Origin of the sequence: Mangrovimonas aestuarii (genome assembly GCF_028767185.1) — a bacterium.
GTDB lineage: Bacteria > Bacteroidota > Bacteroidia > Flavobacteriales > Flavobacteriaceae > Mangrovimonas_B > Mangrovimonas_B aestuarii.
Genome location: NZ_JARACK010000002.1, coordinates 344040 through 401710 on the forward strand (window position 1 = coordinate 344040; position 57671 = coordinate 401710).

The window sequence follows — 57671 nt, forward strand, 5'->3', positions numbered from 1 at the left end:
TATCAGTACCAAAAAACCAAAAGTGAAACTCCCAAGTTTTATGTCAAGGTTGATAAGCAGATAAAACTGAACAGAAGAATTTTAAAATTCTACAACAGGGCAGGGAAGGCTACCATACGTAGAGAAGTGCTTTTAGAAAGAGGGTTCAACCCTAGGTTCTTTACACACTATTGGAAGAACAGCAAAGGTGATGTGTATTTCTTTGTATACGAATTTGGATTTTTACGCAGAAAGGAAAATGGCAAGGAAAAATTTGTGCTCGTACAGTGGCAGGATTACATGGAATAAATAACCCAACCTAAAAAGGGTTTGTGCTAGGGAAACCTGTATACCAAAGCTGAAGTTTGTATATCGTAAAATGGTTTTCTTCCTAATGTGTCTTGTTCCATGTTGTTAATGGGCAGATATCTATTGAATAAAAGTGTTTTAAGTTCTTCAATGTCTTTTTTGGTTGCAGGTTTGTTTAGGTTGTTAGTTAAGAAACTTTTTAGGATGTCATAGCCAGCAGTACCGACAAAAGCATTACCCACACCAGGTAATGACATGCTTTCAATTTTTGTATTGGCGTCATCAGAAGGCGTGTCTTCTGTTTTAGCTATTTCATTACCGTCTTTTTTTGTCTTATACTTGTTTCTTTCGTTCCAATGACCTGTTCGACAAGAGTTACTGCAATACTTTTGAACACCTCTTCGTTTTGGCTTGTATTCCTCTCCACAATAGTGGCAAAATTCTGTATTTTTCATTTTAAGCGTAAATTAAACGTTTAATTGACGTATAATTTTTTTTTTAGTTGAAATTGATATTGAAGTAGGTTTTTAATAACTCTTCCTCAGCTTGCTTTAAAGATATTAATGGTGCCCTTTTTTCAGGTTTGGTTTTCGATGCTTTAGAAGTAGCTTTTTTAGTTACAACTTCATCATCTTTTATGTTTAAATCTGAAGTTAAGTTTGAGTGATTTACGTTTAGGTTATTTTTTAATCGACCTAAATAGGTTTCCATTATTTTGGGATCATTAAAAATACTTCTTTGTGTGATTGTTGATTTTGGGCAAAAGTGCTTTATAAAGACATCATAGTGTTTCTTGAATTGAATGGCTTGGAGTTTAAAAAACCCAATAATCTGTTTATTTATTCCATGGGCCTGATTTATATTCCTGTTTAACCAATCTGTAATATGATACAAGCATTCTATTTGTTCACGATACTTTTCTAAAACATAATCAATCTCGTGTGGTTGTGCCGAGGATTTTTTTTCAAGAAGCTTGAAAATATTGTCTTCAAAAGCAACAGGCTTTTTTAAGAACACTTTGCTGTCTCTTTCTTCTTCAATAGGGATGGGGCCTTTATAATTATCAAGTATATAAAGCTTGTCCAAAAGGTCATTTTCCTTCATGGTAGATATTTTGTCAATTATCTCAACAGGAAGTTCCTTGCTTGGAATAAAAAATAACAAATCGGTCCATAGGTTCGCTATCAGCTTTAAACTGAATCCCTGTAATGTTTCTCTATTCATTGGTGTTTTTTAGCATTACAGAGTAATCTTGTGGTAACTCGGCATCAATGTCCCTTAAGTACTTTTCCAAAGCGCCCATAGTAGAATGGCCTGTAATGAGCATAAGTTTACTCTTGGCTTCAAACGGTGAAGAGTCCTTAACCATAGCTCTGTATAGTTTAGTGATATAAGTGTGTCTAAAGCTATATAGTCCATAATCTTTGCCCAGGTTAAAATGATCCTTTACAACTTTTTTAAAGCGTTTTGAAAAATAATCTCGCTTATTGTTAAGATCGGTTTCCCATTTACCGCCAATTCCCTCTGGTGTAAACAAAAAATCATTTTCGTTAAGGTTGGATAAATCTGGTAGATCATTCCATAGAATATCTGGTATTATCTTAGTTTTTAACGGACTGTTTTTTGCTTTGAAAGAAATTGTTCTGTCTTTTAAATTGACGTCCTTTATTCTTAGCCTGCAGACTTCAATGGGACGAAGGAAATTATAGGAAATAAATTTTATATAGAGCAGGAGTATAGGGTCTTCCTTTTCCAAATAGTCAAAAATTGCCTTTTGAGTTTCCCTTGAATAGGTTTTATTCCTTTCTGGGATAGACTTTAGTACAGGTATTTTTTTAATGAAATTAAGCGCTATAATATCATTATCCTCCAAAACTTGTATTACGCTGCTTAATTCAGTCCTGTAATTATTTCTTGAACGAGCACTAGTCTTGATTAAAACCTCATTTAAAAATTCTGTAACTATTTTTTTAGAAAGCAGATCAACTGTCTTTATGTTTGGGTAGTTGTCATTAAGCCAATTAATAAAGACATCGACCCTGTTTTGATAACTCCTTATGGTAGTCCTGCTAGTGACTTTCTCTTTAAGTTTCAGAGCAAAATCAAAAGCGTCTTTTATGGACATTGCTGGTTTTTCATCAGTATCATCAGATCCTTCTGTATGGTTATCCCTTTTGGTGAGTGTTTCAGCTTCAGGTTTTGGGTTTAACCTGTTGTATAGTTCAGTATTGTCACCAAATGGAGTATACCCCTGTTTCAATAGTTTGAGCAGAGCTTTTCTATAGGTTGTCAAAACCTCCAATCTCTCTTCTTTGGTTTTGTACCTATTGGCTATGCCGTAGAAAGGGGTAAGTCTCTTGAGTTTTCCAGTTTCAGGGTTTCGGTAAGAGTAATAAACATACCAACGCTTACTTAAATCTCCGTTTGCCGTATAGATTTTGGGGTTGGAAAAATTCTTTTTTAAAGACAAATCGTATGCAGTTTCGTATTCACTTTCGTATGCAAATGTAAGAATTTGTTCAATTGTAAACATAAAAAAAGCGGTTTAGAAAAGCCTAAACCGCTTGGTTGCAATAGATTGCTTGTTGTAGCGAGACCGAGATTTGAACTCGGGACCTCTGGGTTATGAATCCAACGCTCTAACCAACTGAGCTATCTCGCCTTGTTTGCGGGTGCAAATATAGATACATATTCCATTATTGCAAACAATTTTTCACTAAATATTTTTTAATTTTTGTTTCTTGATTTTTCAAATATTTATATATATTACCGACGTAAATAACCAAACAACTATGGAAGATAAAATAAAATACGAGCTAGAATTTCCTATACATGTGTCGCCCTCACTACTATATCAATATATATCAACTCCTTCAGGTTTGTCAGAATGGTTTGCAGATAATGTAAACTCTAGAGGTGAGCTTTTTAAGTTTATTTGGGATGGAGCCGAAGAGCAAGCAAAATTAGTAAGTAAAAAAAGTGGTGAACGTGTAAAATTTCGTTGGTCACACGATGAAGGCGAACCTTATTATTTTGAGTTAAGAATTCAAGTAGACGATATCACTAAGGATGTATCTTTAATAGTTGTCGATTTTACAGAGGAAGATGAATTGGACGAAGCTAAAATGCTTTGGGAAAACCAAGTGTCCGATTTAAAACATGTCTTGGGCTCTGCTTAGGTCTTTTAACATAAATTAAAGTATATTTGTCCCCGAATTTATTCGGGGATTTTTTTATGGTAAATTTTAACGGAAACATACTTCAGGGAAACAATTTTATTTCAACTCAAAACCGCGGTCTTCAATATGGTGATGCCGTGTTTGAAACCTTAAAAGTATCGTATGGTAAAATCCTATTTTGGGAAGACCATTATTTTAGGTTGATGGCTTCCATGAGGATTTTAAGAATGAACATTCCCATGTCCTTTACCATGGAATACCTCCAGCAACAAATTTTGGAAACCGTTAAACAAAATGAGCTTTTTGATGCTAGTTGCCGAGTGAAGTTATTTGTTAATAGGGCAGAGGGGGGATTGTATTCGCCAGAATCTGAAGAGGTTGAGTATATGATAACTGTAGCTCCTCTTGAGGATGATTTTTACATGATAAACGAAAGCACTTATGAAGTGGATTTGTTCAAGGACTTTTACTTATCACCGAGTCTGTTGTCTACATTAAAGACCAATAATAAAGCCATTAACGTTATAGGAAGCGTTTATGCCAAGGAAAACGATTTGCATAATTGTTTGTTGGTTAATACAAATAAGAATATTGTAGAAGCGTTAAATGGAAACTTGTTTGTAGTGAAAGGGAATGTTATTAAAACACCACCAGTAAGTGATGGGTGTTTAAAAGGAGTGATGCGCAAACAGATTATGGAAATAGTAAAAGCTTTACCTGACTATGAGCTATTAGAAGCTCCTGTTTCCCCATTCGAGTTACAAAAGGCAGATGAGTTGTTTATAACCAATGTGATAACGGGAATCCAGCCAATAAGCAAATACCGTAAGAAGACTTATGATAATGTGTTGGCTAAGGAGTTGCTAAAGAAACTAAACGTAAAGATGCGTTTGAGCTAATTGAAGCTCGGGTTTTCTGGCGCATTGGACCAAATACTGTATTCACCGCCAAACTCCAACATTTTTTCTTTCCAAAAACTCTTGTGGTCTTTTTTGATAACCGACTTTTGGTAAATGTTTTCTGTAACTACCCATGAGTTGGAATGTAACTCAGTCTCCAGCTGATCGGCATCCCATCCCGAGTACCCTAAAAAGAATCTGATGTCAGTTCGCTTAATAGCATTTTGAGTAATCAACTTAGCAACGGTCTCAAAATCACCGCCCCAATAAATGCCATTTGAGATTTCTATGCTATCGGGAATTAAATCCGGAATGGTATGAATAAAGTACAAATTGTCCTGTTCTACAGGACCACCATTGTAGACCTTAAAATTACAGTCTAGCTCAGGTATTAGGTCATGAATCGTATAAGCAAGCGGCTTATTTAGGATAAACCCGATTGACCCTTGATCGGTGTGATCTGCTAGCAGTACAATAGAGCGATTGAAAGAAATATCGCCTATTATAGAGGGTTCTGCTATCAGTAAATTACCCTTTTTTGGTTTTGTTGTAATCATGACGACGAGGTTTGCCTTTTTAAAGCTAATAAAATTAAACTAGAAAACCAATAGGGAGAAAATTAAGTTATAAAAAAAGGCCACCCAATGGATGACCTTGAATTGTATAAAAAGGAGTAAAATTAGTTTACTGCTCTCGATAAGTCTGCTCCAGCCTTAAACTTTACTACGTTTTTAGCTTTGATCTTGATGGTTTTCCCAGTTTGTGGGTTTCTTCCTTCTCTTGCAGCTCTCTTGGAAACTGAGAAAGATCCGAAGCCTACTAATGATACTCTGTTGCCTTTTTGTAATGCACCTTCAATTTCTATTAAAGCACATTCTAAAGCTTTTTTAGCAGCCGCTTTGGTAATTCCGGCATGCTCTGCCATAGCATCGATTAAATCTGTTTTGTTCATAGTTTTAAATATTAATTATTAATAATTGTTGGTTAACGTTTTGTATTCCCCTACAAATTTATACGGATTATGCAATCATGCAAGTAATGTCGGGGGAAATACACTGTTTTGTTAATAACTTAACAGATTTGTTAATAAACAGGGTGGTTTTTCTTGGTTTTTTTGAGAAACTCCCGAAACATAGGCCCTTACTGCATTTTGGCATCCTCTTCAAAAGTGTAGCCGTTCATTAGTGATTTTATATCCATTTGTCGTTTACCGGGAAGCTTAATGTCTATTATATTAATAAAACCATCTTGGGTGGCCACCTTAAGATTCTTTTTTGACGCTTGAATACTACCTGGTGTTAATTGGTGATCTTCCTTTTCTTGTTCTACATGGTAGATTTTCACATCTAATTCTTCATTACCATTAATAAGAGTGCACCAAGCACCTGGGTAAGGGCTTAAACCACGAATCTTATTATGGATGTTGTCCATCGTATCTGTCCAATCTATTTTACAATTATCCTTATTTAGTTTATAGGCTGTTTTTATGTCTGCATTATCGGGTTGTGGCGTTGTATTTACTGGTCCAGCTTCAATCAATTTAACTGTTTTAACGACCAACTTACTTCCTATATACATTAAGGTGTCGTGAAGGGCTCCTGCGTTCTCTGTTTCAGAAATAGCGACTTCTTCCTGAAGAATCATTTCACCGGTGTCTATTTTATCGTCAATAAAGAACGTAGTAACTCCGGTTTTTGACTCACCATTGATCACAGCCCAATTTATTGGAGCTGCACCGCGATAGTTAGGCAGGAGGGAAGCATGCAGATTAAAAGTACCGTATTCTGGCATTTGCCAAACCGCCTGTGGCAGCATTCTAAAAGCAACGACAACTTGAAGGTTGGCGTTAAGCGATTTCAATTCGGCTAGAAACGCTTCGTCTTTCAGGTTTGTAGGTTGCATAATATGTAGGCCTTTACTTTTTGCATATTGTTTTACTGCACTTTCATTTAACTTTCTTCCACGCCCGGCAGGTTTGTCAGGAGCGGTAATAACACCTACTACATTATAGTTATGCTCCAATAAAGCATCTAATGTAACTACGGCAAAATCGGGGGTGCCCATGAATACGATTCGTAAGTCTCTCATATATGAAATAATTTATAGGTGTTTGTTGGTGTTATGGTTATAATTTGATGTTCTAGTAATTGTTTTATAGCTGATATAATATCTGTTTCGGAAAAGCCCAATTGCTCTACCATTGTTCTTGACGAAAGGTCGCCTTGTTCCAAAGCATGAATGATGGCTTTGCGAACTTCTTTTGGTTCCGACTGTTGAACATTTTTAGTTATTGCCAAACAAACGGAACATCTACCACAATTTGTAGCATCAGTTTCTCCAAAATATGATAACAGTTGGACACTCTTACATGTGCTATCGTTGTTGATATAATCAAGGATTGAAGTAACCTGATCGTGCTTCAGTTTATTTTGTTGGTTGATGATATCTCGAATCCTGTTGATGGTTTTCTCGTCTTCCCGAGGCTCAATAAAAGTAATACGAGCATCGGTTTTACTTTGGTTTAATTTAATAATATTATCGCGTTCTAATTGATCCAGTATGGCTAACAATCGCTCCTCTTTAATGAATAATTTATCTGCTAAAAGGCTTGTGTTTATATTTGTTTCTTGGTCGAAAATGCCACCATAGCTTCTTAATATTGACTTTACGGCCAAACTGATTTCTGAATGTTTATCCAAATAATATAGCAGACTGTTAGTGGAAACGATAAACTGTACCGATGTTTTTTTATTGAACTGGCGACTTAAACCAATAATGCTTGTACGGTCTAAATGCTGTAAGGCATTATAGGTAACCAAACTGTTGATTTTGTATGTTTTACAGAAATGGTTGAAGTTAAAATCGTGAGAACTCTGTTCTCCTTCACCATAGGCTATCTGAAAGTAGTTACATAGCTTTTTGTAAACCTGTTTTACAAAATCTACTGTTGGGAGTACGTTCAAAAATTGATTTTTAACCAGTTCTTCATCGCCTTGGTTTTTTATGATTACAGCAAACGACTTTTCACCATCACGGCCTGCGCGACCGGCTTCCTGAAAATAGCTTTCCATACTTTCTGGCAGGTTCATGTGGATAACCGTTTTTACATCGGGTTTGTCTATCCCCATTCCAAAAGCATTGGTGGCAATCATAACCTGTTTGCTGTTATTTAGCCATTGGTTAAGTCGCCTTTCTTTGTCAATATTCGATAAACCTCCGTGAAAGGCTAAAGCAGTAATACCTTTGTTCTCTAGTTGTTCAGTAATCTCCAGTGTTAACTTTCTGTTGCGAACATAAACGATGGAAGAATCACGGTATTTTTTTAGAATGGTCTCTAGTCTGTAATGTTTGTCTTGTTCATCTAATACAATATAACTGAGATTCTCCCGCTTAAAGCTTTGTTTTATAATCTCTACGTTGCTAAGCTCCAGTTCTTTAACTATATTGGCAACAACCTTTGGTGTGGCAGAGGCCGTTAAGGCAATGCAATTTACCTTTGGATGTAAACTGCGAAGAATCTTTATGTTTTTGTAGGCTGGTCGGAAATCATTACCCCATTGCGAAATACAGTGGGCTTCATCAATGGCAATTAAATTCACGGGCATTTGTTGAATTCTGTTCTGTATCAATTCCTGCTGAAGGCGCTCTGGAGAGAGATATAGAAACTTATAATCACCATAAATGCAATTGTCCAAAAGTGCATCCAGCTCCTGATACGAAAGTCCACTGGTTAAAGCCAGAGCTTTAATCCCTTTTTGGTTTAAATTTTGAACTTGATCCTTCATCAAGGCAATTAGAGGTGAAACCACTATGCAAATACCGTCTTTTGCCAAAGCAGGAACTTGAAAGCACACCGATTTCCCTCCGCCAGTAGGCAAGAGTCCAAAAACGTCTTTGCCTTGCAATACGGCTTGAACGATTGGCTCTTGTGAGGGACGAAAACTGGTAAACCCCCAATAACGTTCCAATATGTTTAGGGCAGTTTGCATTACAGTTTGTTGATGATGTTTAAAATAAAATCGGTACGACTTTCTATACTTCCAAAAGGGACATCTAGTAAATCGTAATTATAGCCTTTGTAAGTGCTTAATAAGTGATGGTGGATTTCAACAGCTTGATCAAAATTTTCATAGCGCTCGCTATCACTTTTAAAAATCTCCTGCCAAGGAGCCAATATAAATACACAATCATAAATATGATTGTTGCAGGCCTCCATGAATGCTTTTGGATAAGAATCACCTATATAGTCCATGTATGCCAAAACGTCTGGAACGCCACGATCTAAAAAAACCGTGTTGCTACCCAAGCCAGTGGCTTGATGGAATTGATGGGTACGCCCCTTTAATAGTAGTTCACTAAAAAGTAGTGGATTGGTTAGGAAAAGCTGCTCTATACCGTCTTCTCGCGCTTTAAGTGTAACCTGTCTGGAAATTTCTTCCATGCAAGTATAACCACGTTTGGAAAGCTCGTTAATAATAGATGACTTTCCCGTTCCTGGGCCTCCGGTAATCACAATTCTCTTGATATTCAACTTGGCAAGGTTTTGGTTGTAAAATTCGTAATTTAAAGCTTAAATAAAAAATGCAAAGGAAACAGTATCTTTGTGACTTATAAAATAAAATATGGAGAACAATAATAATAGAGACGCATTTTATGAAAAGTTGAAGACCCAATTATATGAAACTTCAAAGTGGCCTTCAGAATATCTATATAAATTTATCGTAAAATCCGATTTGCAAAAAATTGCCGAAATCGAAGCTTTGTTTAATAATATGGGAGCCGTAATCCATACACAGGAATCTAAAAACGGTAAGTACACTAGTGTTTCCATCAACGTAACTATGGCTAACCCAGAGACTGTAGTAGAAAAGTATATTGAAGTGACAGAAAATGTAGAAGGCGTTATTAGCCTTTAGTTTTTTTTTGTACTTTGCACCTGCATAGCAACTACGTGCACCAGCAAATAACACTACACACAGTAATTTTGATAGATAATCTAGAATATAATAATGAACGGGAGTTTTTAATTATTCCTGAATATGGACGCCATATCCAGAAAATGATTAATTACGCTACTACCCGTGAAACAAAAGAAGAACGTAATAAGGTTGCAAAGGCAATTATAGACGTAATGGGGAATTTACAACCACACTTACGTGATGTGCCCGATTTTCAGCATAAGTTATGGGATCAGCTTTTTATCATGTCCAATTTTGAATTGGATGTGGATTCTCCTTATCCTAAACCTTCAAAGGAATTGTTGGAAGAACGACCAGAACCTTTAAGATATCCTCAAAACCATCCCAAATACCGTTTTTATGGTAACAATATTCAAACCATGATAAATGTTGCCAATACTTGGGAGGAAGGCGATTTAAAGGAAGCCCTAATCTACACTATTGCTAATCACATGAAAAAATGTTTCCTTAATTGGAACAAGGATACCGTAGAGGATGATGTGATTTTTGGTCATCTTTATGAGCTTTCAGGTGGAAAAATCAACCTGAAAAACTCAGACGAAGATCTTTCCGATCCTTCCAACTTAATGAGAAGCAAGAAAAAATTCACGGCCAAAAAAGGCGGCCACAAAAAAACCGGACGAACCAGAAAACGCTACTAACCATCTTATGGGAACATTCAAAATTGAAGGAGGGCACAAATTAAAAGGAAGTATCCAGCCTCAAGGTGCCAAAAACGAAGCTCTCCAGATTCTTTGCGCCGTATTATTAACTCCAGAAAAAGTAACCATCAACAATATTCCTGATATCATTGATGTAAACAAACTAATTGACCTTTTGGGGAAATTAGGTGTGAAAATCGAACATTTGGGGAAAGGTTCGTATAGCTTTCAAGCAGACAAACTGAATCTTGAATACTTGGAGTCTCCCGAATTTAAGGAAGATGGTAGAGGGTTGCGAGGATCGATCATGATTGTTGGGCCACTTTTGGCAAGGTTTGGAAAAGGATATATTCCTAAGCCAGGTGGAGACAAAATTGGACGTAGACGATTGGATACCCACTTTGAAGGATTCATCAAATTAGGTGCTAATTTTAGGTATAACCGTGAGGACTATTTTTATGGTGTAGAAGCCGAAAAACTTACGGGAACCTATATGTTATTGGATGAGGCTTCGGTAACGGGAACGGCCAATATTGTTATGGCCGCGGTACTTGCCGAAGGTACTACAACCATTTACAATGCTGCTTGTGAGCCTTATTTACAACAACTTTGTAAGATGCTTAACCGTATGGGAGCTAAGATATCTGGTGTAGGTTCTAATCTTTTAACTATTGAAGGAGTTAAAGTGCTAAAGGGAACTGACCATACAATGCTTCCAGATATGATTGAGATTGGAAGTTGGATTGGTTTGGCAGCGATGACCAAAAGTGAACTTACCATTAAAAACGTAAGTTGGGACGATTTGGGACAAATCCCTAACGTTTTCAGAAAATTGGGAATTACTGTTGAGCGTAGAGGCGATGATATTTATATTCCGGAACACAATGATGGTTACGAGATTCAAAGTTTCATAGACGGATCTATCTTGACTATTACAGATGCACCTTGGCCAGGGTTTACACCAGACTTATTGAGTATTATCCTTGTTGTGGCTACTCAGGCTAGAGGAAGTGTGTTGATTCATCAAAAGATGTTTGAAAGCCGTCTGTTCTTTGTGGATAAACTTATCGATATGGGCGCAAAAATTATTCTTTGCGATCCGCATAGAGCTACAGTAATTGGGCACGATTTCAAATCGCAATTGAAGGCTACTACCATGACTTCTCCCGATATTCGTGCTGGTATTTCATTACTAATTGCTGCTTTGTCTGCTAAGGGAACATCTACTATTCATAATATCGAACAGATAGATAGAGGTTATGAGAATATTGCCAAGCGTTTACAAGCTATAGGGGCTAAAATAGTAAGAGAATAGAATAGTTATACTTTAACAATTCTTGGAATTGATTCTGGTAAACGGGCTAAAATTTCGTAGTTAATCTGGTTAGCAAACTCACTGAACGAAGCAACAGAAAGTTCCTGTTCGCCTTGTGTTCCTATTAAAGTGACCATGTCTCCAATGGAAATGTCATTTATTTCAGTGATGTCCGCCGTTAGCATATTCATATTTACCATTCCGATAACACCAATGCGATGACCGTTAATTAACACGCGGCCCTGATTGCTTAATGACCTGCTAAAGCCATGGTAATAGCCTACGGGAATAACAGCAATATTCATATCTCGGTTTGCCAAATATGATGTGCCATACCCTATAAACTCACCAGCTTTCACTTCTTTAATATCCATGACCTTGCTTGTCCAGGTTATAAGTCTTTTCAGAGGGTTTATGTTTGTCCCCGTTTTGCCTAAATAGTCAATCAATACTTCTTTAGTTGGAAAAAAACCATATTGCATAATCCCTATGCGAACCATATCCATTTGGGTTTTGGGGTATCTTATCGTGGCGGCTGAGCATGCGGTATGGTTTATCTCGGGTTTTAAATTGTGTTTTTCAAATATCCTACAGGCTTTTTTAAAGGTTTTTTTCTGATGTTTTACTCTATGGTAGTTAGCGATGCTTTCTGCACCTGCATAATGAGTACAAAGCCCTTTAAATTGGAGATAGCTAGAATGTTCTTTTAGGTAAGAAATGACATATTCTAGCTCTTTAACGGGAATTCCAGTTCTGTTCATTCCTGTTTCAACCTCTATATGGATTATAGCTTTTCGATTAAGTTGGTTCGATATGTTTTTTGCTTCCTCAAGTCTTTGTATGTTGAACACAAAAAACTCAATACCATTCTCTATGGCCCAGGCCATTTGATCTTTGTCTAGAGACCCCATGATCATTATTGTAGGCTTTGTTATGATTGATTCTTTTACGCGACGCGCTTCTTCAGCACTGAATACCGAAAAATGATTTATGCCACAGCTCTCAGCCAAAGGAACAAACTCTTCTATACCATGACCATAGGCATTACCTTTTACTACTGATGATAATTGTACACCATTTTTGAGAATGCTTTTAATGAAAGCAATATTTTGTTCCAGAGCTGATTTACTGATTTCTATTGTTGAAGTGTGGAACATCATTTGAGGATATTTAGCATTATTTCATAGAACATATTAATACCTGTTGGAATTAGTGTGTCGGGGAAATCGTAGTCAGGGTTATGTAAAGCAGGACAATCTTCTCCGGCTCCCAATCCGAACATAGCGCCTTTAAAATTTTGTGTAAAGAGACCAAAATCTTCACCCCATTTAAAGGGAGTGTCCTGAATGGATAACGTTAGTTTATTTTTTTCAGCTGCCTTGCCAATTATTTTTACCGCCTCACGATGATTTTTATTGGTTCTGAAGTGTTGGGCTTTCTCCAATTGGTATTTAATATTAAGACGATCACTTACCTCTTTGGTAATAGCTTTGATTTTATGAATTAAATTCATCAATCGTTCTTCGGTCCAGCAGCGTATTGTTAAGTGAATTTCACCATTGCCGGGAGCTACACCATAGGCTTTTTCACCAAGGTTAATATATACAGGTGTAATTACCGAAAAAGCATCAGATTTTGGTTTGTTGTTGTTTAGAGGTTGAATCTCTTTTAGGATTTCCGATGTAGCCCATGCAGGATTAATTCCGTGTTCTGGTTCTGCAGCATGTGATGTTTTGCCTTTTAAGGTGATTATTAAACTGCATACAGCTGCAGTGAAAGTATTTTCCTTGACGACTATCTGGTTTAGAGGGTATCCTGGGAGATTGTGTAATGCGAATACAAAGTCGAAATGGAGGTTTTTAAATTTGCTGTCATCCAAAACAGCTTTTGCACCATTTCCGGTTTCTTCTGCTGGTTGGAACAACAAAAAAACTTTTCCGTAAGGAGGAGGTGTTTCTTGAAGTTTTTGAGCCAAACCCAAGAGAATTGTAATGTGTCCGTCATGTCCACATTTATGGGAAATACCTCGGATTTTCGAACGATGATCAAAAGTATTTGTTTCTTCTATGGGAAGCGCGTCCAGTTCGGCTCTTAACAAAATGGATTTTCCATTATTTCCACTATCAAAAATGGCAAGGACACCATGTCCTCCTACCTTTTCAATAATTAACGAAGGATTGTATTGTTTTAAGAAAGAAACGACTTTAGAGGCTGTGTGTTTTTCAAAGCCAGATAACTCAGGGATTTTGTGTGTTTCGCGCCGGAAGTCTATTAATTGTTGAATTTTGGATCTGTTCGTTGTGTTTTGCATAGCTTAGAGGATTGCTTTAAGTTAAGCATTATCTATGAGGATGTAAAATGCTCATGTTAAGAAAAAAGAAAAGCGCCCTAAGGCGCCAGTAATTTTTGAGTATAAAACTTTTATTCCGCAGAATAGAAAAACTGTTCGTTTACTATTTTGCCATCCTTAACCTCATAAACACAAACCTCTTGCATTTGTTGTCTTCCTCTATCTTTAAATGTTACGTCCATATCCATTGTACAGCTAAAATGGTTTCCTGCAACTAAAGGATCGGAAACTGTTCCTCCATGGTACTCTTCCACATTTTGGTACCATTCCTGACTTTTTTTGGTGACTGCTTCTTTGCCTTCCGCTACAACTTCTCCCGGCATCCAGCTCATTTCCTTACTTACAATGTTGTCTGAATAAAGTTCTTCGAGGGCTTGCATGTTTTTGCCTTCACGGCATAATGATACTAATCTGTTAGCTACTTCCTGTGTATTCATAATATTGATTAATAATTAATTACCTTATAAAGGTACAGTTTTATTAAGCCCCTGAGTATTAAATAAATGTTAGTTTTGGTTTAAGGCAGCCTTATAAGTTTTCAAGCATCGTTCACGTGCAAATTTATGGTCTACCATGGGGTTGGGGTAGGTTAGTTCTTGGTATTCTGGGACCCATTTTTTGATATAAGTGTGTTGTTTGTCAAACTTATCTATTTGTGTAGTAGGGTTAAAAATTCTGAAATACGGAGCAGCATCAACACCGCATCCAGCAACCCATTGCCAATTACCTACATTGCTTGCCAAGTCAAAATCATGTAGTTTTTCTGCAAAATAGGCTTCTCCACAACGCCAGTCTATAAGCAGGTGTTTGCAGAGAAAGCTGCCAACGACCATTCTTACGCGATTGTGCATAAATCCCGTTTGATTGAGCTGGCGCATTCCGGCATCTACAAGAGGGTAACCTGTGTTGCCTTCACACCATTTTTTAAATTCACTTTTATCATTGCGCCAAACAATAGTGTCGTACTGAGGTTTGAAACTTTTGGTAACAGTTTCGGGATAATGCCAAAGGATTTGCATGAAAAATTCCCGCCATATCAATTCCTTTAAAAAGGTGTTGTTTTTTAGTTTGAGACCTCGTTTAACGACTTTACGAATACTGATTGTTCCAAATCTCAGATGAGGACCAATCCTAGAGGTTGTATCTTTTCCAGGGAAATCCCGTGTCTTTTCATACTGATTCAGAAGAAATTCGGAAATATCAAAAGGTTTGATGAGGTGTTCCGAAACTTCAAATCCCAATTCCTTCAGTGCGGGAAAGTCAAAAGCATCTGTTTTTGTGCAATTGTCCAAGTAGTTCTCTGAAGGGAAAGATTTCGTATTGTCAGAACTTAATTGAGCCATCCAACGTTTCATATAAGGTGTATAGACTTTGTAAGGATCGCCATCGGACTTAACGATTTCGTCTTTCTCGAATATCACTTGGTCTTTATAGCTGTGAAAATCAATATTCTTTGTTTTGAGTAAATCTTTTACCACCTGATCACGTTTTTGGGCATAAGGCTCGTAGTCATGATTAGTGTAAACTGCTTTAATGTTAAAATTACTAATCAATGAATTAAAGCATTCAAAAGGAGTGCTGTAAAGCACTTTTAGGCTACTTTGGTACTGTGTTTCCAAAACCGACTTAATCTGGTTTAGATTAGAGTGAATAAACTCTACCCTAGCATCTTTTTTAGGTAAAGAATCGAGTATGTTTTTATCAAAAACGAATATTGGTAATATAGGCAGACCGCTTTTTAGTGCATGGTATAAACCTGTGTTATCTTCTAAACGCAAGTCACGGCGGAACCAAAAAATAGCAATAGGAGAATTCATAGTGTGTATTTTCCAAAAATGGATTCTAGTTTATTGTAGCGAAAGTTGAAAATGTGCTCCAATCTGGGTTTTACCAAAATAGGGTGTATCATTCTACCGATAATACCCAATGGGATTTTATAGTCAATAAGATCCTCCATTTCAACCCCACCTTCAATGGGCTTTATAAAGTGTTTGTGATGCCAAAGTGCATAGGGACCAAATCGCTGTTCGTCCACAAAATAATATTTGTCCTTTACATGGGTGATTTCCGTTACCCATTTGGTTTTTATTCCAGGAATGGGGTAGACTATATATTGGATTATTTGCCCAGCATAAATACTTTTGTAATCACAAGAAACAATTTCAAAGCCCATATGTTTTGGAGTAATCTCCTTAAGGTTCTCTGGGTTTGAAAAGAACTCCCAAGCTTCATCGATCCCAATGGGAAGTTGTTGTTTTCTATACAATTGATACAGTGACATGATTTGGTTATAGGTGTTTTGTAATTTTATTGCTCAATGGTTTTGTTAGTGAATAATAATAGTCAATCAAATGCCCCTTATCATCAATTAAATACTTTTGAAAGTTCCACTTTACAGAGCTGTTTTTAACACCGTTAAGGGATTTATTAGTTAGCCATTTGTATAAAGGGTGTTGTTGTTTACCTTTTACGTCAACCTTTTCGGTCATAATAAACGATACTCCAAATTTTGTTTGACAAAAGGTTTGTATCTCCTGTTCTGTTCCTGGTTCTTGTCCACCAAACTGATTGCACGGAACCCCAATAACAACAAGTTCGTCTTTGTAAGTTTCGTAAAGTTTTTCCAAGTCTTCATATTGTGGGGTAAAACCACATTCTGAAGCAACATTGACAATGAGCATTTTCTTTCCCTTAAATTGGGAAAGTTGTATGGGATTCCCATCAATACCATCTATTTTAATATCATAAATAGATTGTGATGGATTTTGCCCATTGGTTGAGTTGAAGAATGAAAGAATCAACAATTGCATAATCAATATAGTTTGGTTAAGGTTCATGATTTTAAAGTTTCAAAGTTGTAATTCCGCAATCCATTTCGAAGATTTGACCAGAAAAGCTTTTCGCCTCTTGGGATAAAAGAAATTTAGCCATAGTAGCAACTTCTTTTGGATCCAAGATTTTTTTTAAAGGATGTCTATCTATAAGATTGGCTTCCTGCTTTTCGTTTCGTAAAAGTTTTGCAGCTAATTCTGTTTTTGTAACAGTCGGAGCAATGGCATTTACCCTTACTTTAGGAGCTAATTCTGCGGCTAATGACTTAGTTAAGCCCTCTACAGCACATTTAGCAGCCGCAATACTGCTATGAAAAGGCATACCTAGTTTGCAAGCTACGGTACTAAATAAAAGAATGCTGCTGTTTTTACTTTGTTTTAGTACAGGTAAAACATGTTGGATTGCTTTTACAGCCCCAAGGAAGTTTATTTCGAAATCTCTCTTGAAATCCTCAATATTCAACCGCTCAAAAGGTTTAAGGGTGATGCTACCTGGGCAGTAAATCAAATGATCAGCTGTTTGGATTTCTGGTAAATCATCAGTTAATATATTACAGTTTACATGCGATAGGTTGTCAGATTGTATGGGGGGAGCCGTACGGCTTACATTTACTATTATGAAACTGTCTACGAGGAGTTTGACTATTTCTAAACCTATACCTTTACTTCCTCCAATAATTATAATTTTTTCCATAGCATCATTTATTTTTTTGTGTAGATACGAGTTTGTCGATCATTCCGTTAAAGATAAAATAGTGAAAGGGTAAAACGCTGTACCAATAAAGTCTACCAGCAAGGCCGTGTGGCCTAAAAGTTGCGATTTGAAATAACTTATGTTGTCTAATTTTAAATTCCAACCAGGCTTCTCCTGGAAGTTTCATTTCTGAATAGAGTAGAAGTCGTTTTTGTTCTTTATCAGCAAAAATCACCCTCCAGAAATCTAGAGCATCTCCTGTTTGGAGTTCGTTTAGGTGGGTTCTTCCACGTCTTAGTCCAGTTCCTCCGAGAACTTGGTCAATAAAACCTCTTGTTTTCCATAGTAAATTACCATAATACCATCCTGTTTCCCCTCCAATAGACCATAGTTTATTGAGTGTTTCTTCTTCATTTTCAACCGGTCTTGCCTTCTTATCTTTAAAGCAACCATATGAAGGTACGTTTATATAGTAATGGGCCTTGTGTTGTAATCTTCCGCTAATAAACGAATCCTTCCAGCTCGAAATGATGCTGTTTTGTTCAATTTTCTCAAATGCTTTTTTTACAGCTTCTTGATAACTGATTGGGTTAACATCCAAAATGGAGTTGATCTTGCTGGGTTTTCCAATAATTTCAACCTTCATACTGTCAACTAAAGCTGTAGCAAGTTTGTAAGAAGTAGAAGTAACAAAATATAACCAATAGGAAGATAGTCTAGGGGTAAGAACTGGAAGCGTAATAATTTTTCTTTTGAGGTTTCTAGCTTTTGCGAAATCAAGAAGCATACGTTTGTAAGTTAATACTTCAGGTCCGAAAATGTCATAACTCTTGTTAAAAACCTCTTGATTTCCAGCTGCATTGACCAAATATGAAAGTACATCACGTATAGCCAATGGTTGGGTCTTGGTGTTTAGCCATCTAGGAGCAATCATTATGGGCAGCTTTTCGACCAAGTCCCTTATAATTTCAAATGAACTACTTCCAGATCCAACAATGATACCTGCTTTAAAAACCGTTAAGGCATAATGATTGGATTGTAATATCTCACCAACTTGTTTTCTTGACGCTAAATGTTTTGATAAAGAAGTGTCATTGGTTATTCCTCCAAGGTATATAACCTGTTTAACAGAAGTCTGTTCCATGTGTAGCTTAAAGTTAATAGCGCAATTGGACTCTAAGTCTTCAAATGATTTTGATGTGCTCGACATGGAGTGAATGAGGTAATATGCTATATCAATATCTTTAGGAATAGCATTTAGGCTATTTGATTTAAGGAAGTCCACTTCAACAACAGAAAACAATTCTTCTTCCAAAAATTCTTGTTCAATCCGCATTTTATCTCTCACAGCTGCAACGACATGAAATCCTTTATTGAGTAATAGAGGTATGAGTCGTTTTCCAATATAACCTGTGGCACCTGTAACAAGAATTTTCATTTATTTTTTATTTATTTATGTAAAGATAGTGAATTGTCTAACAATTGATCGTATTTTGTTTGACAAACAGTTTTTGTTTTTAACTTTTGTGAGGTGCTGCTTATCAGTAAATTATAGGTATTCGTACATTAATATATGTTATTTAAGGTTTTGTTAACAATTCTAGCTTATTTAAATTTTTAATTTTAAATTGATTACTAACAAAAACACTTAAAATTCGCGAACAATGAAAAAACTTATGTTACTATGTGCTGCATTTGCTTTGACAATGAGTTCTTACGGTCAGGTAAAAGCACCTCAACCAAGTCCTTCGAGTAAATTAGAGCAAAAAGTTGGATTAACCGATTTTACAATCGAATACTCAAGACCATCTATGCGAGGTCGTACTGTATTTGGAGACTTAGTACCTTTTGATAAAAAATGGAGAACTGGTGCTAACAAAAACACTACGATTACTTTTACTGATAACGTAGTGATTGGTGATTATACTCTAAAGCCAGGATCGTATGCTATTTATACTAAACCGGGTGAGAGTTTATGGGAGGTTTATTTTTATGCAAATACAGATAATTGGGGTTTACCTGAAAAGTGGGACGAAGCTAATGTAGCAGCGATTGCTAAAGTAAAGTCGTATAGTCTTCCCTTCGATGTTCAGACTTTTACCATCGATATTAATAATATCACAAATGGTGGAGGTACAATTGATATGATTTGGGAGAAGACCTATATTGCCATTCCTTTTTCGGTACCTACAGATGATAAAGTATTAGCATCTATTAACGAATCTCTTAATGGAAATCCAACAGATAAGGATTACTTTGCAGCTGCAATGTATTATTACCAAGAGGGTAAGGATATTAACCAAGCGAAAGAATGGATGGATAAAGCTATCAATATGACAGACAATCCACAGTTCTGGCAATTAAGACAACAATCTTTAATTTATGCAAAGGCAGGAGATACTAAAGGGGCAATAGACATTGCTAAACAATCTTTGGAAGGCGCAAAGGCTGCTGGAAATGAAGATTACGTTAAAATGAACATGGATTCCCTTAAAGAGTGGGGAGCAATGTAGTATTAAGAAGCATATTATATAAAAGCGCAACTCAATGTTGCGCTTTTTTTGTTTAATCGGTTTCTTCGAGTGAGAAAATATCTTCAACTGATACTTTGAACAATTTTGATATTTTTAAAGCCAATATAGTAGAAGGGGTGTATTTGCCTTTTTCAATGGCATTTATTGACTGTCTGCTTACCCCAATGGCCTCAGCTAAATCGGCTTGAGTCATATCGTGTATGGCCCGCTGTACTTTAATACTATTCTTCATGGCTATTGGCTTTAAATTTTAAATAATTAAATCGCACAATAAAGAAAATCAAAGGAGTAAACATGTTAAATACCAATATGTGGAAAAAGGTTAAATCATAAACCAAAAGTATGGCAAGCAATAATATTGAATAATTAAATATCATTGACCAGACCAAGGAGTCCTTTCTCAATTTGTAGGTGAACTCATCTTCAACTTTTTCTTTAGAAAATCCAACAAACAAACCACCCATAATAATTAAAACACTAACAAGTTCGTCTGTTATACTATTATCAATAATCTTAAAAATGTGATTTTGAGGTTCTTTTAATCCAATGCCAAATGAGCTGTCAAAGAGCGAAAGTACCTTCAGTGTTAAAAAATCTGATTCGTAGCCATTTAGCATTAAAAAAATACCACCAAGGATTCCGGAGGTAAAAAGTATCCAACCAAGAAATTTGTACTTATACGGCAGTAAATAATTTGTTTTCATAGCCTTGTGATATTATATTATATATCAAAAGTATATAATTATTTACTAAAAGTCAATTTTATTTTACATTTAGTAATGTAAGCGAGACTTTTTAATGTTGCTTTTTTAAAAAGTGAAAGTTTATTTTAATCTGCTTAAAAACAGTTGTTTTAATGGGTATTATATGTTATTCCCCTTTTTTAGATTCAGTTTTTCAAGTATTATAGCTATTAGGATGACTAGTGTACAACCGAAAAGATTAAGCCATAAATATGGCATCCAATCTTGCCACCACCCAATAATAACAATAATTTGAGTGATTATGGCAGCTATAAAAACGGCATGCCCCTTCACAAATTTGAAAAAGAAGGCTAATAAGAATATACCTAAAACATTACCGTAGAATATTGAGCCAATAATGTTTACCAATTGTATGAGGTTATCAGCAAGATAAGCTAAACAGGCAATAGTAATTGCAAGTAGCCCCCAACCCAAAGTAAACCATTTTGTAGCCTTAACATAGTGAAGGTCGTCTTTATCCTTTACCATATTACGTTTATACAAATCTATGGTCGTTGTTGATGCGAGAGCATTTAATTCCGAAGCTGTACTGGACATAGCTGCACTAAGAATAACGGCCAAAAGCAGTCCTATTAAACCTTTGGGGAGATTGTTTAAAATAAAGTGAATGAACACGTAATCTTTATCGTTGGTTTCAATATCTACCTTTTGTTCTCTGGCGGCTTTTGCAATTAACTCCTTTGCTACTCCTCTATTGCTGCGATCGACTTGATTTAATTTTACAAGTTCCAGTTTTTCTTCCTCAGAAGGGGTATTTAAATAGTTTTCAATTAAATCTTTTTTACCATTATAAACTAATTTCTGTTGCTCTTTAAGGGATTTGTATTCATTTGTATAAGACGAGCCATTAATGACTTCTTGAGCTCGTGGATTAAAGTTTATTGGAGATTGGTTGAACTGATAAAACACAAAAACCATAACTCCAACCAAAAGGATGAAGAACTGCATGGGAACTTTTAAAAGCCCATTAAAGATAAGCCCCAATCGCATTTCCCTAACCGATTTACCACTTAAGTATCGTTGTACTTGGCTTTGATCGGTACCAAAATAGGACAGAGCTAGAAAGCTTCCTCCAATAAGTCCACTCCAAACAGTATATCGATTTTCTAGATTGAAGGAGAAGTCTAGAATGTTCATTTTATTGCTTGCTCCGGCAATATCCATGGCTTTCGAAAAGGTTATATTATCTGGTAGGTAACTTAGTATCAGTCCGAAGGCAATAAACATACCTATAAATATGACTGCCATTTGTTGTTTCTGGGTTACACTAACGGCTTTGGTACCACCAGATACGGTATAGATGATAACAAGAATACCAATAGCAATGTTTAAAAGGTTAAGGTTCCATTTTAGGATAGATGAAAGGATAATGGCCGGAGCATAAATGGTAATGCCCGCTGCTAGTCCACGCTGAATTAAAAACAAACCAGCGGTGAGGCTTCGTGTTTTTAGGTCAAAACGTTCTTCCAAGAATTCATAGGCGGTATAAACTTTTAGTTTATGGTAAATGGGAATAAATACCATACAGATAATAATCATGGCAATTGGCACTCCAAAGTAAAACTGAACGAATCCCATACCGTCGTGAAATGCTTGCCCAGGAGTAGAAAGAAATGTAATGGCACTAGCCTGTGTAGCCATTACCGAAAGACCGATGGTCCACCATTGAGCTTGGTTACCACCACGAATATAATCCTGAACATTTTTACTGCCTCTGGTTTTCCATGTACCATAACCAACAATAGCCATTAGGGTAACTCCTAATACAATCCAATCGATACTCTCCATACCTTAAAATGATTTCATGATAATGTAAAAAATGATGAAATAAATAATGTTGGCTACCAGAACCAAACCATAAATAAGGTTCCAGGAAGTTTTATCTTTTGAATTATTGTTGGTCATTTAATTTCAGTCGTTTTGTTTTTTGTTTAGATTGTTGTCATCCCTTCCGATAGAGAGCATATTGGAGAACAATCGATAGGCACCAGAAACACCTTCAGGGAATTCCCTAAAAAAGCTCAGACCTGTATAAATGTAGTATCCTTTTCCGTATTGTGCTACCAATAAACTTCCGCTTTTGCTTGATTCACCCTCATCTTTCATGGAAAGGATAGGAGTGAAAGCTTTGTCCCAATTATCAGGGAAATATAGGCCGCGTTCTTGAGTCCACCCTTCAAAATCCTTTTCTGTAATAATGTTAGGGGAGTTAAGAATGGGGTGGTTTGGTGCTAAAAACTTCACTTTAGCATTTTCATCGGTTACCCTATCACGTGATAGTTCCAATGGATATGGTGCAACCTGATCAACTTTTAATCTGAAGCTGGTATTGTATTGTACAATTAGATTTCCGCCTCTATTTACATAATCGAATAATTGCTGTTGTTTAAACTTTAAGGCATCAACGGTATTGTAAGCTCTAATACCCAAAACGATAGCATCAAATCTGTCTAGATATGCAGGAGTGATATCTTCAGGATTAATCGTAATGACATCATACCCTAATTGTTTCAAGCTTTCAGGGACCACATCGCCAGCACCTTCAATATAACCAATGGTATTTCCTTTTTTAACAATATTCAATCTTACCACTTTGCTGTCGTTAGGAAGTAATACAGTTTGGTAAGGAATATGTTCGTAATCGATTTCAATAAGTTGTTGAGAATAGTCTTTTCCGTCAATAGTTACTATAGGGTGAATCCAAGCTTCGTTTTGTTTACTTGGTGGAGTCACTTCAAAATTAAAGTGTTGGTCTTCTGCTTTATAACGAATGGAAACGTTATGAAGAGCTGGTGTGATGGTCCAGTTTTTAGGATGTTCAATTTTAACAGTTCCATTCAAATTATCTCGCCCTGCCTTAACGGTAACCGTAATGGTTTTTGGATTATCACTATTAAAAATGATGACCTTCTCGTCAATTTTTGATGACACTAGTGGAATTATACTAAAGGGTTTGTATATCTCTCCTTTAACCGGGTCGTTTCGTTTGTAAACAACAGCTTTTTTAAACGACATTGATACACCTTCAATCAATAAATTAAAGGTCATGTCAAAATAACTAGGTGTTTCAGGTAAACCAATAAAATTAGGATCGTCAACTTTGTACATCCCTAGTGTTCCCTTTTCCCTTAACCAGTAAGGGGCTGTGGTACGTTGGTTGCCATTTATCTTTAGCGTATCCTGAAAATGAAAATCTTGGTTGGAGTTTAGGTTTACATTTTTTTGAGTTGCTTTATCGTTGGCATTTATAAAGCTTTGCAGTGTGATGTTGGCATTACTTCTGTTTATGATTTCAAGTTTAACGGGAACATATTCATTTTTTGTGGCAGAATCTGTTTCTGCAACTGCCTCAAGATACAGTCCTGCACAAGCAGCGATAATGTCTTTAATTTCATCAGATTTTAAATCACGCCAATAAGAATCTTCTAGGTTATTAATCAATTGGTAGGCTTCTACTAATTTTGGTAAGCTTGCTGAAGGATCAGTAAAATTGAAGCTGTGTTCTACTTCAATAAGGATTTTACCTATAGCTTGACCACCTTTAATACGATTCCAGCTCGTGTCGATACCTTCAAAAATATTGGACTTGTCTGCAGGCATTTTACCTTTAATTAATTCAAGGTATTCCATTTCTATTCCTCTGGTACCCGTGGTTCCAAACCCTTGCGATTTATGCTGACTTCGGCTCATTGCAGCAATTTCGGTATTGCTTAAACCTAAGTCAGGGTAGTATACTCCAACGTCAATACCTAACATTTTTGATTTATCAGCCTTTTCGAACTTCTCCTGACTGCCATAAAACCACCATGAGGTATTAAAAAATAGTCGTTTTGGCTGCCAAGTAGTAAAATCGTCTAATTGTTTAGAGTAAACATTTGGGTCGTTGGCCAAATTAAAAGCTTCAAAACTTAGCATAGCCGAACTAGTATGGTGTCCGTGAGTGCTGCCTGGGCTTCTGTGGTCGAATCTATTGATGATAACGTCTGGTTTGAATTTCCTAATGGCACGAACGACATCGCTGAGCACTTCCTCTTTGTTCCAAATTGCCAAAGTTTCATCTGGATGTTTAGAGTAACCAAAGTCATTGGCTCTACTGAACATTTGTTCACCTCCATCAATGCTTCTCGCAGCAAGTAATTCTTGAGTACGTATCACGCCCAGAAGCTCACGAATTTCTGGTCCTATTAGGTTTTGTCCACCATCACCTCTTGTTAGGGATAAGTATGCCGTTCTTGCTTTTACATTGTTCGAAAAGTATGAAATGAGTCTGGTATTTTCATCGTCAGGATGCGCTGCAACATAAAGTACAGATCCCAAAAAGTTTAGTTTTTGGATAGACTCGTAAATATCTGAAGCTGTAGGTTTTTTTGGTTGTTGTGCTGTTGAAATGTGAATGGTAATAAGGCCAATAAACACTGCCAGTATAAAGTTTCGCATTTTCCTTAGGTGATTTGTTGAATCATCAAATATATGAAAGTATGGTAGCTGCAAAGGTTATTTTTAAGTTTATTTAACGAATCTTCTAGTTGTATAAATTGATTATGATAAGTAGGAAACTTTATATACATTTAGTGGCTGTTAACCTAATTTTAAAAAATAAAAATGAAGAGAATTACCGTTGCAGAAGCAACAGATTTAAGCGACAATTGGACTAATACACGACAAGCAGCTGTAGATAGAGCTGCTGGAAAACCAGATAACCGGTCGGTTTGGTGTTCTTTAGATGATCTTAGGCAGTTTTTGGACGATGCGGAGAATGAGGCTAAAGCTAATGGCTATGATATGGATGGCGTACGTATTTACCTTGGTGTGTACGGTGAAGAACAGTTGGCAGACAAAGCAGGGTACACAACCATGTTTTTGACTGCAACAGGAAAAAAAACAGATACTACTGATCCAACCCAAGACCTTACAGATATTGATCCATTTAATGACGGTATGGGAGGAAATCCTCCACAAGCTACATATCCTCAGTAGATATAATGTTTGAGGAGTTTTTAAGACAAAATTACTATACTATCACATTCTTGGTAGAATTCTTAGCAGCCGTTACTGGTGTTTTATGTTTAAAAAAATTCAAGGGAACGGCTGTTCTTTATTTTATTGTTTTTGTTTTAGTGGTATTCTTATGTGATCAATTGGGATGGTATGCCCAATTTACTAAAAAGGGGTTTTTAAGTTTTTTAGAGGGTACTAAGTTTGAGACCAATCATTGGTGGTACACTATCTTTTGGAAAATAGGTGCTATAGTATTCATTATAATTTACTATAAAAATCTGCTAAGGACTAAAATTTTTAAAAAGTTATTGATAGTAGGGGTATGGCTTTTTTTATCAGTGTCCATATTTACTATTGTTACAAATTGGGACGCTTTTTTTAAAAGTTATTTCCCATCCATAGGCATTGCTGGTGCGATACTGGTGTTTATGGGAGTAGCGTTTTATTTTATTGAAATTATTCAAAGTGAACGTATATTAACGTTCTATCACTCTTTCAATTTTTATGCGAGTTCAGCAATTTTACTTTGGTGGTTAATTACCACTCCATTGGTTTTTTACGATATTTATTTCTCAATCGCCGACTGGAATTTTGTATTCTTAAAGTGGCAAATATATTTGTTTGCTAATGTTATGATGTATCTAACTTTTACCATTTCATTTTTATGTTGTACACCACAAACCGAGCAGTAAGCACTGCTGCAGAACGTTACTTACTGGTCTATATGATTGGTGTTTTGGTTGTTGTAAGCGCTTTGATAATCATATTTTTTATTGTATTCCAAAAGCGTAAAAATAAACTCTTAAGGGATAAATTAAGACAACAGCGACGTTTTGAACAAGAATTAAATAATACGCGTTTGGAGATACAGGAGCAAACGCTTAAAAGTATTGGTCAGGAGTTGCATGATAATATAGGCCAATTGCTAGCAGTTGCCAACATGCAGATGAGTATTATTGGGCCGACAATTGGAGAAATAGCTAAAGATTCGTTTAACGAAACCAAGGGATTGGTTAAGCAGAGTTTGGGAGAGGTTCGAGCTTTGTCTAGATCTCTCAATCAGGATGTTATTAAGTACCGTGGGTTTGAGCCTTCTTTACGTGCAGAGGTTGAACGATTGAATCGTAATAAAGTTTTAGAAGCTCATTTGGATTTAATTGGTACATCTTCTGTTTTAGAAAATGATAAACATAGTATTATCCTTTTTAGGATTATCCAAGAATTTCTATCTAATACGGTTAAATACTCAAAAGCTGATAATGTAAGGATTGCTTTAGAATATACAAATGAAGAGTTAATAGTTATTGCAAAAGACAATGGTGTTGGTTTTGATCCTGTAACGACTATAAAAGGTTCAGGTTTGCTCAATATGGAATCCCGAGCAGAACTTATTAAGGCTAAATATAAGTTGGAGTCTGGTAATGGTGATGGTACTACATTGTATCTTGAATACCCCTTAAATTAGCTTCTTTCCTGTAATTGTCCGAGGATAAGAATATAGGCGAGTTTTTGTGTGGGTTATTTCGTATATTAGATTGATTCAAGGAAAAATTCTAGACCAGCTAATTTTTATTAAGATTGGAACCTTTTTTAGATAAGTACTATGATTTTATAACTTTCAGTGTAGAGCTGATTGCTTTGGTAGCTGGAATTTTAGCTTTCAAGAAATTTAAGGACACAGCTGTAAAGTATTTTATTTATTTTTTGGGCTATATCCTTTTAGTTGAGATAGTGGGGCGTTATAAAAACTATATATCCTTTTGGCCAATTAATTATCTTGAAGACACACGATTTGAGGAAAATTGGTGGTGGTATACACTCTCATGGAAAATAGGGGCTATTTTATTTTATGCCTACTATTATCAAAAAATTATCAGAAGTAAAAAGTTTTCATCTTTTTTGAAATATACTTCAGTAGCTTTTTTGGTTGTTTCTCTTGGAGTAATTTTAATACAGTGGGAAGATTTTTTTAAAGGGTATTTTGCATTAATTAATGTAATGGGAATGATCGTGATATTTTTATGTATAGTTTTCTATTTCACTGAAATGCTTAGAAGTGACAAAGTACTTACCTTTTATAAATCTTTTAGTTTTTATTTTAGCTCTGCTCTTTTAATTTGGTGGCTTATTAATACTCCCTTGGTTATATACAGTAGTTATTATGCTACAGTATCTGATATTGAGTATAAAAATTTGAGAAAGTTGATTTTATTGTTTTGTAATATATTTATGTACATCACATTTACCTTTGCTTTTATATGGTGCAATCCCAAGACAGAATAATCAGCACGGATGCCGAAAGGTACCTTTTGTTGTATACGATTGCTGTAATCATAGTGGTTTCGGCTATGGTAATATTGTTCTTTGTTGTATTTCAGAGAAGAAAAAATAAACTGTTGGAGGAGCGATATAGGGAACACCAGGAATTTCAAGAGGAACTTTCTAAGTCCCAAATGGAAATTCAAGAGCAGACTTTAAAGGATATAGGCCAAGAACTTCACGATAACGTTGGTCAATTACTGGCACTGGCCCATTTACAGATAAATATGCTTCTTTCCAAAATAAGTGAGAATCATAAAAAGGAATTAACTGATTCAAAAGAAGTTGTGAAGCAAAGTTTGGATGAAGTTCGCTCTCTTTCAAAATCACTTAATCAGGAGGTAATAAAATACAAGGGATTTGAGCAGTCATTAAAAGCTGTTGTAGAACGTCTAAACAGAACAAATAGAATAAAAGCTACTTTAAATGTGAATGGACAGCCTCAGGCTTTAAAAAATGGTAAACATAATATTATTCTCTTCAGAATACTTCAAGAGTTTTTATCCAATACAATGAAATATTCCAAAGCCAATAACGTAACTGTAAAACTAACCTATTCCAGCGAAAAATTAGAGATTTACGCTACCGATGATGGTACAGGGTTTAATCTTCAGTCAGTAGAAAAAGGGTCTGGGTTATTGAACATGGAATCCAGAGCTAAGTTAATCCAAACTCAATACAATTTTAAGTCAATTCCGGGCCAGGGAACAGCTCTGTATTTGTGTTATCCATTTCAAAAGGAAAAAAGATGAAAGACATTATCGTTTTCTAGTCTTTCATTGTAAACCCTATTTTAATTGTAGCTTGCCAACGCTCTACCTTTCCGTTGCTTACAGCACCTCGAATGTCTACAACTTCAAACCAGCGTAGGTTTTGTATAGAACTAGACGCACGTTTTAATGCATTCTCAATAGCGTCGTCACTTGACTTTTCTGAAGTTCCTACAATTTCGATCTTTTTGTAAATATGTTCGTCCATGATTTTGTGAATTATTGATTAATAATCCTTTAAATTAATGAAATAATCAATACGAAGCATGTTAATGGGCTTCGAATTGTCAAGTTGGTAAACTAGACTTATTAGACTAAAAAATAGACAAAGGTTAAGTGTCTATACAAAATCAATGTTGTACTTTTGTAATCGTTTTATTCAAAATAGATAAAAAAAAATTTATGAATTCGTACGATGTAGCCGTTATCGGCTCAGGACCCGGGGGATATGTGGCAGCCATTCGTTGTGCACAGCTCGGTATGAAAACTGCAATTATAGAAAAATACGCTACCCTTGGAGGAACTTGTCTTAATGTAGGGTGTATTCCTAGTAAAGCCTTATTGGATTCTTCTCACCACTATGAAGATGCTGTTAAGCATTTCGAAGAGCACGGTATTGAAGTTCCTGGCGAAATCAAGGTGAACTTAGAGAAAATGATTTCTCGAAAGCAAGCGGTTGTAGACCAAACTACTGGAGGAATCGATTTCTTGATGAAGAAAAACAATATTGATGTTTACCAAGGATTGGGATCATTTAAAGATGCTACTCACATTAACATCAACAAAGAAGATGGTGCAACAGAAACTATAGAAGCAAAACATACTATTATTGCTACAGGAAGTAAGCCATCAAACCTTCCGTTTATCAACATTGATAAAGAACGAATTATAACTTCTACAGAGGCTTTAAAGCTTAAGGAAATCCCTAAGCACCTTATCGTAATCGGTGGTGGTGTTATTGGATTGGAGCTTGGCCAGGTTTACAAAAGACTTGGGGCTGATGTAACTGTTGTTGAGTTCATGGATCGTATCATTCCAACAATGGATGGTGGATTGTCTAAGGAACTTAATAAGGTTTTGAAGAAGCAAAAGTTTAAAATCAATACATCGCACAAGGTTAAGTCTGTTGAGCGTGTAGGAGATGAGGTAATTGTAAAGGCTGACGATAAAAAAGGAAACGAAGTAGAGTTTAGAGGAGACTATTGTTTGGTATCTGTAGGTCGTCGTCCTCATACAGATGGACTTAATGCTGAGGCTGCAGGAGTAAAACTTAACGATAGGGGTCAAGTTGAAGTAAACGATCACTTACAGACATCTGCTTCAAACATTTATGCTATTGGAGACGTTGTTAAAGGTGCAATGTTGGCTCATAAAGCTGAAGAAGAAGGGGTAATGGTTGCTGAGATTTTAGCTGGACAAAAGCCGCATATCGACTATAACTTAATTCCTGGTGTTGTTTATACTTGGCCAGAAGTTGCAGCTGTAGGTAAAACAGAAGAGCAATTAAAACAAGAAGGAGTGGCTTATAAAGCTGGGCAGTTCCCAATGCGTGCTTTAGGACGTAGCCGTGCTAGCATGGATTTAGACGGGTTTGTGAAAATCTTAGCGGATAAGGAAACTGATGAAATTTTAGGTGTTCACATGATTGGAGCAAGAGCCGCCGACATGATTGCTGAAGCAGTTGTTGCAATGGAATACCGTGCATCTGCTGAAGATGTATCGCGTATGTCTCATGCTCACCCAACTTTTACAGAAGCCATTAAAGAAGCTGCTTTGGCTGCAACTGATAACAGACCGTTACATATTTAAGGAATTTCTTTTAGAATACATATATAGCACCCCAACTAGGGGTGCTTTTTTATTTTATGCGCGAAGAAGTAATTTCAATATCTGCATGCGCCCAACTTTCCTTGATAGAGGCTTCAATAATTGAAAGGTTTTCTTGATCATTTAATTTTTGGTATGCTATTTTTAAACCATGCTGCGCCCATCCGTTTTTAGGGAGGCGTTTTAGATCTTGATTGTAGGTTTTAATGGCGTTTTTATATTTTCCCGCTTCAAGTTGAACAGCTCCTAGATGATGTCGCACTGAGAAGAACCAGTCTGGTGGTTCGTCATAGTTAAGTTGGTCTTCAATAGCTGCTGCTTCTTTTAAAAGCACAATGCTGTCATCGAAGTGTTTTTGACTGGCTAAAATTTCCGCTTTTAGAATTCTCCTGGCAATTTGCATTAGTGTATACACGGAGTTTAAATCCCAAATGGTAACTTCTTTCAAGTTCTCGTTAGCTGATAGTTTTTCCAATTCATTAAGTTCTTTTTTCGCCGAATCAATATCATTCTTTCCCAAAAAAGCCATACCTCTTGCGTAATGCCTGACAGCTGTAGGGTAAGGTAAGTCATAGGTTTTTAAGTCTGAGTTTAGAATATCATCCCATTTTCCCAATTTCACATTTACGTAATATGGAATAACATAGTAGTGTTGAAGGGTCCCCCATCCAGGAGTTTTCATAATTTCCGGATGAACATGTTCTGATACTTTATTGGCTCCAACTAAAGCCCATTTACTATTTCCTTCTAAGGTTGCCGTTGCTGCCATGAAGTGATAATTATGTGGATAATAAGCTAGAGGGTAGGTTCCTTGTGCATGACACAAGGTTACGTAGGTACTATCAACTTTTACAGCATTTATGTTGGCCAAAGTACCTTTATGATAATCACCCGTTCTGATATACACATGAGAAGGCATATGAACCAAATGACCAGAACCAGAAACCAAGCCTTTATCAAAAACGTTCGCAGAAGCATAAGCGCGTTCAGGAGTGTTCGAAGCCTCGACTGCATGAATATAAAAGTGATGGGCACCAGGGTGTTTTGGGTTTTTTTCTATAATTTCTTCCAAGGTGTTTACTATTTCTCCAGTCCATGGTTTTGGTTTGCCTTTTTTATCGAATAGGTCCCAAGGGTGCAAATCCATAAGGGACTCTACATACATTGTTTTGATGTCCAAATCATCAGGATAGGTTTTACTAACCAATTTCATGGTCTCACTATAGGCTTTGTCCAATGAGCTTCTGTCTTCTGGTGGAATTTCAACATAACGTCTAGACATGGCATTAATTAAATCTTTTTCTTTTTGGGATGCATTTTCGGCTAACGATTTAGCTTTTTGTATCGCTTTGAACGCTCGTTCGTAATTATCGGGTTCCATTCCAGCATTGTAATTGGGGCCTAAAACATAGGCGTATCCCCAATAGCACATGGCGCAATCTGGGTCAAGTTTTGTAGCGTAATAAAATGATCGAGCTGCCTCAGCATGGTTGAACCCGTAAGCAAGAACAAGCCCTTGGTTGAAATATTTCTGGGCTTCAGGGTTATTGGTTGATATTGGATAGTTAATAGCATCTAAACCATCAAATAAAGGGGCTTTACTGTTAGTTGAATACCAAAGTGTGTCTGTGGTTGCTGGCGCACAAGAGTATTTTGAAGCTATTTCCTGTGTTTTGGTATTAGGTGTACTATCTTTTTTTTCTTGTTTGCATCCAAATGCTAATAAAAGAATACAAATTATAGTTACAGTAATTTTCATAAGGCAAGGGTTTTATTTCCAAGGCTTTAACACTTAAAGATACAAAATATCTGTTTTTATAAATTGTTTGTTTTTGTTAGAAATCAGAATGTTATTATACCGATTTCTTTGGTTGTATGGGTTTTTGGCAAAACCAGCATTAATTCGGTAATTTGTTATTTAATTTCAATGTCATTTGCGAACCGATTATACTCATACCGTAAAGTATATTACTCAGTTTAAAGAAAAGTTATTGTTATGGAGTAAACACTATAAAGAGGTGGTTTGGCTTGATTCCAATAACTACCAACAAATGCATACCAGTTATGATGCAGTATTGGCAATTGGGGCGCATAATAAATTGGAAATGGGTTATACTGGCGCATTTTCTGCTCTAGAGGAATACCAACAGAAGACTAAAGACTGGTTGTTTGGCTATTTATCCTATGACTTAAAAAATGATGTTGAAAAGCTAGAATCCAACAACGATGATGGATTACAGTTTCCAGAACTTTTCTTTTTTCAGCCTAAAAAGCTATTCTTCATTAAAGGAAATGAGGTTACTATTAAATATTTATTGTCTGCATCTGATGAAATTAAGGAGGACTTAAAAGCTATAGATAAGCAAGAAGTTGACGAGGCTAAAACACCAACTAGACCAATAAAGATTAAGCTCAAAATTCACAAGGACGAGTATTGTGATAAGGTAGGGCAGATGTTAGCGCATATCTATCGAGGAGATATTTACGAGGCTAATTTTTGCCAAGAGTTTTATTCTGAAAATGCCACAATAGCTCCTTTGCAAACGTATTTTAAACTCAATCAAATATCGCGACCACCTTTTGCAACGTTTTTAAGAAATGATGATAAATATCTTTTATCGGCATCGCCAGAGCGTTATATAAAGAAAGAGGGAGAAACTATAATTTCACAACCTATTAAAGGAACTGCAAAAAGGGCAGAAACTCTAAATGAAGATGTTCATTTAAAAGTAGCTCTAAGCCAAGACGAAAAGGAGCGTAGCGAGAATATAATGATTGTCGATTTGGTACGTAACGACCTTTCCAAAACAGCTCAAAAGGGAAGTGTTATTGTAGAAGAGCTATGTAAAATTTATACGTTTAAGCAGGTACATCAAATGATTTCTACTGTTGTTTCTAAAGTTAGACCTGAGTTTTCACCGGTGGAAGTTATCAGAACGACATTTCCTATGGGAAGTATGACCGGAGCACCTAAAATATCGGCCATGAAAATCATAGAAAAACTCGAATCTACTAAACGAGGATTGTATTCAGGAGCAGTAGGTTATTTTACTCCTGAAGGTGATTTCGATTTCAATGTGGTAATCAGAAGTATTCTTTATAATCAAACTAACAAATATGTGTCTTATAGTGTCGGTGGAGCCATTACAGCTAAAAGCGACCCTATTAAGGAATATGAGGAATGCTTAATTAAAGCCAAGGCTATGAGAGATGTTCTGGAAAGCTAATTTCATCCTACGTGCGACCTAAATTGTTTCTTTATTTCAATTAAGATATTTTCAACACGCGATGTTTCTATACGTTTTATTTTAGCAATATCGTCATAGCTTAGTTTACCAATAATATATAGGTCAACAATATTAGATACTCGTAATGGTAGCCAATGGTAAAACTTACTCATTATTTTTTGAGTAGTTTCTTCAGATTCATGGGAGATATCCATTTCTTGAAGTACCTGTTGGTTGTAGTCAGAGAAAAGGTATGTTGTGTTATTGTTGTCCTGATGATAGGAGATATCATCTAAATCTTCCTGCATCACATAGTCCATATCAGAGTCCATAGTGTATTCTTCTTCCATTAGCTTAAGTTCTTCATTGAGGATTTTACTGGTACTGATGGTTTTTTTATGAAACCCTTCTTTTTTAATTAATTCGTTTATGTGATCATCTACGATTTCGAATAAGTGTAACTTAATTAAATCTAGTTCACATTCTGGATCGTAACCTTTGTCATAAAGTTTTATGATGCAATCATCTACTACATCATTCGATGAATACATGTTCTTTGGTAATACGCCAATTGACTCGGCTACATTAAGACGGTGTTTCGCGTAGGGATGTAAATATTGCACCACGTTGAGCACTTTTTTGTCAAACGCGGTTTGTGACGATTTATCCTGTAATTGTTTAAGTGAAGCCATAGTTAGGTAAGCTATAAGTGTTAAACATCTCATTTTCAATCAGAATATACGAAAAATGCACCATATTTTGATAAATATTTATCATGTTGATTTCAAATTGTTTATGGAATTCAAAATTGTATATTTGGGGGTATGCAAAAAGCCTTTCAGAATCATATAAATTCAAGCTTTCCCTTTTTGAAAAAAGCAAAGTTATTACTCGCTGTATCTGGTGGAGTGGATAGTGTGGTTTTAGTGCATTTATGTTCTAATGCAAAATTGAATATTGCATTAGCACATTGTAATTTTGGTTTAAGAGGAGAGGAGAGCGAAGCCGATGAGGAATTCGTTTTGGAACTGGGGGAATCTTTAAACGTAGAAGTGTTCACTCAATTGTTCGATACTCAAGCGTATGCTAAGGAGAATAAGTTGTCAATACAAATGGCAGCACGTCAATTACGATATGATTGGTTTGAGGATCTATCTAATCAATTAAAATTCGATTATATTCTTACAGCTCATCATGCAGATGATAATCTGGAAACCTTTTTAATCAACCTAAGTCGTGGTACTGGATTGGAAGGGCTTACTGGTATACCGTTAGTACATGGTAAAGTTGTTAGACCATTGCTTTCATTTTCACGAGATGATATCAAAGGTTTTGCGAAAGAAAATAGTTTGCAATGGCGTGAGGATAGCAGTAATGCATTGACAAAATATTTGAGAAATAAGTTGAGGCATGATGTTGTTCCGGTTTTAAAGGAAATTAATCCTCAATTTTTGGAAAGTTTCCAAAAAACACAACAGCATTTACAGCAGTCTTCGAGAATTATAGAGGACGGGATAGATGCTGTAAAAAGTCGATTGATTATTCACGAAGATCAAAATCAAATTGTCTTTAGCGTAAATGAGCTAAAAAAGTTAAAGCATTTCAAAGCCTATCTCTATCAGTTGTTAAACGAATATGGTTTTACAGCTTGGGATGATGTTTACGATTTGGTTGATTCTCAATCTGGCAAGCAGGTTTTTTCTTCAACTCATAGGTTGCTTAAAAATAGAGAAGAACTCATTTTGACAATAAACAGTGAACAGGAAGGTAGTTTAGAGTTTTCTGTTGATGAGTCATTAAAGGAGATTCATATCCCTATAGGTGTTTTAACAATAGAAAATATAGACATTGTAGGAATTCATGAAAATAACAATATTTTTCTTGATAAAGATATGTTAAAGTTTCCGCTGCATGTTAGACAATGGCAAAAAGGAGACTATTTTTACCCTTTCGGGATGAAAGGCAAGAAAAAGCTGAGTAAGTTCTTTAAAGATGAGAAGTTTTCGCTCATAGAAAAAGAACAGACGTGGCTTTTATGTTCTGAAAACGAAATAGTTTGGGTAATCAACCATCGTGCCGACGACCGATTCAAAATAACAGAGAAAACAACTAATATTTTAAAAATTACAGTAAAACAATGACCTCTAAGTTAACCGCACTGATTGCTTTATTTTTTATAAGTATATCTGGATTTTCACAGGTTTTTGACCCAGTAGATTGGACTACTAGCGTAGAGAAAATTTCCGATTCTGAGTTTGAACTTACCTATACAGCAACCATAGAAGATGGATGGCACTTATATTCTCAAAATACTTATGACAGTGATTTATCTCCTATTCCTACGGAGTTTAGTTTTATGGATCAGGAAGGAAATTTTGAGTTGATAGGAAAAACTACAGAACCAGATGTTAAGCCTGTTTTTGATGAAATCTTCCAGATGGAGGTTAAATATTTTAGTAAAAAGGCAGTATTTAGTCAGAAGATTAAACTGCTTAATCCAGAATTGAAGTCGGTTGCAGCCGAAGTATATTTTTCGGTTTGTGATGATGAAAAGTGTTTGCCACCAGATGCTGAAACTCTAACAGTAGCTTTAGAGGAAGGTGCCCAGGTAGCAACTACGGTAATAACTGAAGTTGATGATCATAGTAAAGAACAGTCGGCTAAGTTGAATTTAGGTGTGACTGGATGGGATAAGTATGAAGTAGAAGAAGTTAAGGAAAAAAGTAACTTCACTATCTTCATTTTAGGTTTTTTAGGTGGACTTATCGCTTTGTTAACACCTTGTGTTTTCCCAATGATCCCATTGACTGTATCGTTCTTCACCAAGAGTGCAACTAATACTCAAAAAGGACTTGCAAACTCAATACTCTATGGGTTCTTTATTTTCTTGATTTATCTATTATTGAGTTTACCATTTCACGTTTTGGATACTTTAGATCCAGAAATTCTTAATAGTATTTCTACAAACGTTACCCTAAATATTATCTTCTTTGTGATCTTCTTGGTGTTTGCTTTTTCATTCTTCGGATACTACGAATTAACGTTACCAGCGTCTTGGAGTAATGCTTTGGATAGTAAGGCAAATGCAATTGGAGGTATTATTGGAGTGTTCTTTATGGCGCTTACTTTGTCAATTGTTTCTTTCTCTTGTACCGGTCCAATTTTAGGAACATTATTGGGAAGTTCATTATCTTCTGATGGGGGAGCAACTCAGTTGACTATGGGGATGAGTGGTTTTGGATTGGCTTTGGCTTTGCCATTTACATTATTCGCTATGTTCCCAAAGTGGTTAAACTCACTTCCAAAATCAGGAGGTTGGTTAAACACTGTAAAGGTTGTTCTTGGTTTTATAGAATTGGCTTTAGCGCTTAAGTTCCTTTCTAATGCTGATTTAGTAGAGCACTGGGGATTGGTTAAAAGAGAGTTGTTTATCGGAATATGGATTGTTATCGCAATTGGATTGGCCTTGTATTTATTCGGTAAGATTAAATTCCCTCACGATGGTCCATTGAACAAATTAAGTAAAGGTCGAATTGTAATCGGGTTAGTCACTACCGCCTTTATTTTTTACTTAATTCCAGGATTAACCAATACAAGTGCAGCAAACTTACGCTTATTGAGCGGTTTCCCGCCACCAATGTTCTATAGCTATTATGAAAAGACGTCAGATTGTCCTTTAGACCTAAACTGTTACAAAGACTTAGATGAAGGTATTGCTGCTGCTAAAGAGCAAAACAAGCCAATTATGCTGGATTTTACAGGTTGGGCTTGTGTAAACTGTAGAAAAATGGAAGAGCAGGTTTGGAGTAAACCTGACGTATACGATATTTTAAATGATGAGTATGTTGTGATTTCATTATATGTTGATGATAAGCGACAGCTGGCAGAAGATCAACAATTCCAGTTCTTAAAACCTAGTGGTGGTGTAAAAAACATTAAGACTATAGGTGATAAGTGGGCAACCCTTCAAACCATTAACTTTAAGAATAACTCGCAACCATTTTATGTGTTGTTAGACCACAATATGGAGTTGTTAAACCATACAACTGCTTACACTCCAGATGCAGACGATTATTTGGATTGGCTGAAAAAAGGTGTAGAGAACTTCAAGAAATAATAACATCTTATTACTTTGTTATGAAAATCGAGTCCATTTTAATGGGCTCGATTTTTTTTTAAAGTAAAAAAAAAAAGACCAGTTTTCTGTCATATTATAATATGGAAATGAATAAAGGTTTATTGGGTGTTATCTTGTTGGTTTAGTGTAACTTTCTTAATTTTAATGTGTTAACCAATACTTAAATACGATGAAGACTTTTAAAATCACAAAAATTCTTATTGCCCTATTTCTTTTTGCAAGTTGTGGAGATGGTATTACAAAGGAAGGTGTATCTAGCGCCTTTTCAGATGCTCAAAAATGCCATGAAGAATGTCGAGAAAAATCAATTCAATATGAGACTGAGTTATACCGATGCTTGGAATTGAGTGATTTTGATGAAAGTGATTGTAGAGGAGAAGATGGCACCCTTGATTATGAGTGTATAGTAGAAGGAATTAAAGCCAGTAAGACAAAGGAGCAATCTTGTTGGGATGAATACCATAGTAAAATGGAAAGTATTAAAACTTGCATGGATGAGTGCGATAATCAATTTAAAGCTACTTTGGAGCTATAAATTAGTTTTTATATTTAATTTTTAGGAGGGTTATTTACCCTCTTTTTTTGAGATCAAATTTTTCTAAAGCTCTTTATATGGCTTGTGCGCAGGAAAAATTTTTAATCAATTTATTGTGAAAATTTTGAAGCGCATTTCGGATGGGAAAAATAAAACTGATTCCCTACTTGTTTATAATTTTCTTACATTTAAGTAGTTAAATCTATATTATGCTCAACAAGGTTTATGGTAGCGCTGTTTTTGGAGTCGAGGCAACCACGATTACAATCGAGGTTAACATCGATAAGGGAATAGGCTATCATTTAGTTGGTTTGCCAGATAATGCCATAAGGGAAAGTAACTACCGTATAGCAGCAGCTTTAAAGAATAATGGCTATAAAATTCCTGGCAAGAAAATAACCTTGAATATGGCACCAGCCGACTTGCGAAAAGAGGGGAGTGCCTATGACCTTACACTCGCTATGGGAATTTTGGCTGCTTCCGGTCAAATTAAAGCTGGAAGTATAGAAGAATATGTAATTATGGGCGAATTGTCTTTAGATGGCAGTTTACAGCCTATAAAAGGAGCTTTGCCAATTGCTATTAAGGCAAGAGAAGAAGGTTTTAAGGGATTTATTCTACCTGCTCAAAATGCTAAAGAGGCTGCAATTGTTGACCAACTTGAGGTTTATGGTATAGAGAATATTAGTCAGGTTATCGACTATTTTGATAATGGAGTTCCATTGAATCAAATTATCATTGATACTAGAGATGAATTTCAAAAACATTTGGATACACCTGAATTTGATTTTGCTGATGTAAAAGGACAGGAAAGTATTAAGCGTTGTATGGAAATTGCAGCAGCAGGTGGGCATAACATTATTCTTATTGGTCCGCCTGGTGCGGGAAAGACCATGTTGGCAAAGCGGCTTCCCAGTATTTTACCACCAATGACTTTGCATGAGGCATTAGAGACTACTAAAATACATTCTGTAGTTGGCAGGGTTAAGGAACATGGTGGTTTATTGGCTCAACGGCCTTTTAGGTCTCCTCATCATACAATTTCGGATGTTGCCTTGGTTGGAGGCGGAACGTATCCGCAGCCAGGTGAAATTTCATTGGCACATAATGGGGTATTGTTCTTGGATGAACTCCCGGAATTTAAACGAACGGTACTGGAAGTAATGCGCCAACCGTTGGAGGATAGAGATGTAACAATTTCCAGAGCAAAATTTACGGTTACTTATCCTTCCTCATTTATGCTAGTAGCTAGTATGAATCCCAGTCCTAGTGGGTATTTTAATGATGGTGATTCTCCAGTGACATCATCACCGGCAGAAATGCAAAGGTATCTGAGTAGGGTTTCTGGGCCTTTGCTGGATCGTATTGATATACATATTGAAGTAACACCAGTGCCTTTTGAAAAACTTTCAGACGATAGAAGAGGAGAACCTTCAAATGAAATAAGAAAACGGGTTACAGAAGCACGTAAACGTCAAACTAGACGTTTTGAAGTTTTTGAAACTGTACATTATAACGCTCAAATGAGCACAAAACAAATTAGGGAATACTGTAAGTTGGATGAAGCATCGAAAGAACTGCTAAAAACCGCTATGGAACGTTTGAATCTTTCAGCACGGGCTTACGATAGAATTCTAAAAGTAGCCAGAACGATAGCTGATTTGGAAGCTACAGAGCAAATTAATGGTGCTCACATAAGTGAGGCTATTCAGTATAGAAGTTTAGATAGGGAAGGATGGTTAGGGTAATTTCTCTTTTAGTTTTTTTTAATTACCTGTTTGTCAGTTTTTTACTAAATTCAATATTTATTAACCATAAAATACATATTATGAAAACGATTCAATTGTTTGTTATTCTCTTGTTTTTTGTTTCAGGGAGTACTTTTTCCCAGTCAAATTCTAAGTCCGAAAACTCAGCTCCCGAAATGAAAACTTATGTTATAGAAAGAAGTATTCCAGGTGCAGGGGACTTAACAGAGGAGGAGTTAAAAAATATTTCCAAAACTTCCTGTGCTGTTTTGGATAAAATGGGCCCGAAAATAGTTTGGATGCACAGCTATGTTACTAATGATAAAGTATACTGTGTATATCAGGCAGAAAGCAAGGAATTGGTTTTAGAGCATGCTAAAAAAGGGGGATTCCCGGCTAACTCGGTAGAAGAAGTTGCTGTTGTAATTAGTCCTGAGACTGCTAAAGATTAAAAGTTTCTCCCCAAAATGTTAAGGCCAGCCATATAGGTTGGCTTTATTTTTCACGATGTTATAAATTTCTACTAGCCGGCTTAAGTAGATTTATTAACTAAGATTATTTGTCAATTGACCCTAAAACACGTTGCATGAAATTGTTTAGGGCTTCTTTTTTTGGAGTACCTTCTTTTACCATTTTGTTTACCTCTAAAGCACCATACATATTGGAAATAAGTTCTCCTATAACATCCAATTCTTCATATTTAAGGGAAGGAACTTCAGTTAATGCTTCAAGGGTTTCTATGGTTTCAATAACGAAATCTTCGTCATTGTCTTCAATAAATTGAGTAAGGTGCTTAATTACTGGTAACTTCATTGACTAAGTCTTTTAAAGAATCAAACTTATTGGTCTGAACCTGATTTACAAAACTTCCGTTTTTGAAGATTGCGAAAGTAGGCAGATTATCTACTGTAGCTAATTGTCTAGAATCTGGAAACTTTTCTGCATCGACAATTACGAACTTCATGTTTTCGTTTTCTGTTGCTAGCTTCTTGAACTTAGGCTTCATGATTCGGCAATTACCACACCAAGTAGCAGAATATTGTACTACAACTGTATCGTTTCCAGATACGATTTCCTGTAAGTTATCTTGTTCTAATTCTTGTATCATGTTTTTTGATTAAAATGAAGATTAAAAAAACACTTTCGGGAGTTAGGCTCCCGAAAGTGAAATATAATTTTAGTGAGAAGCTAAATAGTTCGCTACACCATCACGGTTAGCGTTCATAGCGTCTTTACCTTCTTCCCAGTTTGCTGGACAAACCTCACCGTGGTTTTGAACGTGAGAATAAGCGTCGATTAAACGTAAAAACTCATTCACGTTACGACCTACTGGCATGTGGTTGATTCCTTCGTGGAATACAGTTCCTTCTTCATCGATAAGGTAAGTCGCTCTATAAGTTACGTTATCTCCTTCTACAGTTACAACTCCAGTTTCTTCGTTGTATGTTTCGTTAGTAATATCTAGGATACCAAGTGTAGAAGCTAAGTTTCTGTTAGAGTCTGCAAGTAATGGATAAGTTACACCTTCAATACCACCATTATCTTTAGCAGTGTTTAACCAAGCAAAGTGTACTTCTGGAGTATCACAAGACGCACCGATTACTATAGTGTTTCTTTTTTCGAATTCTTTTAAGGCTTCTTGAAATGCGTGCAATTCAGTTGGGCAAACAAAAGTAAAGTCTTTTGGATACCAAAATAAAAGTACTTTTTTCTTGTTGTTGATTGCTTCTTCAAGAACGTTTAATTTAAAAGTGTCGCCCATTTCGTTCATGGCGTCAACATTTAAACTTGGAAATTTTTTTCCTACAAATGCCATAAGATTTATGTTTTATCAGTTAATAATTTTTAACGGCACAAATATAAAACACAGCTTTGGGCTGGCACAGTAAATGAATTTTAATTTCTTATTTCACGATAAGAATTCGTTATGGTAACTTTTTCAAAGGATAAGCAAAGTCTATTTTGAAGCGAGTTGCTTTATTTTAATTGAAAAAGCAGCAAACAATAAAGTCATAAACGGACTTAACCAGTTGAAAACAGCATAGAAGAAATAATCTGCAACCGGTACTCCTAAAACACCGCTTTGGTAAGCACCACATGTATTCCAAGGTACTAAAACCGAGGTTACCGTACCCGAATCTTCTAAGGTTCTACTCAGGTTTTCTGGAGCAAGTCCTTTATCCTCGTAAGCTTGTTTAAACATTTTACCAGGAACAACAATTGCCAAATATTGGTCAGATGCAGTAACATTCAGTGCTAAACAGCTTGCAACGGTACTTGAAAACAGGCCGAAAGTAGATGACGCTAGACTTAGCAAGGCCTTGCTGATACGTGATAATGCACCAATAGCATCCATAACACCACCAAAAACCATAGCACAGATAATAAGCCAAATGGTACCTAACATGCCGCTCATTCCTCCAGAAGAAAATAGGTCATTGAGCTCTTTGCTGGTCGTTTCTACAGAAGTATCAACGGTAATAGCATTCATTACACCAACATAAGCAGAGCGGAAGTTTAATTTGCTAGCTTCTGCTATGTTCATGACAATCTCTGGTTGTGCGATTATTGCAGCTACACCTCCAAGGAGTGTTCCTATTAAAAGAGCGATTAGAGGAGACGTCTTTTTCACAATCATTGCTATAACAACAACAGGAACCAAAAACAGCCAAGGTGAAATATTAAAAGCCTGATCAATGGCTTGCAGTTTGTCTGTAATGTCTGGAGTTCCATGAGTTTCAATAGTGAATCCCATTATTATAAAGAATATAAGTGTTATGGTGATTGTAGGGATGGTAGTGAATGCCATATAACGAATATGACTGAACAAGTCCCCACCAGCCATGGCAGGAGCTAAGTTTGTAGTATCACTAAGAGGGGACATCTTATCTCCAAAATAGGCTCCTGATATAACTGCACCAGCAGCCATCCCTGAAGAAATCCCCAGTGTGTTTCCAATACCGATTAATGCGATACCAACAGTTGCAGATGTGGTCCAGCTACTTCCAGTTGCAATAGAGATGATGGCACAAATTACTACACAAGCGGCAAGGAATATGGTAGGATTTAATAATTGTAGCCCATAATAGATCATTGTTGGTATGATACCACTTATAAGCCAAGTTCCAGCCAATGCACCAACCATAAGAAGAATTAATAAAGCGCCTGAGGTTGATTTTATATTCTCAGCAACTTCATCGAGCATGTCGCTGTAGGATACTTTATTGAAAAAACCAACTATGGCTGCAACTGCAGCACCTAATAAAAGAATAAATTGATTACTTCCACTTAATGCGTCATCACCAAAAACATAAACATTGTAAAATAACATTGTTACCAAAGCGATCACCGGAACAAGTGCCTCCCAAATATTCAATTCCTTGTTTTCTGAGATGTGTGGTATATTAAGATCATCGGAAGAGCTATTTTGGTTTTTCATTGGTAGAGAAATGTTTGTTTCGGTCTTATGATATTGGCAATTCCACTAAAGCTATTTAAGACAATAAGCTATAATGCTATTTTTCATAGACGAAAACGTTAGTTATAAATAAGCCGTAATGTTACAACATTATCCAAAGCTATGCAAATAGTGATACCGAAAGCATTTGATGTGATTTATCGATGATATATTCCATTGGTCTAAAGCGAATTGTATGTGATTTTAAACTCTAATCTATAACTGTCTTACATGTTTTGTTGTTTGTCGATTTTAAAACAGGGTTCATCAAAAACTGTTGTAATAAGGAATATTATAAAATACTATTGTACGTAGGATTAACTGATAATTAAATTAACGCTAAATGATAAAAAGAGCTCTAAGATGCATCTTAACTGTAGGTGCCTTTTTTTGTTTAACCCAACTATATGCACAAGTTGGAATTGGTACAACAGCCCCAGACGCTTCGGCAATGTTAGATATTGAAAGTAGCAATTCAGGATTATTGATTCCTAGGGTTACTTTAACGGGAACGGACGATGTGTCTACGATAACATCTCCATCAACAGGACTTATGGTTTATAATACCGCTACCGTATCAGATGTTGTTGCTGGTTTTTATTTTTTTAATGGAACAGAATGGGAGAAAATGTTGTCGCCTTCAGATGAAGTTTTGAGTTATTGTGAAGTTTACCAGTCAGGTAGTCCCGCTCTAGATAGTGATGGCTTTATTAATTTTAATCAAACAGAAGTATCCCTTAATACAACTGTGGGAGGTAATTATATACAAGTAAGTATTGATGGTGTTTACAGAATAACCTATAATATTTCGGTTGAAAACATAGGAAGTGATGTTGAGAGTGTAGAGTTTTTTTTGAAAAAGAAAAATCCTGGTAATAGTGTTTTAGCTGGTAGTAGGGCTTTTATTGAGCTTACCCCAGATGGAAGTGGCCCCCCTGTTGAAGAATTAAGTATAGGGACTGTATCTGTATCAAAAATAGTGCATTTGGATGCAGATAATCAAATTTATTTAGAGGCTGATATTTCTAATGGTGCTGAATTTGATATTTTCAGCGACTCTGCAAGACTATCAATCGAACTTATAGATGCCGACTAGTACAATAAGCATCATTTTATCTATAGAACCCTGGGATGATACTCCTAGGTTTTTTTGTTTCGATGTATCGAATAGTTTTTAAATGAACTTCAATCTTTTAAGTGTTACTGTTTTTTATCGGTAATTTTTGGCGTATATCTAAGGAGGTAATATTAAATATGTTGTTTGTCGTTTATTGATATAATTACATCCAAAACAATTGTAGGAGAGTTCGCTTTAAAATAATTTAGCCATGCTAATAACCGTTAACTAAATACAAAATGTTCAAAAGAGCCTTAGGGATTGCCCTTACTTTAGGTGCTTCGTCATGCCTAAACCCGATCTACGCCCAAGTTGGAATCGGTACAACAGATCCAGACGCATCTGCAATGCTGGATATTCAAAGTAGTAACTCTGGTTTTTTAATGCCAAGAGTTTCTTTAGCTGGTACAAATGATATTTCTACTATTTCATCACCGGCAACAGGATTAATGGTATATAATACAGAATCTGTTTCAGATGTTACACCCGGATTTTATTTTTATGATGGAAGTGATTGGGAAAGATTAAACTCAACTTCAGAAGAATTCAAAAGTTATGGTGAAATATATTCTTCTGCTAATCAGGTGTTATCGACCGGAATAAATACTGTAATATTGAATGAAATTAATGCTAGTCAAGGTGTTACTGTAACTGGTAACAGTTTTAGTATTACAACAAGTGGTACTTACAGATTGGTATACTGTGCTTCGGTAAGCCATTCATCTGATGGAAATAGTAGTACTGGTAGTGAGCTTAGTTTTTATCTTACAACTTCCTCAGGTCCAATAGCAGGTAGTCATTCTTATCTAATGTTGGAAAGGGGAAATATTAATAAAGGAAGTGTATCAATGTCAAAAATAATGCACTTAGATGCTGGAGAAACATTGAGTTTGGGTGCAAATGCAGGAAATGGATATATTTCAATTATTGGCTCTTCCGCTGTACTTTCAGTTGAATATATAAATGCCAATTAAACCATATAAATAATTACATTAAGTAACAGAGCTCCAATAATTCATTGGAGCTTTTTTATTTTTCTGGTTTAGATTATATGATTTTTTATAAGATAAAACGAAACAAGTGAAATAAAAATACTACAAATAATTTGTTTCGTTTGTAGGTTTTTTCTAAGTTAGTAATCCCCTAACTTATTAATCTACTATTAACCATGAAAACATATTTTAAGCATATGCTTTCCCTAGGTGCTTTGTTATGGTGCCCTTTTATTTTTTCTCAAGTAGGAATAGGTACAACCTCTCCAGATGCTTCTTCTATTTTAGATATTCAAAGTGATTCTACTGGTATTTTGATTCCAAGGATGGCTCTTTCTTTTCTGGATCAAAGTACTCCAGTTACGGACCCTGCCAATGGTTTGTTGGTATATAATACCGTTAATAATACCGAGCTAAACGAGGGATTCTATTTTTGGAAGGATAATCAATGGAATGCCTTGGGAGAAACATCTAATGAAGATCCCAGACCTTATGGGGAAGTTAGTTTTGATGAAGATGAAACACTAACATTAGACCAATATACCGATGTTTTATTGCCTATTCCAGCTGAAGGTTATTATAGTTCAACAGTTAATCTAATTACTATAGGCTCAAATTATGGTATCCAACCCACAGAAACCGGAGTGTATAAAGTAACCTTTACCATCACTTATACTAAAAATTCAAATTCGGGGCCTGGTCAAGTGGAGTTTTATCTCTCTAAGAACACAAATAAAATTACAGGAACCCAAGTAAAAGGAAAATTGGAACATAACGAATTGTCTAGTGTTCATGTATCGAAAATCATTCAGTTAGAGGCTAACCAAACTTATTATTTAGGCGCTAGTAAAACTAATACCACTCCTTCTGGTGGACCAGATTTAATATTATATTCCAATATGACCAATTTGACTATTGAAAAGATGAATTAAAAAAAGCTTTCCGTTTTTTTAGAAAGCTTTTTTATTGTAGCGTGTTAAACTTGGGTGAGCTCACCAATTATTCTAACTTCATTTTTAATAGTGTTGAAGTTAGGAGAGTGTTTGGTAACGCGCTCCATGAGTTTTTGGTATTGTTCTTCAGTTCCGTTTCCTTTTACATGGAAAATGAACTTTAGTTCAGGGAAACCGGGATTGGCTTCTTCGTTAAGACCTAAAAAGCCATGAAGATCCAGTTCACCATCAATTTCTAATTGAAGTTTATCTATTTGAATGTTCATAGCTGTTGCGCCAGCCATAAAAGTTACAGCCATACAGCCAGCCATACCACCAAGCATGTATTCCGCTGGGTTTGGGGCGCAGTTAATGCCCAGCAATTGAGAAGGTTCATCAATGGTGAATTGAAAATCCCTTACCAGTTTATGGTTACCCAATACCATATTTTTGGTATTTACGGTAGTTTTGGTACCACTTTCCCAGTGTAACACAACACCATAAGAGGCACGTGCTTCTGTAGGACATTCTTTTACTTCGTTAGCGTATTCGCTCAATCCAGCAATATTAATATTGTTCAGCATAGGTAAATTCTTTATAAACGGTTGTAAAGGCTTGTTCAAAATCGGAAATTAAATCATCGATATCTTCAACGCCAACGGACAATCGTATCAATCCGTCGTTAATACCAATGGCTTTTTGTTGTTCTTTTGTCAACGATGCTTGAGAAGTATTGTATGGCAGCGAAACCAAACTTTCTACACCTCCAAGGCTAGTAGCTTCTTTAGGAAGTTTTAAGTATTCTAGAAGTGCGTGGGCATTTTTATCACCGCCTTCAACCTCAAAACTAATCATCCCAGAATATCTTCCTTTAAGTAGATGATGTGCCAATTCATGCTGGTCGTGAGATTCCAATCCTGGGTAGTATACACGGACAACATTTGGATGATTTTCAAAGTAAGTGGCCAAAGTCAGGGCATTGTGGTTATGAGCACGCATGCGAAGAGCAAATGTCTTTAAGCTTCGCTCCAAAAGGAAACAGGCATGCGGATCCATAGAGCCACCGTTTTTAAGCATTTGCGGCCAAATTCGATCAACTAGTTTTCGTGATCCAGATACTGTTCCTCCGATTAAATCTGAGTGACCGTTTAGATATTTTGTTGCTGAGTTAACAACCAAATCCACACCTAAATCCAAAGGCTTTAAATTGTATGGAGTTAAGAAAGTGTTGTCTATTATTACCCTTAGATTGTATTTTTTACCTAAAGCAACTAACTCTTCAATAGGAGCTAATTTTAATAGTGGATTGGTAAGAGCTTCAAAATAAAGGATTTTTGTGTTCTCCTGAATTGCGGCTTCAATTTCCTTTAAATCTGTAGGTGAGGTAAAAGTTACTGACATGCCGTAACGTGTTAAATCCTCATACAGAAAATTATATGTTCCTCCGTAGATATCTCTTGAAGACACAATGTGACTTCCTTTTTCAAGAATTGCCAAAAGGGTAGATGAGATGGCAGCCATTCCCGATGAGAATACAATTGAACTTTCTGCATTTTCCAATGCCGATAGTTTCTCCTGAACGCTCCATTGTGAAGGGTTACCGTATCGGGTGTAGATCATCTCGTCACGACCACGCCCTTCTTCAATGGCCTCATATGTCTCGGCATTTAGGTAAAAGGTTGAACATTGAAATATTGGGGTACCAACAGCTCCTGTGTTGGGGTCATCGTACTGTCCGGCATGGACAGATTTGGTAGACTCGCTATACTCCTGATAGCGATCTGAACCCAGAGAGGGGCCAATACTGCGTTTACGTTGCAAATCGTTAAACCAGATATCGCCCTGAGCTCTCTTGTGCCCGAGGTTTTGATAACTCTTTTTCATCTTATGTTAAGCGTATAATTACATCACCATTTCTAATTGTTTTTCTTTATGTGTACGTTCTCTTTTATGTGTTTTTATATAATTCGATAAGTATTGAGCGTCTATTTTAACTCCACCCAATGTAGCAGATCCTCTTGTATACAGCCATGGCAAGCCTATGAAGTAAAGGCCTTGCATGTTGCTTACTCCTCTGAAGTTTTTTGGATATTGGTCTTGATCCAACTCAATGCCTTCTATCCAATTGAAGTTGGGTTTAAATCCTGTCGCCCAAACAATATTTTTTATTGAATTAATTGTGGTTTTTTCGAATGTAATATGTTCTTGGTTGGCGTCAATTGTTCTGCCTACACAAACCACATTGTCCTTTTTAAGAAGTGATTTAACATCCGTGCCGATAATAGGTTGGATCCCCTTACTTAGTTTCTTACCTATCCAAGAGTATTTATTAACGCGAAGAACTCCAATTTTATCAAACCACCACCAAAGTGTTTTTCCCAAAAACTCTTGAGGGATTGTAGATAGATTGGTGTTTCCTGAAAAATATACCTTTCTGCCTGTATTGGCTATTTCTTCCAAAATCTGTACCCCAGAATCTCCAGCTCCAACAACTAAAGTTTCACCATCCTGTAATTGGTTTGGGTTTTTGTAGTTCTCACTGTGAATCTGATATATTTTTTTAGAGATTTTTGTATGGCATGCTGGTGTAAAAGGAGTGTGGAAAGGTCCGGTAGCAATAACCACGTTCATGGCTTTATATGTCTTTGTTTCGCTTTCCAAAACAAAATAATCCTCAATTTTTTTCATAGAGGTTATTTTCTGGTTGAAATCAATTGGGATTTCAAACTTATCTACATAAGATTTCAAATAATTGGCTACTTCATATTTATTGGCGTAATATCCCTTTGGTAGTGGGCAGTCCATTCCTGGAAGGTTGTTGAATTCCGATGGAGTAAACAGCTTTAGGGAATCCCATCGTTTAAGCCAAGGTGCTCCTGTTTCGGAATTAGCGTCAACAATTAGGTAGTTAACATTCAATTGCTTTAGGTAATAAGCCATTGAAAGTCCAGCCTGACCGGCTCCAATAATTATAAAATCCTTCATATATAGGTGTTATACATGCAAATATGAAGTATTATAGTAATATAATCAATGGGTAGGTGTTTTATTGGGCAATATTTCCTAATAAAGTAAATTTTGTAGATGAATTATCTATTTATGACTTAAAGTAAAGGTATAAACAGAAAAATATTCAAAATGATTATATTCTTGGATGAGACCTGATCAGTAAATAAATCGAAAGCGTGTATATATTGAATTAGATATGTCAAAGGTTGTAGCATAAGAAGTTTCACTGGCGTACGGATGGTTGTTTTTTAAAGAATAATAGACAAAGGTTTACAGGCGTTGAATATTAGTTTTTAAGATTAATTATCGGTATATGATGGTATCTATATTTTAATAAAACCGTTAATATTTCTATGAAGTTCAAAACGTAATCCTAGTGTTAGTACATTAAAATCCGATATACCGAATTGATCAACTGAATCAGAAAGTCTGAACTCCCCATAAATTGTGGTAAGGCCAATGGGTTTGTATTCAGCTCCAAGAATAAAGTATTTGATGTTATACTCTGAATCAATGGGAAGGTCTGATACCTTCGGATCATAGTAATTATAACCCGCTAGGATGGAGTATTTTGGTTTTTTGAATTTAGCATAAAATTCAATGCCTTCTGCATCGAAAACGGCACTCACCAGTTCAGATTGAACAACGGTTTCTGTGTAGTCGCCATTCTTTTGATTTGCGTATACAAAACCTAGTTCCAACTTGTCATTCATAAAAGAGGCTCCAACTGTCCAATACTGGGAATCACCATTTAGCCCCAGTACTAATTCTTCGGCAGGGTCTGCTAAGTTTCGTTTTATAAATGCAGATCCAATACTTAGTCCTTCAATTGGTTTGAATTGAAGGCTAAATCCAAAGCCGTCAATTAAATTATTGTTGATGGTGTTATTGAAGATTAGTTGAGAGCCAAAAGCTAGTTTCCACCATGAAAAACGGTGTATAATGGCTTGGTTGGCACGACCTGTACCTGAATCTCCACCATCAGATTGAGCTACATAGGTGGCGCTACCCTGCCCTCCAAAAACGTTAAACCAATCCGTATACCCACTAACATCATAATAAACACTCCATTGTTTTCCTATGCTAAGAATACCATATTTTTCAAACTCTATGCCTAAATATCCTAATCTACTGGTAAATACTTGCCTACTTTGTTCGTCTCGTACAGTTAAAAAACCACTATTGGTATTTGCATCAACGTTAAATTGAACGGGGCCTTTAAAGAGGTTAACGCCTAGATTTACCCTAACAAAAAATCTGGTTTTTTCCTTTAAAACAGCTAAATCAAAACCAATTCGTGATGCATTTTCCTGTATTTCTATTTCATCATTGTAATAAGCCAAGTGGCCTCTAAAACTTGAATAAGGCTTGAATTCAATTTTGATGGAGTCTGTTTGTTTTTGTTGAGAATATAATTTGTTGCTAAAGGATATCACCGTAATTATGGTGATTACCGATAATCTCAAGAAGAAAAGTAAACTATATTTTTTTAAGATTTGATACATCTATTAATCAAGAGATTACTAATTATACACTTAAAGAAAGTAAGTTTAAATTATGAGATGGGGAGGTTTTCTTTAGGTTGATAAAGTCAGAGGAATATAATGGGGCAATTAGAAGATATAGAGGCTTAATAAAGATAGTAAAATTAGACGAAGTGTTAAACATCTCGAATTTAAAAACTTACTATGACTATATTGAGTGTAACTTAAAGCCTTGTGTAATATTAGTTGCTTTTGTATGATTTTTTTAACGAAAAAAGATAGAGAAGAATAATAATCCGTTTTAGTGATTTTTTTTAGAGTTATATTTGTAATATATGAAAAAATTTAGATAATGATAAAGTTAGATGAAATAGATAAGAAAATTCTAAAGCTATTACAGGAGGACTCTAAACAGACGACAAAAGAGTTGGCTTTAAAAATAGATATGTCAGTTACGGCAGTTTACGAGCGTATCAAAAGATTGGAAAAACAAGGTGTAATCAATAAGTATGTGGCTTTAGTTAATAACAAGGCAGTAGATAAGGGGTTTGTTGTGCTTTGTCATATTAAATTGGTGCAACACACTAAGGAATACCTAACCACTTTCGAAGCAGAGGTGGTAAAATTAGATGAAGTGCTAGAGTGTTATCATGTTTCGGGTGACTACGATTATATTCTAAAGTTATATCTAAAGGATATAGATGCTTACCGAGAGTTTATGGTAACCAAACTTACTACTATAAGTCACATAGGTAGTACACACAGTATGTTTGTTATTAACGATGTAAAGCATACTACCGCAATTACTATCTAAAAGCTAAGTGTCTTATTCGTAGCGTAATGATTCAATGGGGTCAAGTTTTGCTGCCTTAACGGCAGGAAATAATCCTGAAACAATGGCTACAGCAAAGGCAGTTGTAAAGGCACTGAACATGGCTAGCCAAGGAATGGCAAATTTAAAATCTAAAGCCGATGATACTCCTAGGCCAATAAGTACTCCCAAAAGGATACCTAATATTCCACCAAATTGTCCAATGATAATAGTTTCCATAAAAAACTGAAATGCAATGGTTCGGCGTTTGGCACCCAAAGCTTTTCTTACTCCAATTTCACGGGTGCGTTCTGTTACCGATACCATCATAATATTCATAAGAGCTATTGATGATCCAAAAATGGTAATAATGCTTATGACCCATGCGGCAATATATAAATATTGCGTAATGTTACCTATGCGGTTAATCAAATCGTCACTGCGCTCCAATCCAAAGTTGTTTTCTTCTACAGGATTAAGTTTTCGAATATTTCTAAACAATGCTGTAGCTTCATCTTGAGCGCCTTCCAGCATGTCTTTTTTGTCTACTTTAATACTAAGGCTATAGTTTATATTTGGACTTGTAAAAATAGAACGTGCAATACCAATGGGTACTATCATTCGTAAATCTTGATTATTCCCGAATGTAGAGCCTTTTTCTTCTAGAGTTCCTATAACTTTAAACTTAACACCGCGAACACTAATAGTTTTATCAATTGGATTAAGATCAGAGAAAAATACATTTTTTAGATCACTACCAATTACACAAACATTATTATTGTTAATGATGTCAAAGTAGTTTAGACCACGGCCATTGTCTAAATTAAGACCAGAGTTGGCAATAAAATGTTCATTAGCACCAATAACAGTTACTTCAGGATCTGTCTTTTCACTTTCGTATTTTACTTCGGCCATTGAAGTTCCGGTAAACGAAACAGCTGTTTTGGTAAATGGAAAATCATAGCCTTCCTCAAATTCCTTAACCTGTCGATAGCTAATTATGGGATTTATTTTTTGGCGTTCTCCACCACCATGTCGTTGTGTTCTAAATTCGTATCGTTGAATATTAAATGTGTTAGCCCCCATTGATGAGAAATCACTGGAAATGGTGTTTTCTAAAGCAGATACCGCACTCAGAATTCCTACAAGGGCTGTTATTCCAATTGCAATTATCAGAACGGTTAAAATGGTTCTCAACAGTTGACTTTTAATAGCTCCAAAAGCAATTTTGATATTTTCCCGAACAAGTGAAAACATAAATAGGATTTAGAAGATTACTACAGGTTTTATATAGGACTTAAAAATGGAACTAAAGTTACTATAAAATTGAAATAACTTTTATCAAGCCACCAAAAATTAAGATATTTGTGCCTAAATACAGAGCACTTATGGCACAAAAACCAAGTATACCAAAAGGAACCAGAGATTTTTCACCAGAGCAGGTAGCTAAACGCAACTACATATTTAATGTTATTCAACATACGTTCGAAATCTATGGATTTCAGCCTATTGAAACGCCCAGTTTTGAAAACTACGAAACTCTTATGGGGAAATATGGAGAAGAAGGTGATCGCTTGATTTTTAAAATTTTGAATTCTGGGGATTTTTTAAAGAAGGTAAAGGATGATGTTTATGCTAATAGAGATGCTGCAAAAATGACTCCTTCAATTTCTGAAAAAGCATTGCGTTATGATTTAACTGTTCCGTTTGCTCGTTATGTAGTGCAACATCAAAATGAAATTGAGTTTCCTTTCAAGCGTTATCAAATGCAACCTGTATGGCGTGCCGATCGACCTCAAAAAGGGCGTTTTCGGGAGTTTTACCAATGTGATGCCGATGTGGTTGGTTCAACTTCATTGTGGCAGGAAGTAGAGTTTGTTCAGTTATACGATGCTGTATTTACAGCCCTAAATTTGAAAGGCACAACCATAAAAATAAACAACCGTAAAATACTTTCTGGTATTGCCGAGGTTATTGGTGCTCAGGATAAATTAATTGACTTTACGGTGGCCTTGGATAAATTGGACAAGATTGGTGAGGAGAAGGTTAAAGAAGAAATGTTGTCCAAAGGTATTACTCAAGAGGGGATTGATAAATTGCAACCTCTGTTTGAATTAAAAGGAAGTTTTGAGTCTCAAATAGAGGGTTTAAAATCTATTTTGGAAAATTCAGAAGAAGGGAATAAGGGAATTGAAGAACTTTCTTTTATTGATAAAGCCATATCAGAACTTGGCCTTGAAACATCTACTCTTCAGTTGGACGTCACGTTAGCTAGAGGGTTGAATTATTATACTGGAGCTATTTTTGAAGTTGCTGCACCAGATTCAGTTCAGATGGGATCTATTGGTGGAGGTGGTCGTTATGACGACCTTACAGGTATTTTTGGCCTTAAGAACATGAGTGGGGTAGGCATTAGTTTTGGATTGGATCGTATTTATTTGGTTTTGGAAGAGTTGAACCTTTTCCCTGAAACAGTTGCTAAAAGTATTGATGTACTTTTTATCAATTTTGGCGATGTCGAAGGTCTATATAGTTTAAAAGCTGTCAAGCAATTAAGGGCTCAGGGAATTCAAGCGGAATTATATCCAGATGCTACTAAAATGAAAAAGCAAATGAACCATGCTAACAAACGTAATATCCCTTATGTGGTATTGGTAGGTGAGCAAGAAATGGTTAATGGTCAATATACTTTGAAGGATATGGAGAACGGAGAGCAGTTTACATTGAATTTGGATGAGTTATTGGAAAGAATCAAATAGAATATAGTTTCTTGTTACTCGAAAGCACCCTTTTAGGGTGCTTTTTGGTTTCTATTAAGAATGATTTTGTAATTTGAAAGTAAAATTTTCAGGATGGATACATTGACTTTTTCAACACAAATCAAAGCAATTCCAGAAACAATATGGAATATCCTTTGGAATAAGCACAGCTACAAGAAGTGGACTTCGGTTTTCATGGAAGGATCTTATTATCTAGCAGAGGACTTGTTAAAAGGTAGTAAGATTCATTTTTTAGGGCCTAAAGGAGGTGGTATGTACAGTGTGATTGATGAAGTGGAGGTAAATAAGAAAATGGTATTTAAGCATTTGGGGGAAGTTAAGAACTTTAAGGATTTGCCAGAAACATAAAAAACACAGCAATGGAGTGGGGCCAAAGAAACCTATTTACTAAAGGAGCTAGGGAACACTAAGCTTACAGTTAAAGTAGATGTTGTGGATGATTTTATGGGTTACATGGAGAAAACATTTCCCAAGGCTTTAAGTATAATTAAAAATCTTTTCGAAAATTCTTAAATGAAAAATATAAAAAAAAGAAAAGCGCTATTAAGAATACAAGGCTTTCATCAATATTCAGTAAAGGTTTAAGGCACTTACCTAATTTACTATTACTTTTTTAGTTGTAGTACCTTTATTGGTTGCTATTTGTAAAATAATAGGTGATGAAAGTATTGAATTAAGATGGATAGTAGCTTCACATTTCTCGTTCAATTGTTTCGATATTAATTTCTTACCAGATAGATTAAATACCGTAACGGACTGAATTTTATGTTCATGTGAATTGGTGTTCAGAATTAATTGTTTGGTTATTGAATTATATTTTAGTTCCAATTGTTTATTTTGATATGTATCATCAACACCTAGAGTATTATCGTTTGGCGATGATGAATTTGAATCGTTAATAAAAGTTAGATAGAAACGATTGGTGAAGTCACCATTAGCAATATTTGTTATAAAATCTGTATCGTTTATTTGGGTGTAAATATCTAATTCAGAGTCATAAATATATAGATCTATGGGGGTGTCAAAGTTTTCCAGACTATTTAATGAAATAGAAATATTTCCAGAGTTAGTGAGAAATAGGCCCAATGGATATTGTTTTGTACTATTAAAATTTCCAACACCTTGAATGACATAGCGATCTTCACCAATCATCCAATTAATATCATCAGGGAAGTCATCCATGTTTAGAGCATCATATCCATAATCAAAACCATCAGTAGCACCATTATTAGGGATGAATGCCAAAAGGAGTTGTCTTACGTAACCTTGTGGTGTAGTACAGTTAATACGTATTCTCTGTATAACGTTTGAGGAAGTTTGAGCTTGAATAGGGGCTAGACATGCCATAAGATTGATAAATAATATTGAAAACAATCCGAGGCTAAGACTAGTTATTCGCTTCATAGTTAAATAGTTAATTTAATATTATTCGATTTCGATATGCGGCGAAAATAGGTGAAAAATTTTAAAAATAAACCATGAAATGTGCTAAAAATCAGATGACTTACGAATTTATTGTAATAAAAAAGCGACCATTTGGTCGCTTTGTCGATAGAGGATGTGGGCTCTTAGCGCGTAATTACCACTTTTTTGTTGATAGTTTGGCCTACATCTGTTTGAACTTTAATGATGTAGCTACCCTCAGAGATATGAGTTATAGGAATTTTAAGTTCGTTTGACATCTTTATGTTGTTGGCGTTCCAGATCTTTATCTGTTGTCCGAGACTATTAATTAGAGATATTTGTTTGACTTTAGTATCAGAAGGTGTTTTAATGTAAACCTCACCACTTCCTCTTAGATAATTGATAATTGTATTCTCAATTTGTTTTTCCATAATGGCGAGCCTAGCGCTTGAAGTGTTTTCAAAGGCAATATAGAACCTATTCTTATATTCTCCGGCCTCAAAACTATTTCGGTAGGGTGTATCATTGATTAATGTATAGTTGTCTAGAAGTGAATCATATACATACACATTAATAGTCTCGTTGAAATTCTCAAGTTCTGTTAAACTGATTTCAACAGCTCCATCTTGTCCTAGCGTTATATGTAGAGGGTATTGTTTAGATCTATTAAATGTGCTTACACCTTGAATATTAAAATCCTCATCAGAAATATTCCATAAAACATCTGATTTGTAAGTGTCAATATTTTTGGCATCATAACCAAAATTGATACCATCGGTTGCGTTTTTATTATCAACAAACGCTAACATAAGATGTCGAACCATTTTACTGGGAGTTGTAGCACTTAATCGTATTCTTTTTATTAAATCTTGTGATGTATCCTGTTTTGAATCTTCTTCAGTATTGGCAGTTCTTAAGAACTCTGAATTTTCTGTATCATTTTCTCTTTTAAATATCCTTTGGTCGTTTTCAAATTTAATCTGCCCTCCAGTTCCAGCTTCTAAGGCTCCTACAAAAAATCCTTGTCCAACGGGTATATAACGCCCAGGCATTAAGTCAGAAGAGCCTAACCCGCTAATTTCAAAACCATCTTCGGTAATAGACGGTACGGTTGGTGGGAGTGCTCCGCTTAAATTATAAGTTGCATATCCGCCTTCATATTGATTTAATATATGGGAGTTGTTAGAGGTAAAATGTACCCAGAAATAAAGGGTTCCGTCTATTGCATTGGTGGAACCTGGATTTGCATCTGTTCCAGAGATATTGTCCTTTATGAATTCGTTTGCATCCATAGCACATGGGTAAGGATTACCTATCAAGAATTCCTCGCCATTGGCCAATGCTGAAGAACTGTTCTGAATTGTTCCGTTATGTGGTTTTCCCTTAAATACATAATTTTGGTAGTCACCACTAGCTCCACTACCTTTCATGGTATAGCCATTGCCCACGGGAATGGTTCCGCTACTGCCTACTTGGTTCCATTGAAGGTAAGTATTGGCGATAGCATTATAACTCCAAATCCAATAATTGGGTATTGATAAAGGTGATGCAGTTGCATTATAGCCTCCAATCCAGTTAATAGTTTGAGGATTGGCAGAGTTGGTACCGTCCATTAAAACTCCACCTACGGTATAGTTTGTGTTAATATT

The 57671-nt window shown here is 35.8% G+C and carries 59 protein-coding genes and 1 tRNA gene (2 of these 60 cut by a window edge); 25 read left to right on the forward strand and 35 right to left on the reverse strand.

Annotated features, from left to right (window positions below; all coding sequences use genetic code 11):
• Positions 1 to 288: the 3' portion of a hypothetical protein gene (locus tag PWU04_RS04410; RefSeq protein WP_274474601.1), read on the forward strand. 87 nt of this gene lie to the left of the window's left edge; the window shows 288 of its 375 coding nt (coding positions 88–375); the start codon falls outside the window, past its left edge; the stop codon is at positions 286 to 288.
• A gap of 26 nt (positions 289 to 314) precedes the next feature.
• Here PWU04_RS04410 and PWU04_RS04415 read toward each other — a convergent pair whose 3' ends face one another.
• The 4 genes from PWU04_RS04415 to PWU04_RS04430 form a co-directional block, all read right to left on the reverse strand.
• Positions 315 to 743: a hypothetical protein gene (locus PWU04_RS04415; RefSeq protein WP_274474602.1), complete on the reverse strand. Its 429-nt coding sequence runs from the start codon at positions 741 to 743 to the stop codon at positions 315 to 317.
• A 43-nt stretch (positions 744 to 786) separates the two neighbouring features.
• Positions 787 to 1512 carry a hypothetical protein gene (locus tag PWU04_RS04420; RefSeq protein WP_274474603.1) on the reverse strand — a complete coding sequence of 242 codons (726 nt, stop codon included), beginning with the start codon at positions 1510 to 1512 and terminating at the stop codon, positions 787 to 789.
• Positions 1505 to 2821 (reverse strand): tyrosine-type recombinase/integrase, encoded by a 1317-nt coding sequence (locus tag PWU04_RS04425; RefSeq protein WP_274474604.1) that lies wholly within the window; start codon positions 2819 to 2821, stop codon positions 1505 to 1507. Before PWU04_RS04425 ends, PWU04_RS04420 begins: the two co-directional genes overlap by 8 nt.
• A 55-nt stretch (positions 2822 to 2876) precedes the next feature.
• A tRNA-Met gene (locus PWU04_RS04430) sits at positions 2877 to 2950 on the reverse strand.
• Positions 2951 to 3080: 130 nt separating this feature from the next.
• Between PWU04_RS04430 and PWU04_RS04435 the strand changes: the two genes are divergently transcribed.
• Together PWU04_RS04435 and PWU04_RS04440 are read left to right on the forward strand one after the other, a co-directional pair.
• Positions 3081 to 3467, forward strand: coding sequence for an START-like domain-containing protein (locus tag PWU04_RS04435; RefSeq protein WP_274474605.1), 387 nt, complete (start codon positions 3081 to 3083; stop codon positions 3465 to 3467).
• A 56-nt stretch (positions 3468 to 3523) separates the two neighbouring features.
• Positions 3524 to 4366, forward strand: coding sequence for an aminotransferase class IV (locus tag PWU04_RS04440; protein WP_274474606.1), 843 nt, complete (start codon positions 3524 to 3526; stop codon positions 4364 to 4366).
• On the opposite strand, the gene PWU04_RS04445 is transcribed toward PWU04_RS04440, so the two are convergent.
• From PWU04_RS04445 to PWU04_RS04465, 5 genes are all read right to left on the reverse strand, one after another.
• Positions 4363 to 4923 carry a YqgE/AlgH family protein gene (locus tag PWU04_RS04445; RefSeq protein WP_274474607.1) on the reverse strand — a complete coding sequence of 187 codons (561 nt, stop codon included), beginning with the start codon at positions 4921 to 4923 and terminating at the stop codon, positions 4363 to 4365. The genes PWU04_RS04440 and PWU04_RS04445 overlap by 4 nt on opposite strands.
• A 122-nt stretch (positions 4924 to 5045) precedes the next feature.
• On the reverse strand, positions 5046 to 5318 hold the full coding sequence (locus PWU04_RS04450) for an HU family DNA-binding protein (RefSeq protein ID WP_274474608.1): 273 nt from the start codon (positions 5316 to 5318) through the stop codon (positions 5046 to 5048).
• A gap of 188 nt (positions 5319 to 5506) precedes the next feature.
• Complete coding sequence (fmt, locus tag PWU04_RS04455; RefSeq protein ID WP_274474609.1) at positions 5507 to 6454, reverse strand: methionyl-tRNA formyltransferase; 948 nt, start codon at positions 6452 to 6454, stop codon at positions 5507 to 5509.
• A complete protein-coding gene (locus PWU04_RS04460; RefSeq protein WP_274474610.1) occupies positions 6451 to 8355 on the reverse strand; it encodes a RecQ family ATP-dependent DNA helicase in 1905 nt (634 codons plus the stop codon). The genes fmt and PWU04_RS04460 overlap by 4 nt, the downstream gene beginning before the upstream one ends.
• The gene (locus PWU04_RS04465) at positions 8355 to 8897 is read right to left on the reverse strand and encodes an ATP-binding protein (protein ID WP_274474611.1); all 543 of its coding nucleotides are present in this window, start codon (positions 8895 to 8897) and stop codon (positions 8355 to 8357) included. Before PWU04_RS04465 ends, PWU04_RS04460 begins: the two co-directional genes overlap by 1 nt.
• A 91-nt stretch (positions 8898 to 8988) precedes the next feature.
• Here PWU04_RS04465 and PWU04_RS04470 point away from each other — a divergent pair, with 91 nt between their 5' ends.
• The 3 genes from PWU04_RS04470 (at position 8989) to murA (ending at position 11301) form a co-directional block, all read left to right on the forward strand.
• Positions 8989 to 9282 (forward strand): DUF493 family protein, encoded by a 294-nt coding sequence (locus tag PWU04_RS04470; protein ID WP_274474612.1) that lies wholly within the window; start codon positions 8989 to 8991, stop codon positions 9280 to 9282.
• A 68-nt stretch (positions 9283 to 9350) separates the two neighbouring features.
• On the forward strand, positions 9351 to 9986 hold the full coding sequence (locus tag PWU04_RS04475) for a DUF4290 domain-containing protein (protein ID WP_274474613.1): 636 nt from the start codon (positions 9351 to 9353) through the stop codon (positions 9984 to 9986).
• Positions 9987 to 9993: 7 nt separating this feature from the next.
• Positions 9994 to 11301 (forward strand): UDP-N-acetylglucosamine 1-carboxyvinyltransferase, encoded by a 1308-nt coding sequence (gene murA / locus PWU04_RS04480; RefSeq protein ID WP_274474614.1) that lies wholly within the window; start codon positions 9994 to 9996, stop codon positions 11299 to 11301.
• 5 nt (positions 11302 to 11306) lie between these two features.
• Here the strand turns inward: murA and alr are convergent, their stop codons facing one another.
• The 8 genes from alr to PWU04_RS04520 all read right to left on the reverse strand — a co-directional run bounded on the left by alr (position 11307) and on the right by PWU04_RS04520 (position 18614).
• A complete protein-coding gene (gene alr / locus PWU04_RS04485; protein WP_274474615.1) occupies positions 11307 to 12461 on the reverse strand; it encodes an alanine racemase in 1155 nt (384 codons plus the stop codon).
• A complete protein-coding gene (locus PWU04_RS04490; protein ID WP_274474616.1) occupies positions 12458 to 13612 on the reverse strand; it encodes an amidohydrolase in 1155 nt (384 codons plus the stop codon). The genes alr and PWU04_RS04490 overlap by 4 nt, the downstream gene beginning before the upstream one ends.
• Before the next feature lie 110 nt (positions 13613 to 13722).
• Positions 13723 to 14088 (reverse strand): nuclear transport factor 2 family protein, encoded by a 366-nt coding sequence (locus PWU04_RS04495; protein WP_274474617.1) that lies wholly within the window; start codon positions 14086 to 14088, stop codon positions 13723 to 13725.
• Between the two features lie 69 nt (positions 14089 to 14157).
• The gene (locus tag PWU04_RS04500) at positions 14158 to 15468 is read right to left on the reverse strand and encodes a cryptochrome/photolyase family protein (protein WP_274474618.1); all 1311 of its coding nucleotides are present in this window, start codon (positions 15466 to 15468) and stop codon (positions 14158 to 14160) included.
• A complete protein-coding gene (locus PWU04_RS04505; protein WP_274474619.1) occupies positions 15465 to 15932 on the reverse strand; it encodes an SRPBCC family protein in 468 nt (155 codons plus the stop codon). The genes PWU04_RS04500 and PWU04_RS04505 overlap by 4 nt, the downstream gene beginning before the upstream one ends.
• Positions 15933 to 15939: 7 nt before the next feature.
• Complete coding sequence (locus tag PWU04_RS04510; RefSeq protein ID WP_274474677.1) at positions 15940 to 16461, reverse strand: glutathione peroxidase; 522 nt, start codon at positions 16459 to 16461, stop codon at positions 15940 to 15942.
• A gap of 31 nt (positions 16462 to 16492) precedes the next feature.
• Complete coding sequence (locus PWU04_RS04515; RefSeq protein WP_274474620.1) at positions 16493 to 17176, reverse strand: SDR family NAD(P)-dependent oxidoreductase; 684 nt, start codon at positions 17174 to 17176, stop codon at positions 16493 to 16495.
• Positions 17177 to 17180: 4 nt separating this feature from the next.
• Positions 17181 to 18614 (reverse strand): SDR family oxidoreductase, encoded by a 1434-nt coding sequence (locus tag PWU04_RS04520; RefSeq protein ID WP_274474622.1) that lies wholly within the window; start codon positions 18612 to 18614, stop codon positions 17181 to 17183.
• 226 nt (positions 18615 to 18840) lie between these two features.
• Here PWU04_RS04520 and PWU04_RS04525 point away from each other — a divergent pair, with 226 nt between their 5' ends.
• Entirely contained in the window at positions 18841 to 19689 is an 849-nt protein-coding gene (locus PWU04_RS04525; RefSeq protein ID WP_274474623.1) for a DUF2911 domain-containing protein, read from the forward strand.
• 52 nt (positions 19690 to 19741) lie between these two features.
• On the opposite strand, the gene PWU04_RS04530 is transcribed toward PWU04_RS04525, so the two are convergent.
• The 4 genes from PWU04_RS04530 to PWU04_RS04545 form a co-directional block, all read right to left on the reverse strand.
• Complete coding sequence (locus tag PWU04_RS04530) at positions 19742 to 19942, reverse strand: helix-turn-helix transcriptional regulator (RefSeq protein WP_274474625.1); 201 nt, start codon at positions 19940 to 19942, stop codon at positions 19742 to 19744.
• Positions 19932 to 20414, reverse strand: coding sequence for a hypothetical protein (locus PWU04_RS04535; protein ID WP_274474627.1), 483 nt, complete (start codon positions 20412 to 20414; stop codon positions 19932 to 19934). Before PWU04_RS04535 ends, PWU04_RS04530 begins: the two co-directional genes overlap by 11 nt.
• Before the next feature lie 159 nt (positions 20415 to 20573).
• A complete protein-coding gene (locus PWU04_RS04540; RefSeq protein ID WP_274474628.1) occupies positions 20574 to 22262 on the reverse strand; it encodes a sodium:solute symporter in 1689 nt (562 codons plus the stop codon).
• A gap of 123 nt (positions 22263 to 22385) precedes the next feature.
• Positions 22386 to 24911, reverse strand: a complete 2526-nt coding sequence (locus PWU04_RS04545) for a PIG-L family deacetylase (protein ID WP_274474630.1) — start codon at positions 24909 to 24911, stop codon at positions 22386 to 22388.
• A 165-nt stretch (positions 24912 to 25076) separates the two neighbouring features.
• Between PWU04_RS04545 and PWU04_RS04550 the strand changes: the two genes are divergently transcribed.
• From PWU04_RS04550 to PWU04_RS04570, 5 genes are all read left to right on the forward strand, one after another.
• Positions 25077 to 25451 (forward strand): hypothetical protein, encoded by a 375-nt coding sequence (locus PWU04_RS04550; RefSeq protein WP_274474631.1) that lies wholly within the window; start codon positions 25077 to 25079, stop codon positions 25449 to 25451.
• Positions 25452 to 25501: 50 nt separating this feature from the next.
• Complete coding sequence (locus PWU04_RS04555; protein WP_274474632.1) at positions 25502 to 26164, forward strand: hypothetical protein; 663 nt, start codon at positions 25502 to 25504, stop codon at positions 26162 to 26164.
• Positions 26137 to 26937, forward strand: a complete 801-nt coding sequence (locus tag PWU04_RS04560) for a sensor histidine kinase (RefSeq protein ID WP_274474633.1) — start codon at positions 26137 to 26139, stop codon at positions 26935 to 26937. The genes PWU04_RS04555 and PWU04_RS04560 overlap by 28 nt, the downstream gene beginning before the upstream one ends.
• A 113-nt stretch (positions 26938 to 27050) precedes the next feature.
• Complete coding sequence (locus PWU04_RS04565; RefSeq protein ID WP_274474634.1) at positions 27051 to 27755, forward strand: hypothetical protein; 705 nt, start codon at positions 27051 to 27053, stop codon at positions 27753 to 27755.
• A complete protein-coding gene (locus PWU04_RS04570) occupies positions 27731 to 28543 on the forward strand; it encodes a sensor histidine kinase (protein ID WP_274474635.1) in 813 nt (270 codons plus the stop codon). Before PWU04_RS04565 ends, PWU04_RS04570 begins: the two co-directional genes overlap by 25 nt.
• A gap of 16 nt (positions 28544 to 28559) precedes the next feature.
• On the opposite strand, the gene PWU04_RS04575 is transcribed toward PWU04_RS04570, so the two are convergent.
• Positions 28560 to 28769, reverse strand: a complete 210-nt coding sequence (locus tag PWU04_RS04575; protein ID WP_274474636.1) for a dodecin — start codon at positions 28767 to 28769, stop codon at positions 28560 to 28562.
• 194 nt (positions 28770 to 28963) lie between these two features.
• Between PWU04_RS04575 and lpdA the strand changes: the two genes are divergently transcribed.
• Entirely contained in the window at positions 28964 to 30370 is a 1407-nt protein-coding gene (gene lpdA / locus PWU04_RS04580; RefSeq protein WP_274474637.1) for a dihydrolipoyl dehydrogenase, read from the forward strand.
• 49 nt (positions 30371 to 30419) lie between these two features.
• Here the strand turns inward: lpdA and PWU04_RS04585 are convergent, their stop codons facing one another.
• Positions 30420 to 32147, reverse strand: coding sequence for a tetratricopeptide repeat protein (locus tag PWU04_RS04585; protein ID WP_274474638.1), 1728 nt, complete (start codon positions 32145 to 32147; stop codon positions 30420 to 30422).
• Between the two features lie 175 nt (positions 32148 to 32322).
• Between PWU04_RS04585 and pabB the strand changes: the two genes are divergently transcribed.
• Positions 32323 to 33615: an aminodeoxychorismate synthase component I gene (gene pabB / locus PWU04_RS04590; protein ID WP_274474639.1), complete on the forward strand. Its 1293-nt coding sequence runs from the start codon at positions 32323 to 32325 to the stop codon at positions 33613 to 33615.
• Positions 33616 to 33617: 2 nt separating this feature from the next.
• Here the strand turns inward: pabB and PWU04_RS04595 are convergent, their stop codons facing one another.
• Complete coding sequence (locus tag PWU04_RS04595; RefSeq protein WP_274474640.1) at positions 33618 to 34307, reverse strand: hypothetical protein; 690 nt, start codon at positions 34305 to 34307, stop codon at positions 33618 to 33620.
• Between the two features lie 132 nt (positions 34308 to 34439).
• On the opposite strand from PWU04_RS04595, the gene tilS reads away from it, so the two are divergent.
• The 5 genes from tilS to PWU04_RS04620 all read left to right on the forward strand — a co-directional run bounded on the left by tilS (position 34440) and on the right by PWU04_RS04620 (position 40488).
• The gene (gene tilS, locus PWU04_RS04600; protein ID WP_274474641.1) at positions 34440 to 35756 is read left to right on the forward strand and encodes a tRNA lysidine(34) synthetase TilS; all 1317 of its coding nucleotides are present in this window, start codon (positions 34440 to 34442) and stop codon (positions 35754 to 35756) included.
• Positions 35753 to 37732 (forward strand): protein-disulfide reductase DsbD family protein, encoded by a 1980-nt coding sequence (locus PWU04_RS04605; RefSeq protein ID WP_274474642.1) that lies wholly within the window; start codon positions 35753 to 35755, stop codon positions 37730 to 37732. The genes tilS and PWU04_RS04605 overlap by 4 nt, the downstream gene beginning before the upstream one ends.
• Before the next feature lie 190 nt (positions 37733 to 37922).
• A complete protein-coding gene (locus tag PWU04_RS04610) occupies positions 37923 to 38288 on the forward strand; it encodes a hypothetical protein (protein WP_274474643.1) in 366 nt (121 codons plus the stop codon).
• 209 nt (positions 38289 to 38497) lie between these two features.
• The gene (locus tag PWU04_RS04615; RefSeq protein WP_274474644.1) at positions 38498 to 40036 is read left to right on the forward strand and encodes a YifB family Mg chelatase-like AAA ATPase; all 1539 of its coding nucleotides are present in this window, start codon (positions 38498 to 38500) and stop codon (positions 40034 to 40036) included.
• A gap of 80 nt (positions 40037 to 40116) precedes the next feature.
• Positions 40117 to 40488: a DUF4242 domain-containing protein gene (locus PWU04_RS04620; RefSeq protein WP_274474645.1), complete on the forward strand. Its 372-nt coding sequence runs from the start codon at positions 40117 to 40119 to the stop codon at positions 40486 to 40488.
• A 103-nt stretch (positions 40489 to 40591) separates the two neighbouring features.
• On the opposite strand, the gene PWU04_RS04625 is transcribed toward PWU04_RS04620, so the two are convergent.
• The 4 genes from PWU04_RS04625 to nhaC form a co-directional block, all read right to left on the reverse strand.
• A complete protein-coding gene (locus PWU04_RS04625) occupies positions 40592 to 40849 on the reverse strand; it encodes a DUF6952 family protein (protein WP_274474646.1) in 258 nt (85 codons plus the stop codon).
• Positions 40830 to 41144, reverse strand: coding sequence for a thioredoxin family protein (locus PWU04_RS04630; RefSeq protein WP_274474647.1), 315 nt, complete (start codon positions 41142 to 41144; stop codon positions 40830 to 40832). Before PWU04_RS04630 ends, PWU04_RS04625 begins: the two co-directional genes overlap by 20 nt.
• Positions 41145 to 41213: 69 nt before the next feature.
• A complete protein-coding gene (locus PWU04_RS04635; RefSeq protein ID WP_274474648.1) occupies positions 41214 to 41852 on the reverse strand; it encodes a peroxiredoxin in 639 nt (212 codons plus the stop codon).
• 141 nt (positions 41853 to 41993) lie between these two features.
• Positions 41994 to 43475, reverse strand: coding sequence for a Na+/H+ antiporter NhaC (gene nhaC / locus PWU04_RS04640; protein ID WP_274474649.1), 1482 nt, complete (start codon positions 43473 to 43475; stop codon positions 41994 to 41996).
• Between the two features lie 361 nt (positions 43476 to 43836).
• Between nhaC and PWU04_RS04645 the strand changes: the two genes are divergently transcribed.
• The 3 genes from PWU04_RS04645 to PWU04_RS04655 all read left to right on the forward strand — a co-directional run bounded on the left by PWU04_RS04645 (position 43837) and on the right by PWU04_RS04655 (position 46534).
• A complete protein-coding gene (locus tag PWU04_RS04645; RefSeq protein WP_274474650.1) occupies positions 43837 to 44589 on the forward strand; it encodes a hypothetical protein in 753 nt (250 codons plus the stop codon).
• Between the two features lie 260 nt (positions 44590 to 44849).
• Complete coding sequence (locus PWU04_RS04650; RefSeq protein WP_274474651.1) at positions 44850 to 45584, forward strand: hypothetical protein; 735 nt, start codon at positions 44850 to 44852, stop codon at positions 45582 to 45584.
• 194 nt (positions 45585 to 45778) lie between these two features.
• Positions 45779 to 46534 carry a hypothetical protein gene (locus PWU04_RS04655; protein WP_274474652.1) on the forward strand — a complete coding sequence of 252 codons (756 nt, stop codon included), beginning with the start codon at positions 45779 to 45781 and terminating at the stop codon, positions 46532 to 46534.
• A gap of 44 nt (positions 46535 to 46578) precedes the next feature.
• Here the strand turns inward: PWU04_RS04655 and PWU04_RS04660 are convergent, their stop codons facing one another.
• The 4 genes from PWU04_RS04660 to PWU04_RS04675 all read right to left on the reverse strand — a co-directional run bounded on the left by PWU04_RS04660 (position 46579) and on the right by PWU04_RS04675 (position 51048).
• Positions 46579 to 47118, reverse strand: a complete 540-nt coding sequence (locus PWU04_RS04660) for an OsmC family protein (protein WP_274474654.1) — start codon at positions 47116 to 47118, stop codon at positions 46579 to 46581.
• The gene (locus tag PWU04_RS04665) at positions 47102 to 48418 is read right to left on the reverse strand and encodes a trans-sulfuration enzyme family protein (protein WP_274474655.1); all 1317 of its coding nucleotides are present in this window, start codon (positions 48416 to 48418) and stop codon (positions 47102 to 47104) included. Before PWU04_RS04665 ends, PWU04_RS04660 begins: the two co-directional genes overlap by 17 nt.
• Before the next feature lie 18 nt (positions 48419 to 48436).
• Positions 48437 to 49519, reverse strand: a complete 1083-nt coding sequence (locus PWU04_RS04670; RefSeq protein ID WP_274474656.1) for a flavin-containing monooxygenase — start codon at positions 49517 to 49519, stop codon at positions 48437 to 48439.
• Positions 49520 to 49866: 347 nt separating this feature from the next.
• Positions 49867 to 51048 (reverse strand): porin, encoded by a 1182-nt coding sequence (locus PWU04_RS04675; RefSeq protein WP_274474657.1) that lies wholly within the window; start codon positions 51046 to 51048, stop codon positions 49867 to 49869.
• Positions 51049 to 51382: 334 nt separating this feature from the next.
• Here PWU04_RS04675 and PWU04_RS04680 point away from each other — a divergent pair, with 334 nt between their 5' ends.
• Positions 51383 to 51841: an Lrp/AsnC family transcriptional regulator gene (locus PWU04_RS04680; RefSeq protein ID WP_274474678.1), complete on the forward strand. Its 459-nt coding sequence runs from the start codon at positions 51383 to 51385 to the stop codon at positions 51839 to 51841.
• Between the two features lie 12 nt (positions 51842 to 51853).
• Here PWU04_RS04680 and PWU04_RS04685 read toward each other — a convergent pair whose 3' ends face one another.
• Entirely contained in the window at positions 51854 to 53095 is a 1242-nt protein-coding gene (locus PWU04_RS04685; protein WP_274474658.1) for an ABC transporter permease, read from the reverse strand.
• Between the two features lie 131 nt (positions 53096 to 53226).
• Here PWU04_RS04685 and hisS point away from each other — a divergent pair, with 131 nt between their 5' ends.
• The gene (hisS, locus tag PWU04_RS04690; RefSeq protein ID WP_274474660.1) at positions 53227 to 54597 is read left to right on the forward strand and encodes a histidine--tRNA ligase; all 1371 of its coding nucleotides are present in this window, start codon (positions 53227 to 53229) and stop codon (positions 54595 to 54597) included.
• Between the two features lie 93 nt (positions 54598 to 54690).
• The gene (locus PWU04_RS04695; RefSeq protein WP_274474661.1) at positions 54691 to 54966 is read left to right on the forward strand and encodes an SRPBCC family protein; all 276 of its coding nucleotides are present in this window, start codon (positions 54691 to 54693) and stop codon (positions 54964 to 54966) included.
• Between the two features lie 246 nt (positions 54967 to 55212).
• On the opposite strand, the gene PWU04_RS04700 is transcribed toward PWU04_RS04695, so the two are convergent.
• The gene (locus PWU04_RS04700) at positions 55213 to 56022 is read right to left on the reverse strand and encodes a T9SS type A sorting domain-containing protein (protein ID WP_274474662.1); all 810 of its coding nucleotides are present in this window, start codon (positions 56020 to 56022) and stop codon (positions 55213 to 55215) included.
• 164 nt (positions 56023 to 56186) lie between these two features.
• On the reverse strand, positions 56187 to 57671 hold the end of the coding sequence (locus PWU04_RS04705; RefSeq protein ID WP_274474663.1) for an HYR domain-containing protein. It continues 7542 nt past the right edge of the window; the window shows 1485 of its 9027 coding nt (coding positions 7543–9027); the start codon falls outside the window, past its right edge — the gene reads right to left on this strand; the stop codon is at positions 56187 to 56189.

What these genes read in the sequence shown, in the direction of transcription:
- PWU04_RS04685 (WP_274474658.1), bottom strand. Translation starts at nt 53,095, where the DNA reads ATGTTTTCACTTGTTCGGGAAAATATCAAAATTGCTTTTGGAGCTATT.
- PWU04_RS04505 (WP_274474619.1), bottom strand. Translation starts at nt 15,932, where the DNA reads ATGTCACTGTATCAATTGTATAGAAAACAACAACTTCCCATTGGGATC.
- PWU04_RS04500 (WP_274474618.1), bottom strand. Translation starts at nt 15,468, where the DNA reads ATGAATTCTCCTATTGCTATTTTTTGGTTCCGCCGTGACTTGCGTTTA.
- PWU04_RS04420 (WP_274474603.1), bottom strand. Translation starts at nt 1,512, where the DNA reads ATGAATAGAGAAACATTACAGGGATTCAGTTTAAAGCTGATAGCGAAC.
- PWU04_RS04450 (WP_274474608.1), bottom strand. Translation starts at nt 5,318, where the DNA reads ATGAACAAAACAGATTTAATCGATGCTATGGCAGAGCATGCCGGAATT.
- PWU04_RS04425 (WP_274474604.1), bottom strand. Translation starts at nt 2,821, where the DNA reads ATGTTTACAATTGAACAAATTCTTACATTTGCATACGAAAGTGAATAC.
- lpdA (WP_274474637.1), top strand. Translation starts at nt 28,964, where the DNA reads ATGAATTCGTACGATGTAGCCGTTATCGGCTCAGGACCCGGGGGATAT.
- PWU04_RS04615 (WP_274474644.1), top strand. Translation starts at nt 38,498, where the DNA reads ATGCTCAACAAGGTTTATGGTAGCGCTGTTTTTGGAGTCGAGGCAACC.
- PWU04_RS04435 (WP_274474605.1), top strand. Translation starts at nt 3,081, where the DNA reads ATGGAAGATAAAATAAAATACGAGCTAGAATTTCCTATACATGTGTCG.
- PWU04_RS04575 (WP_274474636.1), bottom strand. Translation starts at nt 28,769, where the DNA reads ATGGACGAACATATTTACAAAAAGATCGAAATTGTAGGAACTTCAGAA.
- PWU04_RS04460 (WP_274474610.1), bottom strand. Translation starts at nt 8,355, where the DNA reads ATGCAAACTGCCCTAAACATATTGGAACGTTATTGGGGGTTTACCAGT.
- PWU04_RS04570 (WP_274474635.1), top strand. Translation starts at nt 27,731, where the DNA reads ATGGTGCAATCCCAAGACAGAATAATCAGCACGGATGCCGAAAGGTAC.
- nhaC (WP_274474649.1), bottom strand. Translation starts at nt 43,475, where the DNA reads ATGAAAAACCAAAATAGCTCTTCCGATGATCTTAATATACCACACATC.
- PWU04_RS04650 (WP_274474651.1), top strand. Translation starts at nt 44,850, where the DNA reads ATGTTCAAAAGAGCCTTAGGGATTGCCCTTACTTTAGGTGCTTCGTCA.
- PWU04_RS04525 (WP_274474623.1), top strand. Translation starts at nt 18,841, where the DNA reads ATGAAAAAACTTATGTTACTATGTGCTGCATTTGCTTTGACAATGAGT.
- PWU04_RS04665 (WP_274474655.1), bottom strand. Translation starts at nt 48,418, where the DNA reads ATGAAAAAGAGTTATCAAAACCTCGGGCACAAGAGAGCTCAGGGCGAT.
- PWU04_RS04510 (WP_274474677.1), bottom strand. Translation starts at nt 16,461, where the DNA reads ATGCAATTGTTGATTCTTTCATTCTTCAACTCAACCAATGGGCAAAAT.
- PWU04_RS04550 (WP_274474631.1), top strand. Translation starts at nt 25,077, where the DNA reads ATGAAGAGAATTACCGTTGCAGAAGCAACAGATTTAAGCGACAATTGG.
- PWU04_RS04585 (WP_274474638.1), bottom strand. Translation starts at nt 32,147, where the DNA reads ATGAAAATTACTGTAACTATAATTTGTATTCTTTTATTAGCATTTGGA.
- PWU04_RS04670 (WP_274474656.1), bottom strand. Translation starts at nt 49,519, where the DNA reads ATGAAGGATTTTATAATTATTGGAGCCGGTCAGGCTGGACTTTCAATG.
- PWU04_RS04445 (WP_274474607.1), bottom strand. Translation starts at nt 4,923, where the DNA reads ATGATTACAACAAAACCAAAAAAGGGTAATTTACTGATAGCAGAACCC.
- murA (WP_274474614.1), top strand. Translation starts at nt 9,994, where the DNA reads ATGGGAACATTCAAAATTGAAGGAGGGCACAAATTAAAAGGAAGTATC.
- PWU04_RS04495 (WP_274474617.1), bottom strand. Translation starts at nt 14,088, where the DNA reads ATGAATACACAGGAAGTAGCTAACAGATTAGTATCATTATGCCGTGAA.
- PWU04_RS04545 (WP_274474630.1), bottom strand. Translation starts at nt 24,911, where the DNA reads ATGCGAAACTTTATACTGGCAGTGTTTATTGGCCTTATTACCATTCAC.
- PWU04_RS04660 (WP_274474654.1), bottom strand. Translation starts at nt 47,118, where the DNA reads ATGCTGAACAATATTAATATTGCTGGATTGAGCGAATACGCTAACGAA.
- PWU04_RS04415 (WP_274474602.1), bottom strand. Translation starts at nt 743, where the DNA reads ATGAAAAATACAGAATTTTGCCACTATTGTGGAGAGGAATACAAGCCA.
- PWU04_RS04695 (WP_274474661.1), top strand. Translation starts at nt 54,691, where the DNA reads ATGGATACATTGACTTTTTCAACACAAATCAAAGCAATTCCAGAAACA.
- PWU04_RS04700 (WP_274474662.1), bottom strand. Translation starts at nt 56,022, where the DNA reads ATGAAGCGAATAACTAGTCTTAGCCTCGGATTGTTTTCAATATTATTT.
- PWU04_RS04490 (WP_274474616.1), bottom strand. Translation starts at nt 13,612, where the DNA reads ATGCAAAACACAACGAACAGATCCAAAATTCAACAATTAATAGACTTC.
- PWU04_RS04520 (WP_274474622.1), bottom strand. Translation starts at nt 18,614, where the DNA reads ATGAAAATTCTTGTTACAGGTGCCACAGGTTATATTGGAAAACGACTC.
- PWU04_RS04535 (WP_274474627.1), bottom strand. Translation starts at nt 20,414, where the DNA reads ATGAAAACAAATTATTTACTGCCGTATAAGTACAAATTTCTTGGTTGG.
- PWU04_RS04440 (WP_274474606.1), top strand. Translation starts at nt 3,524, where the DNA reads ATGGTAAATTTTAACGGAAACATACTTCAGGGAAACAATTTTATTTCA.
- PWU04_RS04630 (WP_274474647.1), bottom strand. Translation starts at nt 41,144, where the DNA reads ATGATACAAGAATTAGAACAAGATAACTTACAGGAAATCGTATCTGGA.
- PWU04_RS04620 (WP_274474645.1), top strand. Translation starts at nt 40,117, where the DNA reads ATGAAAACGATTCAATTGTTTGTTATTCTCTTGTTTTTTGTTTCAGGG.
- PWU04_RS04675 (WP_274474657.1), bottom strand. Translation starts at nt 51,048, where the DNA reads ATGTATCAAATCTTAAAAAAATATAGTTTACTTTTCTTCTTGAGATTA.
- fmt (WP_274474609.1), bottom strand. Translation starts at nt 6,454, where the DNA reads ATGAGAGACTTACGAATCGTATTCATGGGCACCCCCGATTTTGCCGTA.
- tilS (WP_274474641.1), top strand. Translation starts at nt 34,440, where the DNA reads ATGCAAAAAGCCTTTCAGAATCATATAAATTCAAGCTTTCCCTTTTTG.
- PWU04_RS04645 (WP_274474650.1), top strand. Translation starts at nt 43,837, where the DNA reads ATGATAAAAAGAGCTCTAAGATGCATCTTAACTGTAGGTGCCTTTTTT.
- PWU04_RS04540 (WP_274474628.1), bottom strand. Translation starts at nt 22,262, where the DNA reads ATGGAGAGTATCGATTGGATTGTATTAGGAGTTACCCTAATGGCTATT.
- PWU04_RS04610 (WP_274474643.1), top strand. Translation starts at nt 37,923, where the DNA reads ATGAAGACTTTTAAAATCACAAAAATTCTTATTGCCCTATTTCTTTTT.
- PWU04_RS04635 (WP_274474648.1), bottom strand. Translation starts at nt 41,852, where the DNA reads ATGGCATTTGTAGGAAAAAAATTTCCAAGTTTAAATGTTGACGCCATG.
- alr (WP_274474615.1), bottom strand. Translation starts at nt 12,461, where the DNA reads ATGATGTTCCACACTTCAACAATAGAAATCAGTAAATCAGCTCTGGAA.
- PWU04_RS04655 (WP_274474652.1), top strand. Translation starts at nt 45,779, where the DNA reads ATGAAAACATATTTTAAGCATATGCTTTCCCTAGGTGCTTTGTTATGG.
- PWU04_RS04530 (WP_274474625.1), bottom strand. Translation starts at nt 19,942, where the DNA reads ATGAAGAATAGTATTAAAGTACAGCGGGCCATACACGATATGACTCAA.
- PWU04_RS04605 (WP_274474642.1), top strand. Translation starts at nt 35,753, where the DNA reads ATGACCTCTAAGTTAACCGCACTGATTGCTTTATTTTTTATAAGTATA.
- hisS (WP_274474660.1), top strand. Translation starts at nt 53,227, where the DNA reads ATGGCACAAAAACCAAGTATACCAAAAGGAACCAGAGATTTTTCACCA.
- PWU04_RS04560 (WP_274474633.1), top strand. Translation starts at nt 26,137, where the DNA reads ATGTTGTACACCACAAACCGAGCAGTAAGCACTGCTGCAGAACGTTAC.
- PWU04_RS04595 (WP_274474640.1), bottom strand. Translation starts at nt 34,307, where the DNA reads ATGGCTTCACTTAAACAATTACAGGATAAATCGTCACAAACCGCGTTT.
- PWU04_RS04625 (WP_274474646.1), bottom strand. Translation starts at nt 40,849, where the DNA reads ATGAAGTTACCAGTAATTAAGCACCTTACTCAATTTATTGAAGACAAT.
- PWU04_RS04470 (WP_274474612.1), top strand. Translation starts at nt 8,989, where the DNA reads ATGGAGAACAATAATAATAGAGACGCATTTTATGAAAAGTTGAAGACC.
- PWU04_RS04515 (WP_274474620.1), bottom strand. Translation starts at nt 17,176, where the DNA reads ATGGAAAAAATTATAATTATTGGAGGAAGTAAAGGTATAGGTTTAGAA.